Raw genomic sequence first — 44,679 nt, 5'->3', positions numbered from 1 at the left:
TTCCAACTCTCCTCTTTGTGACTAAGGCCCCTTTCCTGTTTGGATGGGCGAAGCCCGTCCCCGTGGCGTTCGCGCGTCTGGGCCATCCGCGCCGCGACATGGCGATTGTCGCCATGGCCGGGCCACTGGCGAATGTATTGCTGGCTGTTGCGTCCGCCGGTCTCCTGCGGATTGTCTGGGTGCTGCCGGGGGCGATCGTACCCTGGGTGGTTCAGGCACTCTATCAGTCGATCCTGCTGAATCTGGTCTTGGCGATCTTCAACATGTTTCCCTTGCCGCCCCTGGACGGGGGCCGCGTCGTCTTGAGCGTTCTGCCCAACGTCCTGGCAAGGCCATTTGCGAAGCTGGAGCGGTTCGGTTTCCTGGTTCTGCTCGGGATCATCTTTCTTCTGCCGATGCTTGGCAGATCGTTAGGGATCGACTTGAACATTTTCCGATGGTTTGTCGCGATGCCGCTGGCATGGCTACTACCACTTTTCCGGGCAATCGCTGGAGCACCGCCGTAACGGCTGACGATGCAAGGAATCTCCACCCTGTCGTTCGCAGCGAGCGATGAGATGTCAATCGGCGCAGAAATCTTGGCCTCCGCCCGAGCAGACGCAAACACCTAACCCTTCGGAGTAAATGGCCACATTGAAGGGATCATCATCAGTGCGCTTGTGACCCTCTCTCAGAGCAAAGAATGTCCTACACGCAGGAGGTCGTGCCTCGTCGGTGACGAGGGCCCAATCCGAAGCCGAATGACAGACTAACCATTGAGATTGCCGCTGCGCTAACGCGAAGCAACCCGACTTTTCGGCATTGCCAGTTTCAGACGGATTGGTCGAGATGGCGTTCGGTGCATAAGCCGGGCGATGCGGTCTTTCTTGCGCGCCCATTCGTCAACGCGATGTTTCTTGCTCCAATCTCTGTTGGCTCTTCCAGCCTCCTGGAACCTGCTGAGGCTGATCCGCTCTCTCACATAGGGACGAGGAGCTGTGGATGCCGTGACCGTACGCATTGCCGGGCGCTTGCGCTTAATGTCTTTACCTCGGTCTTGATCTCGCGTGCGGATCGCCGGCTGTGGGAGCGTTCCAACTTGAGTTCCTAGTTGAGCTCCCACTGCAGCAAGATGCTGGCGAGCTCGTCGGCAGTACTCGATGCTCAGCGCGCTCATCGTGTCTGAACTGTGTCCGGCGCGGTACTTCATCAGCGCGCGACACAGGTCACCGTCGGCGAGCCGCCAGGCTTTGGCCAGATATCCCACCCCATAGCGAAGATTGGTTCTCGGCTCGGCCAAGTCGGCAGAGGTTCCTTGAAACCCCAGCAGTGCGGCGGTCTTGGGTCTCACCTGCATGAGCCCGATCTCGCCGATGCTGCCAACGGCAGTCGGATCGTACCGGCTCTCAATCCGCACCACCGCATCGACAAGGACCGGCGGCACCCCGTTGGCTGCGGCCTCCTCGGCGATGGCAGGCAAGTACGTGGAGCGATCTTTGAGAGCCCGGGGAGGAGAAGCAATCTCCAGAATGGCGGATGTGGCGATCGGCTCAAGATCAGGCGGCAGCGGAAGCGACGCAAGCTGCCAATCCACATCGATGTCGAGCACATCAAAGTCAGGCTCAGCCGATCCTGAACTTGGAACAAGCACGAGGAGCACTGTCGCGCAGGCAACAAGACGCACACTGAACATGGCCAAGATCCCTTGAGGGCGGCGCTCGACTCAGCTTTTCGCAAATGTGTTGATGGACGGTTTATGCCGACTGTTTCCGAAACGCGGCGGATGCGGCTGATCAGCAGAGGTTCAGACTGCTTTCATGATTCAGCAGTAATACTACGGGATGTCCACCCCAATCTTAACAATAAAGCCATTCCAAGGCTGGTGAGGAGCAGGACACATCTTAGAAGTGGCTGGGAAATATGCTGAAGAGGACTGAAGATATACCTATAACCCTAGACAGGGAGCTGGACACTTTCGAGCGGCTGATCGCGCAAGCTCAAGAACCACTGCCATCGCACGAGTTCACCTTCACCGAAAGCTTCGCAGACCTGATCGAGGAAAGCCTGACGCGGGGATGGATCTATTCAGCCTCCCTGCAGGAACTGCTTGCCGCCATGGATCCGCGGCTTGCTGGTCTTTCCATCGACGGCTTGGCACAGGTCTTCGACTTCGAGGAGGTGCAGGTCTGGGCCAATTCCACCCGATCCATGCCAACGCGGTCGCACGGTGCCGTTGCCATACGCAATGCCGCCTTTCTACTCATCCAGCTCAAAGCGATGGGCTTCCGGGTCGACGATGCGCCGCTCAGCTCCCGGATGAGGCCGTTGCTGGCCAGCAAGAAGGTCCTGGTCGGCCGCGAGTTCTATGTCTTCTGGCAGCAGGAGCTCGAAGCCAAGCGCGAGGCCTTCGTTCTCTACAGCGCGCCTTCTCCGCAGACCGTGACCATCCAAGAGGTGACCTTGCCGCTGGGACACACCATGCGGATCATCTCCGTCGGGAAATGCCCAATCGGCATCGAGGTCACGCCGCCTGGATCGACTGAGATCAGCCCAGACTAGCGTTGTCCGACCCGTCTGGGTTCAATCGGGGGCCGCCGGAGTCGCACAGTCTGGACCGAAGTGGAGATGGTCGTGGGGCGAGCCTGCTCTTTCTGGTCATCAGGGTTCTGAAGAGAGGTCAATCCCTGTGAATCTCGTGGAGAACGGGGACAAGAACGAGAATTGTCACCAGCGATTGCTCGCAAAGGCTCAGAACTCGTTCTTGACTCTGTGAACCAAAACCTAAGCAGGTCCAGGGGCGCAGGAGCGCAGTGATGCGCCGTCACTTTCTCGGTCGGCCGGGGATGATCCTGGACCTCCGCGGCCGTCCAATGACGAAAGGAGAAGGCCATGAACCCGTCGTCACAGTGGACGCTGTTCCTCGCCCGACCCGGAAGACATCGGCAGCACGTCATCCGGGATCCGCGAGGCGAGCCCCGGCTTATCCCTGGCGAAGATGATGGCACCCGGATCAACGATCGTCTCGCCCGGTACCTTGTCGCGAGCCTGAATGCGGGTCTCCATCCGGACGACCCGAACCCGGATGAGGGCTGGTTCCTGGACAGCCCGGGCGACGAGCAGGAACCGGCGCTTCTCATTTGCGATCCGGATTTTGAAGTCAGGCTCGAGATCCTCGAGACCGATAACCGCGAAGAGGATCAGGGGCTGGGCCGCAGAATTACAGCGCTCACCAATACCTATTTCCTTCAGGAGGAGAGTTCACATTCAAGCGTGTCCTCTTCCAGCCCTCGGACAGAAAGGGAGCAATCCAAGTCCAAACTCTGAGTGCTTTGGGGCCAATCGCGCTGGCGTGCGATCAGCCAAGTCGCTCTGCTCAATTCCGGCACCACGGACTGTGTATCAGGCTTCTCGCCGATGATCAGCCGCCGGTGATTTAAGGGTCTTAGGCTGATCTTTGCGTCCACGCCTGGGTGACTAACACGCTCTAAGATCAAACGATTGAGCCCTTGCTCGCCTGACATCGTGCTTCGATTTCAGCGTCAACCATGGCAATGGCGGTGCGGACATCTTGGCGAAAGGCTTCTTTCAATCGCTCAGGCTCTCTGTCCCACCCACGTGCTTCGTCTTGGACTGCGCTTCCGAGCTTGATCCCGTGAAAGGGATTGCAAACCTAGAGAACTCACCGTATTCTATATTTAGTAGTCTCTATGATCCAGAGGCCCGATATGTTGCGGCATGTCACGGATGAAGAGATTGAGCAGCGCGTGAAGGTTCTGCGACGGGAACTCGGTCTTCAGAACCAGAGCCGCCCCAACCTGAGGAACGTGATCGAAAAGCTCACCGCCCGCTTTCGGCACTTCAGTTACCAGCAGATCCCTGACGCCGAAATGCCCGATGCCGAGGCGCAATGGGAGGCCCGAAAGGGCGTCCTGCGGATGCGTGACAGTGTCGTCGGTGCCATGCAGAGGGGTGAGCCACGAGCGCGAATGGCCATCGCCAATGAGATTGGGCACTTCGCCATGCGGCACTCGGGTGTTCGCACCAGGAGCACGACCCAACCGACCGCTGGAAGATCGTTGTTAGAAGCCAAGAAAGAGGAGAGTGAGGCTAGACGTTTCGCTGCGATGTTCCTGGCTCCTAACTATCTCCTCAGGTCGACCGATACGGTTGAGGATATTGTCGACCGTTTTGGACTGAGCTTTGAGGCAGCAATGATCCGCAAGGGCGAGTTCGATGCGTTTCAGCGACGCGCCTCCGGTCAACGGCGCGAGCTACCATCTGTCGTGGTCGATTACCTGAAGGACGCTCAGAGACGGGGCGCGAAGCTGCGGACAGACTTGAATTAGGGATCTCTGACGTTGGCGAATGAACTGGTGCGGAGTACCGGATCCAGCTGGCGGTGCGGTGTAGGAACGCCGATGGCTGTGTTGCACGGATGAGATTGTGCACGCAGTGAATGCACTCGCAGCCCGACCTCAAGCGAGGCGGACAGACTTCGGGCGTCCAAGCTCAAGCATGCGGTTGAGGACATGAACCGCAATCGCGATCTCGGTGATGCGACGTCGGTCTGTCCGCGAGCGCAGCGCTTCACCGATCACTCGTTTGAAGCGGCTTATAGATGCCTCCATAAGTGACCGACGCGTGTACCCGGATCTCCTCTGCCAGCCCACACGTCCATGCTCCGCGATGCCGTGCAGATGCCGGTCGCGCTGGGTCGGAGCGCTCTCTGCCGTATCACTCGGCACGGCAGTCGCTCGTGGTGGAACGATCACGTCCGCATCAGGATGACGCTTGGTGATGGCGCCGTAGATACCAGCCTGATCATAGGCTCCATCGCCGATGAACGAGGCAAGTGGGCCGGGGATCTGATCGAGCAAGGGCCCAACTTGTGAGTCATCATCGACCTCATTGGAAGTCAGCTCTGATGCCAGGATCTGTCCGGTCTCAGCATCGACACCGATGTGCAGCTTGCGCCAGGATCGGCGTCTCCGCGTCCCATGCTTCTCGATCAGCCACTCGCCGGGTCCGCACAGACGCAGGCCTGTGCTGTCGACCAGCAGGTGAACAGGTCCTCCGGAGTTTGAACATGGCCTTGGCACCTCCAAGGTTTCGGCACGCCGGCTCAGAGTCGAGTGATCCGGCACCGCCAGATCGAGACTCAGGAGTTGGAGGATCGAGCCAATCAGGCCTTCGGTCTGACGCAGCGCCAGCCGGAACACCGCCCGCAGGGTCAGCGCTGTCCTGATGGCCAGAGCGGAATAGTGCGGCTGACCGCCTCGTGTCGTGCGGGGCTCGGCCCGCCAGGCGGCAATCGCCTCGTCAGAGAACCAGACGGTGAGACTTCCCCGCTGGCGCAGGGCGGCATCGTATTCGGACCAGTTCGTCACCCGGTGCCGCTGTCTCGGAATGCGGTGCCGGCGAGCAGCATTGGTCTTGAACGGCACGGTAGAGATCCGAGATCAGGAGGGCACAGCCTTCCTATGACATCCAGATCAAGGCACCAACCCGCCCATTCGTGCAACAAGGCGATTCCGAGCCTCCGGCAAGACTGCTTTCGACGGCCAGCCGACCGCCACGGCAAGATCCACTATGTTGCCTGCCGGTGACAGACATCGGCGCCGGAATCGGCCATAGAGCGCGGGCCGAGCATCACCCTTGATCGCCGCCACGTATGCCCCGTTTCAGAACCAGCCGCATTCATCGAAAGTGTTGATCATGCCGCCGACCGAAGTCGCAGCACCCGTCTTTGCGCCCGTCACTCCGACGTTTACCCAAGCCGCTGTCCGGTTTGCCGTCTCCTTTGCGGCCCTAATCGGCCTCAGCCTCCTGCTGGCTGCGCTCTGAGGGTAGATCCTTCGGCATCTGTGCCCACTCCGATACAGCCAAAGTGCCGATCATCAGGCCTTTTTGTCCCTGTCGGTGAAGGAATGCCGCGCGGCGATCAGGGTGGAAGTTGAGCGGCAATCAGAATGAGAGGTGACGGTGCGATCCGTACGGATCGCACCGTCTGGCAGTCGTGGCCGACCGGCTAAGGATTGGATGTCTTCACGCCAATGAGGAATCCGCCCTTTGCCCGGCCGCCATATCACCGACTGCCAGATGAGGCTGTACATGAAGTTTCGCCAAACCAACACCGCCCCGATCGCCGCTGCCAAAGCCGGCTTCAGCCCCTCCACCGCCTCCCGCATTGACAAGGACCCGCGGCTGCCCTCCCAGAAGAAGGTTCCACGCGGGCGCCGGCGCCCCGATCCGCTCGCACGCGTCTGGGACAGCGAGATCGTCCCGCTGCTGCAAGCCGCCCCGAGCCTGCGCCCCGTGGCCCTCTTCGAGGAGATCATCCGTCGCCATCCCGAACTCGGCACCGGGATTCGCCGCACTCTGGAGCGCCGCGTCCGATCCTGGCGCGCCCTGCATGGTCCCGAGCAGGAGGTCATCTTCCGCCAGGTGCACGAGCCCGGACGCATGGGCCTGTCCGACTTCACCGACATGGCCGATCTTTCCATCACGGTGGCCGGCCAGCCTCTCGATCACCGGCTCTATCACTTCCGGCTCGCCTATTCCGGCTTCGAGCATGCCCATGTGGTGCTCGGCGGCGAGAGCTATGTCGCGCTCGCCGAGGGTCTGCAGAATGCCCTCTGGGCCTTGGGTGGTGCTCCACGCGAACACCGCAGCGACAGCCTCTCGGCCGCCTTCCGCAATCTCGATCGCGACGCGCGCGAGGACCTGACCCGGCGCTACGATGCCCTGTGCACCCATTACGGCATGGAGCCGAGCCGCAACAATACCGGCATCGCCCACGAGAACGGCGCCATCGAGAGCGTGCACGGCCACCTCAAGAAGGTGATCGAGGATGCCCTGCTGCTGCGCGGCTCACGCGACTTCGCCGATCTTTTGGCTTACCGCCGCTTCGTCGACGAGGTGGTCGGGCGCCGCAATGCTCGTGTGGCCCCGCGCATCGCGGTCGAGCGCGCTGCCCTTCAGGAGTTGCCGGATCGACGCACCGCCGATTACGAGGACGCCATCGTCACGGTAACTTCGACCAGCGGCTTCGTCCTGCGCAAGGTGTTCTACAGCGTGCCCTCGCGCCTGATCGGCCATCGGCTGCGGGTGCGCCTGTTTGATGATCGCCTCGAGGTTTATCTCGGCGGCACACACCAGATGACGCTGCCGCGCGGGCGGGCCCATCCCAACGGCCGGCACGGGCATGTGGTCGAGTACCGGCACGTGATCCACTCGCTGCGGCGCAAGCCCATGGCCCTGATGGGGCTGGTCTACCGCGACCAACTCTTTCCCCGACAAGCCTACGCTCGCGCCTTCGAGGCCATGTGCGCCAAACTGCCCGCCCGGACCGCCTGCCGCACCATGGTCGATCTGCTCGCCCTGGCGCATGAGCGCGCCTGCGAGGCCGAACTCGCCGAGCGCCTCGACGAGGATCTGAAGGCCGGCCGGCTGCCGGATCTCAAGAGCTTGCGCGTGCTCTTCAGGCCGGATGCCGGTGCCGTGCCCGACATCACGGTCTCCTATGCGCCACTCAGCGCCTACGAAGAACTTGCCATGGTTGAGCAGGGAGAGGTCGCATGACGAGCCCCGATGCCATTGATGCCGGTCGCCTGACCCTGGCGCTCAACGACCTGCGGCTGCCCGCCATCAAGACGATCTGGCCGGACTTCGCGGCTCGCGCCGACAAGGAAGGCTGGCCAGCAGCCCGCTTTCTGGCGGCTCTGGCCGAGCACGAGATGGCCGAGCGCGCCAGCCGGCGCATCCAGCGCCATCTCGACGAGGCCCGTCTTCCTCCCGGCAAGACCCTCGACAGCTTCGACTTCTCCGCGGTGCCGATGATCAGCAAGGCGCAGGTGATGGCGCTGGCGGCCGGGGACAGCTGGCTCGAGAAGGGCGCCAATCTGTTGATGTTCGGCCCGCCGGGCGGGGGCAAATCGCATCTGGCGGCTGCGCTGGGCCTGGCCCTGGTGGAGAACGGCTGGCGGGTGCTGTTCACCCGCACCACCGATCTGGTGCAGAAGCTGCAGACGGCACGGCGGGATCTGCAGCTCGAGGCGGCGATTGCCAAACTCGATAAGTACCATCTGCTGATCCTGGATGACCTCGCCTATGTCAGCAAGGATCAGGCGGAAACCAGCGTCATCTTTGAACTCATCGGCGCCCGGTACGAGCGTCGCTCGCTCTTGATCACGGCCAATCAGCCCTTCGGCGAATGGGGAAAGATCTTTCCGGATCAAGCGATGACGCTCGCCGCGGTGGATCGCTTGGTGCACCACGCGACGATCTTCGAGATGAATGTCGAGAGCTATCGCCGCAGAACCGCCATCGAGCGTAAACGCGGGCCGGGACGCCCGCCGACGCGCGCGACAATTAAAACCTCATCCTGATTGACGCTCGCAACGACAATCAAGAAAGCGCTTGCATCTGTGTCGCGGCGCGACAATCATCATTCCCGCCGCGACAGCCAATCACCAGCCTGATCGCCGCGCACTCCCAATCCAGATTGTCGCGCAATAGAAGGAACGGCTGGAGGCCGTGTCTCCCTGGGAGGAAGCTCCTCTGCCCTGCACGAGGCGCTTCCCTTTGCCAAGACGGGCGAGAGGTCATATATCCCGGATATGGACGGAGGTGCGGGGAGGGCAGATCGACGCCACGAGGCGAGGCTTTCCTGCCATTCACCAACCCACCCCGTATCAAAATCATTTTCAGTCCAAAGCCATTGCTCAGATGAAGCGTCAGCAAAAGCCCTTTTCTGTCGAGATCAAGAAATCCCGCACCCAAGGCCAGCATTCTCACCTTCCGCCACGGCGCCTGTTCGCAGTACCGCCGGATCAGACCTCCGCCTTGATCCAGACTGCAGAACCTCCAGCTGACGCCGCACCGGTGATAGCCCCACGCATTCTGCCGAGCATCATCGAACCTGCTTTCAGCAACCCTGAGCCAATCGAGCCTATGCGCCGCAAGCGGACTGCCAGATCGAAGGACGATGAGGGGCAGATCGAACTCGATTTGCATGCAGACGGAATAAGGAATCCTGAAGACCTGCCAGAGACGCCATCGACCCTGGAATCCGGATTGCAGATGGATGGTGCTCCAACGGCGAAAGAGAGCATACCCTCCGTCTCTGACGTCCAGGTTGACGACCTTGGAACCGAAAAGAAGACGGCTCGGATACGCCGGAAGAAGCCTTCCGAGTTCGTTGGGCAGGTCGAGGCATCGGAGCCTGCGTCGCAACCGTCGCCTGCTCCTGAGGAGGCAGATTCGCATCGCCTCTCCGCAATTGTGACATCATCGAAAGCTGTCCCTCCGAGGGTGACGAGACGCCAAGCCGCGGCAGCGCAACTCCCACGCAGCGAGCGCTGGAAGCGCCGCCTCCATCCGGCGACCTGGTGAGATCAGCACGGGCCCAAGCCGAACCCGCACCGCTGTTGGTGCACGTTCGGGTGGGCGTCACTTGATCAACCCAAGTGGCCTGAGGCGGCAGCGGCTCACGCTGCGGTGTTCACGTCTGTCCGCCTGCACCACCGGTGAGCCCTGTCGCATTGATCGCTTGCGTGCAGCGGCGTCCCGTAGGGAAAAGGTCAGCTACGAAAAAGGATATTGGCAACAGCTCCGATCACGGTACGCTTCGCAGTCAAGCGCCAGCAGGGCTGAGGGCCGATCCTTTCGAAATCGAATGCCGTCCGGCAGAAATCCCTGACAAACTGAGCGGCGTCAGAGACCCGTAGCCAAGCCATGTCCCCAACGCAGCCTCTTCATGAGGCATGCTGCATTGCAAAGAGGCGCGATGCCGCCGATATGAGCAGCGGCTGATTTCAACGCGGCACCGCCTTCTTCCTCCCGGCGCTGCCGTATCGGCCGTTCCCTCTGGAAGGTTTTGACTGATCTGTCGGACCTAAACTTCGCCGGGCTTCGCGCCCGGCTTTTTCTTGTCTGCCGATACAGGCGGTTGATGCGTCTTAGAGGCTGGTGAGCAATTATCTTTCGCCTTTTCGCGTGAGACGGCGCAGCAGAATGCGGCTCATGGCAAGATAAAGCAGCATCTCGCCGGTCTCGATCAGGCGTTCGTAGTCCTTCGCCAGCCGCCGGTTGGTGGTGAGCCAGCCGATGGTCCGCTCCACCACCCATCGGCGTGCGAGCACCTGAAAGCCGCTCGGGCGCGTCGGCGGCTCTGCGTCAATCCGCATCCAGGTTCCGCCGCTCCACCAATGCTGCGGGATGGATAATCTCCAGCCCAGGGCTCTGCGCAACCAGTCCTTCAGCCCTCGATAAGCCGTGTCGGCCCACATCAACTCAATGGCCGGAAACAGATGCTGCAGCCCCTCCAACAAGAGCTCGGCTCCGGCGCGGTCATGGATGTCGGCGGGCTGCACCTTGTTCTTCAGCAGATTGCCTTGCGTATCAACAAGAAGATGGCGCTTGCGGCCCTTGATCTTTTTGCCACCATCATAACCACGTGGTCCGCCCATCTCGGTGGTCTTGACTGACTGGCTGGCAATGATCGCTGCTGTCGGCTGAGGATTGCGGCCGATCCTGCAGCGGTAACTCTCGCGCAGAACCTGGGTCACATGCTCCCAGGTGCCATCCTCGCGCCACTGCGCATAGTGATAGAAAACGGTGCACCGCGGCGGATACTCATGCGGCAGCAGCCGCCACTGCGCTCCGGTGCGCAACAGATAGAAGATGGCATCGACGATGCGCCGTAACGGATAGGTCTGCCGCCGTCCCGCTGGATGGCTGCGAGGGACGAGGGGCTCGAGCAGTGCCCATTCGGCATCGTTGAGATCGCTGGCGTAGGAACAGGCATCCATGGCGGGGCTCCCGGATCGTCAAACGACCCATCCGCAGCAGCAGCCAGCTCCAAACATATGGTGAGTCAAAGGCTTAGATCGAGCAATAAAATTGCTCACCAGCCTCTTAGTCATTTAGCGCAGGTCTAAGCGAGGCGGTTTATTAGAAGGTTGGCTTCTTGCGAACAGAATGAGCCGAACTGGTCGGAGGGACCATCGAGGAGGTTCACGACTACTCGGCCGCGAGCGAGGCTTCGAGGGCCTCAACGCGTTGCGATGGTACGCTCCGCCGGATGGACCAGGTCCTGCGCGCGATCAGCAAGGTTTCAGGTGGCCTTTCTCCCCAATCTTGATAGACACACCAGGGCTTACACTACTGGAAGCCCTCCATCGGGGCTGAGTCAAAACTGGGTTTGCCGAAGTAAGGAGCTGATGATGTTGCGCCGTTTTGGAATGGGTCTCTTGGGCGTTGTTGCGGCTGGCCTTCCACTGACACTTTCCGCTCAGGAAGCTCCTCAGCGGATCATCCCAAAGGTCATGGTCATCACCATGTTTGCCGGTGAGGCCAAGCCTTGGCTCGACAGTGAACACTTCTCCAGGAAGGTGGCGGTTCCCGGCCTGTCAAAGAGCTTCCCTGATGTCTCCTGCACGGATGCCGGCCTGTGCCTGATGACCACCAGCATGGGATATGCCAATGCCGCCAGCTCGGTTTCGGCCTTGATCTACAGTGGCCTGTTCGATCTCTCAAAGACCTACTTTCTGATTGCCGGAATTGCAGGTGTCGATCCGGCCGACGGCACCCTGGGCTCGGCTCATTGGGCTCGCTTTGCTATTGACGGTGGTCTCCAGAACGAGGTTGACGCTCGCGACATCCCACAGGACTGGGCTTCCGGCTACGTTGCGATCGGTGCAAGCCGGCCCGGTGAGAAGGTTGAACTCAAGTACGGCACCGAAGTCTACCGGCTGAACGAAGACCTGCTGCAGAAGGCATACAATCTCACTAAGGACGTGGAACTGGCCGATAGCGATGCTGCCAAAGCCTACCGGGCTCGGTACATGGCCGCACCGGCGGATGCGGCGCCGCGTGTAAGCATCTGCGATACCATTTCCATGGACACGTGGTGGCATGGCTCCAAATTCGGCGCGACTATGGAAGCCTGGGCTAAATTGCTCACGAATGGCGAGGCCAACTATTGCACGACCCAGCAAGAGGATAATTCAACTCTGACAGCCCTGCGTCGTGGTGCGGATGCCAACCTCCTCGAATTTGATCGAGTTGCAGTTCTGCGGACTGCATCGAACTTTGACCGGGAAGGATCAGGTCAGACGCCCATCGAATCTCTAACGGCGAAGTCGGGCGGGTATATTCCCTCGGTGACGAATGCCTATCGGGTTGGTGCCAAATTCGCTCACACAATAGTCGCGGATTGGCAAAGCTGGAGTGCAGGGCCTCGCAAGTAATCTCGGCACAGGCGGCGCTAACCGTCGTAGCTTCATAGGTAAGCCATTCTGGTTCTGATCGACGGAAGGCCAAACCTCCCCTAGCGGGGAGTATGGTGAATCATGCACCGCCAACAGTAGGGGCCGGATGGTAGCCTGAACCCAACGTCAATTAACTCGCCCACGACATCACCAAGGTTGTAAGGCTCGATCGGAAGAGCGTGAGGTTTTATGGGGTCCTCATGAAACGCTTGGGGCAACCCCATTCACAGGAATGGCTAACGTGCCGAGATGCTAAAGCAGATGCGTGACTGTTTGCCCACCCGTCCTTATGGCCATCGATACGCGGGGGTGACGGATCTTCGCCCGTTATATTTGCCAGTATCCTATTATCGGACGTCCCGAACAGCTTGCGAACTTCCCCGCTTGCGCCAATCAGACCGTCTTGTCGTTGCGATGACCGGCGGACCGGCCATCGCTGCTGAATGCGGCGATCACGCCTACCAACTTCTGCTCTCAGGCTGAGGGGCTGCTCCTCCCAATCGCTTTGTTGCACGAATGGACGATTTGGTAGCTGAAGCTGGGTGGCTTAGGAGAATTGTGCTCCCCTGATCTCGGACATCTGCCGTGCCCTTCAAAGCCAATGCCGCGCGCCGTCATCATATCCCGAAGCAGCGGTACCGGGTGACGAACTGGTCCGAATATGATGCTGCCCTGCGTCAACGAGGCAGTCTCACAGTCTGGTTCACAGAGGAAGCGATTGCAGCCTGGCAGGCTGAGCCGCGCATGACACGAGGTGGTCAAGCCCACTATTCGGCTTTGGCGATCAGGACAGCGTTGACGCTGCGGGCGGTGTCCCGGTCGGCCCTGCGCCAAACCGAAGAGCTGATCGGCTCGATCCTCCAACTCCTGGGTCTGGATCTGGCGGTGCCCGATCACTCAACCCTGAGCCGGCGAGCCGAAACCCTGGAGGTGCCAAAGCCATGTCCGGGCTCCGCCGGGCCTGTTCACCTGCTGGTCGACAGCACAGGCCTTCAGCTCTGCGGACCCGGCGAGTGGTTGCTTGAGAAGCACGGCACCCGCAGGCGCCGATCCTGGCGCAAGCTGCACATCGGGGTGGATGCCGAGACTGGACAGATCCTCACCTCGGAGCTGACGACCGCCGATGCCGACGATGGCTCGCAGGTGGAGCCCTTGCTCGACCAGATCACAGCTCCACTCGCCTCTTTCACGGGCGATGGAGCCTACGATCAGACCGGGACCTACAGCGCGGTCGCTGAGCGCTATCCTGATGCCCAGGTGATCGTCCCACCGCGATCAACGGCGGTGCCGAGTGACATGGCAGAGAGCGCGCCGACCCAGCGCGACCTGCACCTCCAAAGCATTACTGAGCATGGACGCAGGGGTTGGCAGAAGCGGTCCGGGTATACTCTTCGTGCCTTGGTGGAGGCGTCCGTCAGCCGCCTCAAGCGAGTGATGGGGGACGGCTTACGCTCGCGGACCGACCAATGCCGCAGGACTGAGATGGCCATCGCCGTTCATGCCCTGAACCGTATGCTTGAGCTTGGACGCCCGAAGTCCGTCCGCATCGCTTGAATGGGCGTTCCTGGGCCTTCAACGCGTGCATAATCCGATCCGTGCAACAAAGCCGCAGACCGCCTCTATACCTTTCCCCTGACTTGGCGCGACACCCCTGATCTATTTACGCACCAGCGTCACACCAGGCTCCTTCAATCCGAGAATGCGCTTGGCATTGCTTCGAAACAGCTTTTCCTCATCCACCGCTGAAAGCTCGATCTCACTCAGCAGCTTCAGGGCAGTTGCCGGATCCCAGCACGGGTAATCGGTGCCATACATGACATTGTCGCTACCGTAATATTCGATTGCGAACTTCATACCGGCCGCGTGAGGCGAGACGGTATCAGTATACATACGCTTCAGGTATGTGCTGACCGGCTTCGGTAGGTTGGCCGTTTTGGTGTTCTTGTCCATCCGGCCGGACTGATAGGGGAGAGCGCCACCTGTGTGCGAAAGCACCACCTTGAGGCCCGGATGCCGCTCCATCAGACCGGACAATACGAGGCGCGCTGCAGCGGTGCTTACCTCCACGACCCTGCCTAAACTCAAATGGAGGGCGCCCCCATAGCCTTCCAGCAAATCCGCAAAAACAGCATCAGTCGGATGGAGAAAAATCGGTAGACCAAGTTCGGAGACACGCGCATAGAAGGGCTCGAGCCGCTCATCATCAATCCGTCCGTCGCGGCCGACGCTGCCGGGCAGATTGACGCCCATGAGACCTAAGTCGCTCACCGCATGATCCATGACCTCCAGAGCGACCCCTGTATCGCTGAGCGGGATCGCAGCGCTTGCCCAGACCCGGCCGGGATAGCGCCCTTGCGCTCCCGCCATCTCCTCGTTCCACATCAACGCGAGGTCGCGGCCCTCGTCGATTGGAAGCTCGGAAAAGGCTATGGACAGGGGGCCGATCGAGCAAACGACTGAGACCTCGTGGCCGAGTGCGTCCATGTGCTCGAGCTGGCGATCGAGATCATACCACTCTGCCCAACTCGCAACGGCGCCGCTGCGCTCGCCTGCACCGCGATAGGTGTAGCCGCCGCGATCGTTCGGATCAGCACGAGGAAACCCGTGCCGCTTGTGGAGATGCTCCAGAACCGAACTTGGCCACCAATGAAAATGCGAGTCGATGATCTTCATGGATCTACCCTCCAGAGAGTTTCGCTCTTATGCATCGGGACTGGTTCGCCAGGCGTCCGTTTGTCTTTCGACAAAGGAGAGGGCCTGCGTCAGCGCCACACCGAGCACGATGATGACCACAATGGATACCATCATCCGGGTGGTCTGAAGCATCTGAGCATAGTATGCGATCGAGTAGCCGAGCCCAGCGTTGGCGCCAAAAAGCTCCGCCACCACAACTCCGGTAAGCGCCCGCCCTACTCCAAGTCTCAGGCCCGCAACAATGACCGGCACGGATCCCGGCAACGCGATGCGGAAGAAGACGTCATGCGGCCGGGCTCCGAAGGAGGTCGCCACTCTCTTGAGATCCCGATCCACGTTCTTGATGCCAGACAGAGTATTGGCGTAGATCGGCGTCAAGGCGAACAGGAAGGCGATCGCTACGATTGTCGGTGTCCCATAGCCAAGCCAAGCAATGAACAACGGGTAGAAGGCAACTGTCGGCGCGGAGTATTTAAACCAGATGAAAGGTTCGAGCGCAGCCTCAGCATCCCGGAACCATCCAGCCAGCATCCCGAGGCCAATACCAACGACCACTGCGAGCCCGAGAGCAAGAGCGAAGGAATAGAGGGTTGCGGCGATGTTGATGAAGAGTGAGCCATCGCCGAGTTGGACAAGGAACTCCTCCCAAACCGCAGCAGGGGTCGAGATGAAGAACGGATTGATCGCTCCTGAGGAGACCGCCAGTTGCCAGAGTACGACGATACCGAGTAAGGAAAATGTTCCGAGGAAAAGCGCCTGTCGACGCATGAAGATGTCCATCATCATTCAGGCCTCCAAGTGCGTACGCGTGCCTCAAGAGCCCTGACAGCAGCTGTCAGCGTAAATCCGAAGGCACTAACGACAAGGGCATAGACGAGTAGTCGATCGATCCGCATGGACGACCCATAAGTATTGAGCTGGTGCCCAATACCGGCTTGGGAGACGAACAGTTCACCTACCACGACGCCCAGCACAGCCCGTCCTACGGCAAGTCGCACACCCGTGAGGATCGAAGGTAGCGAACCCGGAATTAGAATTTGTATGAAGATGTCGAATTTGCTTGCCCCGAAGGAACGGGCAGCGCGGACAAGTTTTGAGTCTACTTCGCGCATACCGGCCATAGTGTTGACGACGATCGGAAAGAGCGCCCCGAGGAATACAACCGCCACTTTTGAAGCCATGCCGATACCAAGCCAGATCACAAGGATCGGTAGCAGGACCAGCGTTGGTGCTATGTAAAGCGCCATTAGAGGTGGATCGATCAGGTACCGCGCGGTCTGCGACGTACCGAGTAGAACCCCTAACGGGATGCTGATAGCGAGTGCGATTGCAAAGCCTAGGAACAGCTCAGTTAGGCTGATTCGAGCATGATAGAAAAAGTTGTCATGGAGGACGACGTCAATCGCTGCAAAGAAGACTTGGCTGGGCTGGCTTGTGAACCGGCCATTCACCCAGCCCAATTCTGGCGCAATCTGCCAAAGAATGAAAAACGCAGCAACGGACAGAACACTCACTATGCTGGAGCGCTTCGGATACCATCCTTGCATCACATTGCGCCTACTCGCATTGCGGACGGAAGTCACGGCCGTTACCATCATGCAACCTCTTCCATGAGATGCATGCCGGCCATGTCGGCTGCCAGATGTGCGCGAAGCCTGCGGCGGAACTCGGTAAAGCGAGGGGTGTCTAGAATCTCAGGAGTACGCGGTCGCGGAAGATCCACCTCAATCACCTCCTTGATATGGCCCGGATTACGGCCCATCACGACGATCTTGTCGGAGAGGAAAATCGCCTCATCAATGTCATGGGTCACGAAAAGCGCAGTCTTCTTGTCGTTTTCCCAGATCCGCAGGAGTTCCTCCCCCATGATCTCGCGCGTTTGCGCATCCAGTGCACCGAAGGGCTCGTCCATCAGCAACACTTCAGGATCAACAGCCAAGGCACGTGCGATATTCGCGCGCTGGCGCATTCCGCCGGACAACTGGTGAGGGTAATAGTCAGCAAAGCGGCCAAGCCCAACGAGTCTGATCATGGACATAGCTCGGTCTGTGTAGTTGCCACCGGTCCAACGCTGCATCTCAAGTCCGAAGCGGACATTTCCGAGCACGGTGCGCCACGGCAGAAGCGAAGCATCCTGAAAGACCACGGCGCGGTCGGGCCCGGGCCCCGTCACAACACGTCTGTCGATCGCGATCGAACCTCGTGCGACCTTCACGAGGCCTGCGATGGATAGGAGCAACGTGCTTTTCCCGCATCCGCTGGACCCCACGATGGAAACGAATTCACCATCACGGACGGAAAGGCTGACATCATTCACAGCTGTGAAAAGCTCTTCGCCATTCGGCATTCGATATTCGATTCTCAGGTTTCGGATCTCGATTCCGGCCATGCTCGCTGCTCCTCTGAGCTGCTGATCTCAGCGCATTACATTTCTAGAGTTGGACCCTGCAGCTGGGCTTTCATCCAGCTGCAGGGGGTAGGAGTTTCACCGCAGCTCAACTCACTCGGGCTTCCACTGGTTGTATGTGTTCACATAAGTCGGATCCCAGAAACGGCTCAGCGGCCAAGTTTCCTTATAGGTACCGCTCTGGATGCCCATAGCCCAAAAGGCCTTCATGCCGGCCTCGCTCGGCAGTCGCCCATCCTCGAAGATAGCGCCGATGAAATCATCGTAGCCACGGTCAGCATACTTCTTCTCGTAGCCAACTTTCTGAACGAGAATCTCAACAGCTCGCTCCTTGTTGGCCTTTGTAAACCGCACGCCCTTCACATAGGCGCGAAGAAGCGCCTTGATGGTATTCGGGCTCGCCTGAAGGAAGTCCTGCTTCGCGTAGAATACATGGAAGGGGTAGTCCTCCGCGATTTCTTTCTGACTCATGATCATTCTATATCCCTGATCGGCAGCCAGGAATTTTTCCGGTGTCGCGAAGATATTGACGTCGAGCTGACCGGCGTCCATGGCTGCTAGACGCGCAGCCGAGCCGCCACCTTGAATGATTTTGACATCCTTCTTCGGATCCGTGCCGTGGGTCGTGAGCGCGTAACGCGTAAGGAAGTCGGTGGACGAGCCAAACGTCGTGACCCCGAACCGGGCTCCTTTCGCCTCGGCTAGGGATTTGATCTTTGGCACAGCATACCAGTCAAAGACCGCCATATTGAGGCCGCCGTAGAAGACCTTTACACCTTGCCCCGTCTCCACGCCCACGAGGGCCTCGGAAAGAGCCCCTACACCGACATCCACAGCGCCTGCTACCATTCCGCGCACGAGATCGGTGCCACCTTTGAACGCAACGATCTGGACGTTCAGGCCTTCCTCCTTGAAGAAGCCTTCCGTCTCGGCCAAATAAAGCGGGATGAAGGTCGACGTGGTGACTGGCAGTCCGATCGTGATATCGGCCTTTTCGGGCGCGTTCTGCGCGTAGGAAGCGCCTGCGCCTAAGGTCAGCGCGGCGATGGCTACACCAACTGTCTTGAAGAGACTTAACATTGCTTTCCTCCCTGTTATCATCAGCTCGTTGGCCGTTTCTATTGAATGCTTGTCCGGCGCATCGCTCTTAGGCGCAGGCTCTCGCCGTCTGCCTCCTGGGCAAGCGCTCCGCATAACAAGTTATAGGCGGTCTGCACCGACCCGTCCTTCATCCCCATCAGGGCTTCAAGCGCATCACGCCTGCTGGAATCCTGGCCACTGATCTTTGCAATCTTCCATATCACCAAGTCGCGAATGGAATCCTGATTGCCGGGATCGCCGGGAACGGAGGAGCTATGGCGCTCAACCCACCCTGCTCCGATGCGTACCGAGACTCTCGCCGGCCAGCTCTCCCCTGACAGGCTTTCATCGGGGATCACTGTCACCCGCTCGGCAAACGCGAGTATCTCAGAGCTAAACGCTTGCGTTCTGCTGACATCGCTCAAACGTGCCGGATCGAAAGCCGCTATGCCTAACTGAAGGCCGAGATGAGCGATGGTTGAAAGACGATCCATTGGGTCAAGGGGACGACTGACCACCGGCACTGCCTCGGGAGGCAGCGCTACGCGAACTTCGTTGATCGACCGAGGCGCGGTGCCTGACGCGAGAACCTGGCGGAAGCCTTCAATGGCGTTGATACCCTGACGCGCAGCGACAAAGGGCTTTAGACCCACTGACAGAATGGCATCCGGGCGCAAGGCCCGCCATTCGGCAGCAGCAGCACTCTGAGCGATCAGCCAATCGGACGAGATCAAATTGAGATCGCCCTTGAATCCAGATCTTGCCGCATAAGCTGCTCGGATCCCTTTGAGCGTGGCCTCTCCAATGACGAGCCAACGGGCTGACGGAACTCCCACTGGACGCCCATGACGACCTGAGCTTCCGGCCAGAGCCAAAACGAGTGCCTCTGCCCCCTCTTCCGTAGACAGACCAAGGGCGGCCGAAGCAGTGACTGCCGCAATCACAGGGGCGGCGAGCAATCCAGGCCACGTCCCTGGAAGTGCCGAAACGCCGCCGATGGCTTCGCCTAAGGCTGTGCCAGCCGCATAGCCGCTACAAATCGCGGCGACAAAACGGGACTCATCCTCGGCAAGCGCCAGAGCAACAGGCACAGCAATCGCACCTGGCGTCACGCAGGAGGAAACATGGATGTCGTCCCACTCCGTAAACCTTATGATTGCTGCGGCCGCCGCCGCCGCAGCAAACAGCAGCTTCAATCCGCTATCTTCATAGTAAGCGATCAGCGCCTGCCCCTCCGAGGAGCGGGCTCCCACTGTCAAACACGCCAAGGCATCAGCGGCATGCAGCCCAGCGCGGGCCTGGAGCACTGGGTCCCGCCCATCGATCGCAGTCAGAGGTGCTAGAAGATCGCGTGCGTTCAAGCGGCTACCTCCCTGACCTTATTTGGTGAGTTCAGACCAACAGGCCCGGCAGCGAGCACGGTCGTACGCTCAAGATCGAATGTTGCGCTCAGAATTCCATACGGCATCCTGGGTATGGCATCATGCTCTTTTCCGGCGACCTGCACGAGCGGGAGCGTCCCATGAGGCGCCTCTATTCGCCAATCAACGAGCGTGATGGCTGAGGTCCCGGATCGCTCCGACAGCTGATGGCTGAGCGGAATCGCAGGATCAAAGTCGGACAAGCGGCGCTCAAACGTGTCTTCGACCTTTTTTAGTTGCTCTTGCAAATCAGGATCACGGGAAAAGGTCTTGGTCCTGCGGGTCCACACGCCGTTATAGGCTAACGATAGGCGGATGGCGAAAGTCTCGCCAGGCGCTGCGTGGCTTAGACGGCCCAAGCGAGCATCCCGGCTAAGATCGGGAGCGACAGCGACATAGCACTCCTCAGCGCCGGCTTGCCGGGCCATGCCCTCGAGCTGGCCGAGCATCTCTCCGAGATGCGCAGAGGTAGGATCCACCTCGTTCAACGCTTGGCACGCCAGCGTGTCGGCCCGGCGCACGAGATTGAGCTCCCGCTCATCTGGTTCGCTTCGCACGCCGGCAAAGACATGTGAGCCGTCGAGGAATTCGAAAGCTGCAACGGCCGTCATTTCTTCAGCGAGCCCTGCCGGAAGGCGGTCAAGCTCCAGGACTCCGACCCGACGGCAGCCGTAGGAAGCGAGACGTTCGCCTATAACGCGTCCCGGCTTGGGCGAATGGGCGATCTCGGCCGTGGGATTGACAGAGCGGATCCAGTTGCCGACGCGCTTCGAAAGTGCCGTAGCGAACAGAGGCTGCTGTCCGGGAACCATGAGAAGGAGCGCATCAGCCCAGTATGGGGTAAATCCGGTAAGATAGGTCACCCCCGCTGACCGGACATGGTTCGTGTAGATCAGAAAGGCGTCGAAGCCCGCGCTCCGCACGGCATGCTCCAGTCGGAGCTGACGTATCTGGACGTCCGATACCGAAAGTTCCTGTTCACGCCAAAGCATCAAACCACGTCGCATGCCGCCTCCTTTTCGACAGGGCTGCCGAACAGCTCGCGCTTCGTGCGCGCCAGTACTTCGGGACCATCTTTACCGATGATCAGCGTATCGCCCAGGACGATGTATCCCACCTCCGGGTGGTACGTATTCGGATGCACAATGATCGACATTCCCTCTTCCAAGGACGTCGTGACGTCCTCTAGGATCTGTGGCTTCGTATCGGGGAATAGGCCTACGCCGTGTCCCCTCACCCGCGTGTATTCGCTGGTCACATAGTCGCCGAGGCCGTAGCGTCGAAAGACATCATTCTCCGCGCGGGCCACCTCGGCGGCCGTTACGCCTGGCCTCACGGCTGCGATTCCCGCCTCAAGAGCCTCCTTGAAGATGCCGAAGGCCCGGTATTGTGCTTCGGATGGGTCGCCCACCACCAGAGTTCGGCAGATCTGTGCGTAGTAGCCACCGACGCATGGCGTGAGTTCGGTCGTGACCATGTCGCCCGGCTTGAGCAGCTTGCCTGAAGGCGGCGCCATGCCGCGAACCTCCGGTCCGCCAACACCGATAATCATGAAATTGTCGTCGACACCTTTTGCACGGTAAAACGCCTCGATTTCTGCGATAAGAGCATAGTCTTGGCGCCCCGGCCGAGCTGCGGCTCGGAACACGGCATAACCCTCGTCCGCCATCTGCGCAGCCTTGCGAACCCATTCGAGTTCGTCATCCGCTTTGACCATCAGCAGGCGGTCTATCAGCGCAGTCGCGTCCTCAAACCGCTTCCCGCTGCAAACAAGCCCATATGGAAGGTGACGGGCTGGGCCTGCAGCGATCCGGCTATTGCCTAAGCGACTGATCACCGTGGACACGGCGCCGACGAGATCACGGGCCGCTCTGATATCGACGTCTGGACATTCGACTGAGGCACGTTCGACTTCGATCGGGTTGTCGAGATAGAGCGCTATCTCGCCGTCACGGTGGACCACTGCGATCCCTTCACCCTCGAGAATGCCAAAGTCGACTGCATAGCGCAGATAGTCGTTCTGCCAGGCGTTGCCATATAGAACGAGCGCCTCAACCCCGGCCTCCCTCATCGCCTCGGCCACTCTTCTCTTACGCGTTTCGGCGGTTACCATGACCGTGCTCATGAGTTGGCGGCAATCTTCTCGGGCAGTTCGGTGTAGCCGTAATCGCGATAGGCTGCGCTGGCAGAGACGAGACCCATCGCGATATCCTCCTCTACATCCTGTCTCGCCCGCTTCTTCGGATCGCCATAGCCGCCACCGCCGGCTGTAAGGAAAGTGATGCGATCGCCGGCACGAAAATGAACATCCGTTGCCTTCTGTACCGTCTCACGTGTGCCGTCGGTGCGTTCGATGATGGCAACACTCACCTCACCCGGCTTGCCGCCGTGGAGGCCCCATGGAGGCGTGACGGTGCGATCAAAGTTGATGTTGCCGCGGCATTCACGCAGGCAGCGATAGGTGAGCGCGACTCCAAGTCCACCCCGGTGCTTACCTGCGCCGCCGGAATCTGTCCTTACGGCATGCTGCTCGATAATGAATGGATACTTTATTTCTTGCAGTTCGACAGGTGTATTGCGGACGTCGCCCTGACAGACCGATACGGCCGCTGACTCACCATCCTCTTGCGGGCGTCCGCCCCAGCCTCCGCCAAAGATATTCATCAGTAGAAAACGCGACCCGTCCTCGTAGAAACCAAAGAACGAGCATCCCCCCATATCGCCCTTATGTGCGGCTGGAATGAGCTCCGGCACAGCCGGGGCAAGCGCCTTCAGGATCGTGTCGATCACTGTGGGAAGCGCGATACTCCACTGGCCAAGCGCCGCGGGAGGACGGGCGCTCAGTATAGTTCCATCCGGCAATTGGACGTCGAGCGCACGGAAGCAGCCCTCGTTGACGTCGAGTTCCGGTGAGGTCAGCGCCTTGAATGCGACGCGCGCGGCGGCGATGCCCCCCGAGCGGCCGGAGTTCAGCGGGCTGTTCACCTGCGGGTGCATCTCAGAAAAATCAACTGTCATGGTCGAGCCTGAAATGATCACGCCCACTTTGATTTTTAGCGGAGTGCCTAGATTGCGACCATCGTTGTCGAGGAAACTCTCAGCACTATAGACGCCGTCGGGGATTTGCTCGATCACGCGTCGCACCGACTGGTCCGTGTGCTCCCAAATCGCCCTGACACAGTCCTCGAGCGTTCCGCGTCCATAGCGTGCGACAAGTTCCGAATACCGCTTTGCGCCGATCTGGCACGCGGCCACTTGAGCACGCAGGTCACCTAGGCTTGCTTCAGGATAGCGAATATTGTCGCGGATGATTTGATAGAGTGTGTCGTTAAGCTCGCCGGCCTTGTAAATCTTGAGGGAACGCATCTGCAGCCCTTCGCTGTAGATGTCCGTCGTGGCATTCGAGCCGAACCCCTGCCGACTGCCGCCAATATCGACCCAGTGGGCGCGGTTGGCCGCAAAGCCGATGAGCGCGCCATTATGGAAGCAGGGAGCATAGACAACGACGTTGTTCAGGTGCTGGCCGCAGATGTGGCCGTGGTTCATCACCAGCACATCGCCCTCGGAGAAACCCTCCAAACCGTAGCGCTGAATGCCATCCTCCACGGCCACGCCAAGATCGGCGAGGAAGATCGGCAACCCACCGCGGTTCTGCGAGATCATGCGGCCCTCTGTATCCAAGAGTCCGCAGCAATAATCGCGCACCTCGTAGATCATCATATTGTAGGCGGACTTGCAGAGCGCCTCGGCCATCTCGTCCGCGTAGGCAACAACGGCGTTGCGGACGACTTCGACGGTAATCGGATCGGCGTTCTTTGTGGTCATCATTGTTTCCTTCAGGAATGCTTTGCAATCGTGATCACGAGGTGGCCGAACTCGCTCACCACAACTTCATCGTCCGGATGGATGAGGATTGTGGAGTTGGGCTCCTCAATCACGGCCGGTCCACGGATGGTGGTTCCGGCAGCGAGCGATGGGCGCCAATAAATGGCGGTCTTCAGCGGCCTGGACGGATCGTCGAAAACGACATCACGTGTGCCTAACTCCGCCTCGCCCTCGGGAGCCCAGGGGCATGAGAGCCATTCATCGGCTGCATCATCATTGCGCGCGGCTGTCAGAACCAGACGAAGGCTCACGATCTCGAGCGACTCGTCCGGTGCGGACTGGCTGTAGCGCTGATCATGCTCGCGATCGAAGCGGCGGCGGATCTCCGTTGTGTCTCCCGAAAGCATGTCGACGCTTTCGATGGGGATGGAGATGGAGTGCTCCTGGCCGACATAACGAAGATCGGCGAAGAAGCGGAAGTCCGCCGATGCAACATCAATGCTATCGCGCTCCAGCTGCTCGCGTCCTGCGACAGCCAGTTCGCTGAAAACTCGCTCGATCTCTGCAACAGACAGGGATCCAATACGGCCAATGAGCGTCTGCACGAAGTCCTGCCGCCAGGAGGCCATGAGCATTCCAAGGGCCGAGAAGGTGCCAGGCAACTTTGGAATGATCACGGTAGGAATGTGGATCTCGCGAGCGATGGACACGGCATGAAGCGGTCCTGCACCCCCGAACGCGATCATGGCCGTATCGCGCGGATCGACCCCCTTGTTGATCGAGACGGCCCGTACTGAGAGCGACATTGAGGCATCGGCAATACGCGCCACGCCGAGGGCAGCCTCCAGCGTGCCCAACTGAAGGGGTCCCGCTACCGTGAACTGCATGGCGCGTTCCGCTGCAGCCTTGTCGAGCGGCATGCCGCCATTGAGGAAACGGTGAGGGTTTATGCGACCCAAAATCAGGTCCGCATCGGTCACGACCGGCTGTTGGCCACCCTTGCCGTAGCAAGCGGGGCCCGGATCCGCCCCGACACTCTGCGGGCCGACATGCAGACCGCCGATCCCGTCAACCCACGCGATCGAACCGCCGCCAGCACCCACCTCGACGATGTTGACCACCGGCAGTTGCATTGGTTGGCCGCTTGCGTGGTCGCCGATCACATAGCCACTCTCGATAGCGGGTGCACCGTCAGTAATCAGACTGGACTTGGCGGTGGTCCCACCCATGTCAAAACCGACACCTTGTTTCAAGCCGAGCAGCTTTGCCAGTCGACCAGCGCCAATCATCCCTGCCACTGGCCCCGACTCCATCATCGAGACCGGCTGCTCCTGCGCAACCTTGATGGACATAACGCCACCATTGGAGCGCATGATGTGAATCTTGCCGCGGAAGGCGCCATCGCGCAGATGATTTTCCAGACGCTTGAGATATCCTTGCACCCGCGGGCCGACGAAGGCATTAAGGCCAGTCGTCGAGGTCCGCTCATATTCTCGATACTCGCGCAGGATCTCATGCGAGAGCGTCACGAAGAGGTTAGGCCGTGCCTTGCGCAGAATCTCTCCGACCCGGCGCTCGTGCGCGGGATTTGCATAGGAATGCAGGAAGCAGACAGCTACCGCCTCTACGCCTTCAGCATCGAGTGCTTCAAGCACTGCCTCTGCTGCCTGCTCATCAAGCGGCTCCAACACCTCGCCTGAAGCAAGAACCCGCTCCGGGATCTCGAAGGTTAGATTGCGTGGCACCAGAGGTTGGGGACGCTTGAAGAACAGATTGAATGCCTCGATGCGATTCGAGCGGCCAATGGCGTAGACGTCACGGAACCCTTTGGTGGTCAGAAGTGCCGTGCGGGCGCCCTTATGTTCGAGCACCGTATTGATGGCAATTGTGGAGCCGTGCAGAATCTCGTCCAACCGGTCCGTGCTGCATCCGGCGAGTTCGAGGCTGGTGGCAACGCCTCGGGTAGGGTCCGCCGGCACGGTGGACGTCTTCGAGGTAATAATCGCCCCATCTACATAGCCGACCAGATCGGTAAAAGTGCCGCCGATATCGATTCCAACTACGTTCATTCGCTCATTCCTTGACATCGCGCCGAGTGCGCCACAGGAGGGATCGCAAACCGCCAAGGTATCGCTTGGCTGAAGAAATCCTCCCTAAAGCTCAATGCTCGCGCACCGATTAGCTGACGGTTCGACCGTCGTCTGCTTGTGACGGGTGGAAGGATTACAAAAGCGTCGGGTGGCAGCAACGGGCTGGAGCCCTATTGCTTTTATAGGCTATAACCTATATGTTTCACCTATGCCGAACGTGACGCTCCGCCGAATGGAGATCTTCGTCGCCATTGTCGACGAGGGTAGCTTTGCTGCAGCAGCCGATCGCTTCGGGATCGCGCAGCCCTCAGTCAGCGAGCATATCCGGGCACTCGAACGCGATGTCGGCGGCGAAGTTTTTGAGCGGAGACGCGGCCGAAAACCTAGCCTAACAGATCTTGGGCGAAGCGTACTTTTCCATGCTCGAGAACTGCTGGCCGAAGCAGACGACATGCACGCCGAGGTAGTAAAGATTCGTAAGTCCACCGGGCAGCGCGTTGTCCTTTCCTGCCAGCGCTCGCTCGCCAATTTTGTGCTGAAGAAGCAAATTACAGACTTTGCTCTTTTCCACCCTGAGATCCAGCTTGTCGTACGTATTGGCAAGCAGGAGGATGTCATTGAGGAGGTTCGTGAAGGCGTTGCTGACGTTGGTTGCTTCCTTAGCAATGACGAGACGCGAGGTCTGCGCTCCGAAGTGATCGGAGCCGAGAAGCTTGTTTTGGTCGCCTCGCCGTCCCACCCACTCGCAGATCGAAAGCGAGTCAAGGCACGCGAAATTCAACGCTGGGATTTTGTCGCCCCACCTCCATCCTCACTCTTTGGTCGCGCCGTTACGAAACTCCTTGCCTCAACTGGCATCAGTGACATCAAGGTGGCTGCTCAGGCAACCGAATATCAGTTTCTTCGCGAATTCGTGGCGGCCGGTGTCGGCATTTCCTGCTCTCCTGTCCGAAGCGTCGAGGCGGATGTTGCATGCGGTCTGCTCACAGTCTTGGACTTCGATGGTCCAGAGTTGACCTTTCAGATCCGGCAGATCGCGTCCCTCCGGCGCCTGCCGTCACCGAGTACCACGTTGCTTATGGATTTTTTGCGCGAGACGACGTGCTGAGGCACTGCGGATTGTAGTCGTGAAGCTTGATCAGGCGCTGTCAACTTGACGCCGAGTATTCAAGGCTGTCGCCAGCGAAACTGCTAAGTCAGTCCAAGTTAACTTACGAGGGCGGTCCCTGTCGCATTGCGCCAGATGGTGAAGGCGTGATCACGAGCAGCTCTGTACTCGCTGGCCGAGAGACAGTGACGGCAGAGTTGAAAGGTAAGCGTGGCGTGATGGCCGCGGGCTGGGACCGGATAGTGTCCACTAATGGCCAAGTGGACACTAAGACCGTGGCGTCCAATTCCATGGAAGCAGTTCGTCGACTCTGTTGGCCGGATGATCAGCGATGCGCTCGATGACATCGGCAAGATAGGCTTGTGGGTTGATGCCGTTCATTTTGCAGGTTTCGACGATGGTGTAGATGACCGCTGTGCGATCGCCACCGGCATCGGACCCGCTGAAGAGATAGTTTTTCCGGCCCAGGGCCAAAGGTCTGATGGCCCGCTCAGCGGCATTGTTGCTCATCTCAAGCCGCCCGTCAGTGGCGTAAACCGTCAGCGCCCTCCAGCGGGAGGTCATATAGCGGATCGCCTTGGCCAATTCGCTTTTGCCGCTGATGCGCGCGAGCGTCGTGTCGAGATGGCTCTTCAGGATCTCCAGAAGAGGGACCGACCTGGCCAGGCGTGCAGCGAGCCGCGTTTCCGGGTCCAAACCGTTGATCCCGGCTTCGACCGCAAACAGGTCGGAGATGAGGTCCAATGCCCTTTCCGCCGAAGGCGAGCGATTGCGCAGGAACTCGTTATAGAGATCGCGGCGGGCGTGGGCCCAACAGGCCACCTGGATCAGGCGCGTCTTGCCGGTGAGTGGATTGCCAGCATAGAGCTTGTCGAAGCCGGCATAGGCATCGGCATGCAAGAAGCCCCGGCATTGCGACAACAGGTGCTGGGCACGCTCCCCTTTGCGATCCGGAGAGTAGGCATAGAACGCCGCGGGCGGTACGGCCGATCCCCATGGACGTTCATCGCGCACAATCGTCCAAAGCCTGCCGGTCTTGGTCTTGCCGCGTCCAGGGTCGAGGACTGGAACGGGGGTGTCGTCGGCATGCACCGTTTCACCGGCACGGGCGTGGGTTCCGATCCTGTCACTCAAGACCTGAAGCAGCGCTGCCATGGCCCCGACCCAGCCGGCCAGCGTCGAGCGATCGAGATCGACGCCTTCGCGAGCATAGATATCACTCTGGCGATGCAGGGGAAGATGATCGCAATACTTGGAGACCAGGACATGCGCGAGAAGGCTGGGACCCGGTCGACCGCGCTCGATCGGCAACGAGGGCATCGGCGCCTGAATGATCGTCTCGCACACGCGGCAGCTCAACTTCGGACGAAGGTGAACGACCCGCTTGAAGTGCGAGGGCACATATTCCAGCACCTCACGTTCATCCGTGCCGATCGTGCTGAAGATGCTTCCGCCGCAATTCGGGCAGGTGCAATCCGGCTTGTGCACGATTGTCTCACACGGCAGATGGGCCGGTAGAGGCTTGCGGCCCAGAGACGACTTTGACGTCGCGCCAGCCGATGGTGAGGATGCGACTGGCCGCGCTGCCATCCTCTCACTATCAGCATGAGCCTCGCTCTCCTCCAGATCGGCAATTGCCAGTTCCAGTTGCTCGATGAGATGGTCGAGTTTCTCCGAGGAGCGGCCGAAGCGGGCGCGCTTCAGGCTCGCGAGCTGCGCCTTCAGCTTCTCGATATAGAGGTTCTTGGCATAAAGCTCCGCCGGCTTTGTTGCACGAATGGGCGATTTGGCGGCCGAAGCTGGATGGCCTAGGAGGGCTGGATCCTCCTTGATCCTGGATCTCTACTGTGCCGTTCAAGTCCAATGCCGCTCGCCGTCACCATATCCCCAAGCAACGGCACCGGGTGACGAATTGGGCGGAGTACGATGCCGCCAAGGAGCTGAACGGCGCCTCGATCTGCACCCAACAGGGCACCACGACCGAGCTGAACCTCGCCGACTACTTCCGTGCCAACAACATGAAGTATGAAGTGGTGGCCTTCTCCAATTCTGACGAGGTCTTCGCAGCCTATGTTTCTGGTCGCTGCGACGCTCTCACAAACGATGTTTCTGGCCTTTACTCCGTTCGCCAGAAGGCTTCCTCTCCCGACGATCATATCGTTCTGCCCTAGATCATCTCCAAAGAGCCGCTTGGCCCGGCAGTCCGCCACGGCGACAACCAGTGGGGCGATATCGTCCGCTGGACCCACAATGCCATGCTGAACGCCGAAGAGCTTGGCGTGACCAAGGCCAATGTCGAGCAGATGAAGACCTCCGAGAACCCGGAGATCAAGCGTCTTCTCGGCACCGAGGGCAAGTTCGGGGAGGCCATCGGCCTGACCAACGACTGGGCCGTCCGCATCATCAAGCACGTGGGCAATTACGGCGAAGTATTCGAGAGGAACGTCGGCGAAGGCTCGCGCCTGAAGATCAAGCGCGGCCAGAACGCGCTCTGGACCAAGGGCGGCCTGCAATACGGCATCCCGGTGCGGTAAGGTGCCAGGAGGCCTTTCCAGCAGGTATTATCTTTGCGGGACCTGAGGAGAAGCGGATGCCTGCGCGGGCTCCAGGTTCCGGTTATTTGCCTGAAGGTCCGGAACGGGTTTTGATTGTGTCAAAACGCTGACGTGTCACTCAATGAAGCAATTTTGTGTCGTGCAGGACTGAGTCGACCGGATATTTCACGGTGCAGACGCATGAAGTTGTTCAAATAGTGCGTCGAGATCGGACTTATTTGAGTTTTGACACAGCCAGGGCCAAACGTGGCGTGATGACAATCGTCTAAACGTCCGCTCCCTGCTCAAATGTGGAAGTTTGGATCACCTGAGGCCTTGCACCGTAGCGTCGGCTGACGCCACGGCGCTCGGAGAAACTCGCTACTTCTGAAGGCTGGCGTTGAAGAACTTCAGTGCCTCGGCCTTCGCCTCCCGATCCGCCTGCGCGTCAAACCGGAGCGGCAGGTTGAACTTTTGGCCGAGCTCTGTGGCCTCAGGGTTAGTGAAAGCGTGCACCGCGCCCGGGTACTCGATGACCCGGTACTCTGCTTTCGCTGCATCAAAGTCCTTCTTGAGCGCCTCGTACTCTTCGCGCTTGACGAAAGGGTCATCTGCACCATTCAGGACCAGGATCTTCGGCTTGACCGTGCCCGGCGCCGGTGCAGGGGTATTGAGGCCAAGCGTGGCGTGGAAGCCGGCAACCGCATCGAGGTCGGCGCCGGCGCGGGCCATATTCAGCACCACAGCACCGCCAAAGCAGTAACCGACGGCGCCGATGCGGGCTGGGTCGACCGAAGGATGCTTGGAGAGTTGGGCCTGCGCGGCGTTGAAGCGGCCCTCCATCACCTTCGAGTCCTTCATGACGAGAGTCGCGAGCGCGCCGGCGTCATTGGGATTATCGGTGACCTTACCGTCGCTATACATGTCGGCAATAAAGGCGGTGTAGCCCTGCTGCGCGAACTTCTGCGCCTCGTTGTGGATGTGCTTGGTGATGCCCCACCACTCGTGCACCAAGATGATGCCGGGACGCTTGCCTTGGCTCGCGTCGTCATAGACGATGAAGCCCTTCATGGTGGTCGTGCCGTCCTGGTAGGTGACCGGCTCCTCCTTGATTGCCGCGTACGCGCTTGTGGTCATCACCAAGGCACAGAACGCTGCTGCGATGATCGTTCGCATAGGGATCTCCTGCTGATTTGCGGGGACGGAGAAGCCTCGACGCCTCCCGGATGCGCAGCGCCTAGCTTCCATCCCGTGGTGATACTGCTCCTTTCCAAGGGTCATGGCTATTGCCAGAGCACTTATGCAAGGAGGTCCGCTCGCGCCACGAATGCAGAAGTTCGGATTAGGTCAGCCTCGTGCCATTTTCAGACCTTCAGAGCCTGGAGTCTGTTGTGCGCTATATCCATCGAAGGGCTTACGGCAGAATTTCGGGTAAGACCGTTTACCGAACCTGAGTGTTGGGTAAAGTCAGAGGTCAGCAGGTGGTTGGCACGATGTACCTAGAGGAGCCACGATGACTGAAGCGAATTCCCCACCCATCGTGGTGTCCGTGCATGCCAACGACAAACATTCATTTAGCAAAACCCCCAAGGAAGTCATTCGCCTCATCGAGAATTGGGGCGTCGAAGGCGACGCGCATGCCGGTCTGACAGACCAGCACCTCTTTCACATCAGGAGTTTCGGGCAGACCCCGAACCTGCGGCAGGTCCACCTCATTCAGTCGGAGACGCTGGAGTATGTGGCCACCAAGGGCTACATCGTTCGCCCTGGCGACATCGGAGAAAACATCTCTACGAAGGGCGTGGACCTGCTGTCGCTGCCAACCGGCACGAGATTGAGGCTTGGTCCCGAAGCGGTCATCGAACTGACTGGTCTCCGTAATCCCTGTATCCAGATTAACAACTTTCAGCCTGGGCTTGTTGAACACCTGGTCGAGCGGCAGCCTCAGGGACTGGTCCGCAAGGCTGGCGTCATGAGCATCGTTCTCAAGGGCGGAGAGGTGAAGCCCGGCGACACGATCTCCATTGAACTCCCTCCGCTTCCTCACACGCCACTTGTCTACGTAAAGCCGACTGCTGAGCGCGTGTGAAAACCGACCGCCGATTTCCGATAACAGGGCGTTGCGGAATGCACTGCCACGTAATGGTCCGCTCGGGGTCAGGCAGCGACGATCCCCTGCTATTCGCGAACGTCTGCTCTGACTGCGTTAGCTGCCCTCAGCTTAAGTTCTCAGATGTGCCCTGAGCGGTCGTTGTCATGTGGCTTCTCCGAAGTTCCTTGGTCTCTTTTACAGTTCGCTGTCCTAACCGAGTGATCAGGTCGCCCGTCCCGACACGATAAATTCCTTACACCCTGCGACCCGGGCTGGGAGGCAGAGATCGCCTACGTGCCCGGTGCAATGCTCGTTGTTTCAATCGTCTGCCTCATTCACTTGCGGAACCCGATTGATGCGGCCTCGTCCTGCCGATCCGTTGCCGATTGGCAGTGGAAGCGGACGGCGCCTTTCCGATGAGTGCAGTCGCACGCGTTGAGAAGCCGGAACGGCCCTGCTAAGGTCCTGCTTCGGGATTCCGCAGAAGAATCCAGCGTTAAGCCAAATGCACGCCAATGGGGGCGTCAGGGAAGAAAATGTCCGGTTCAATCTGTCCAATCCACCGCATCTCGCTGAAAGCGCTCAGCCTCTCATCCGTCCTGACAACCGGGCTGTTGCTCGGCGGGGCGAATGTCACGCTCGCCCAGGATGTGTATCACCACGCCAACGAGCCGATCGGCAATGTCGAGCAGATCTACGACGGGGCGCTGACCCCTGACCTCGCGGTGAACACGTTCCGCAACATCGACAGGCTGTTCCCGACGCGGACGATCAAGGCAGGCGGATCGCCGTCAGAGCTGCCCAGGTCGGAGAAGGAACTCGGCAAGGTTGTCGCTGATATCAAGGGTCAGAAGTACGACCTTTACGACTACCTTGCTCTCAACCAGGTCACCGGGCTTCTTGTTCTCAAGGACGGCAAGGTCGTCTACGAGACCTACCAGCGCGGGAACACCCCGAAGACGCGCTGGATGTCCATGTCCGTTGCCAAGTCGATCTCCTCGACTCTGGTTGGTGCGGCCGTCAAGGATGGCCTCATCAAGAGCCTGGATGACAACGTGGTCGACTACGTTCCAAGGCTCAAGGGAACCGCGTACGACGGTGTCACCGTCAGGGACGTCCTCATGATGTCCTCAGGCGTCAAGTGGAACGAGAAGTACACGGATCCCGCTTCAGACCGCCGGGCTCTGCTGCGGGCCCAGATCGCCCAGAAGCCCGGCGGGGCGATGGACGTCATGGCCGCCCTGCCGCGTGCTGCGGAACCGGGGACCGTCAACACCTACAGCACGGGCGAGACCCAGGTCCTTGCCGAGATCCTGCGCGGCGCAATCAAAAAGCCCCTCGCCGAGTACCTTTCGGAGAAGATCTGGGTACCCGTCGGCATGGAGGCCGACGCCAAGTGGTGGCTTGACTCGCCGGATGGCGTCGAGATCGGCGGCAGTGGACTCAGCGCGACATTGCGGGATTTTGCACGCTTCGGCCAGTTCTTCCTCGAGGACGGCAAGGCCAAAGGCACGCAAGTGCTGCCGGAGGGATGGACGAAGGAGGCCAGCTCGCCGAAGACGCTCAAGGGTGGCAAACCTCTTGAGTACGGCTACATGTGGTGGACGGGCTGGACCGATGCCGCCAAGAAGGACAATGCCTTTACCGCGATCGGCATTCAGGGCCAGGCCGTCTACATCAATCCGGCCAATAACGTGGTGATCGCGCAGACCGCTGCGGAACCCAAGCCAACGGGGAAGGCTGCGGTCGACCCGATGGCGTTCTTTGACGCCATTGTCGCGACGCTGAAGTAGCTCGTCGCCGGGGAAGCGCCCCTGCCACGAGCAGGGGTGGCTTCACGCCGCGGTGCATCGGCAATGTCCGGCATTGGAAAGGCCTCGATGTCACCAAGCTGCTCGGTGCGTTTCCGCTTCAGTTCCTCTTCAACTCTCACGTAGCACACTCCAGGAGTGGAGCCGGAGTCTACATGATGGGCCGGATCAAGTCGGGTAGCATTTGATATCGAATACCACAATCGTATGGGGTCCGCTCACCGCGCAAGTCCGGACATTCGGGGGTTCCGTTGCAACTCCTGACGGAAGTCAAGCGATGGCCAGATAAGGACGCTGGTTACGAGGCTAGGCCGAATAGGGCAGGAATGAAGTCGCGTTGAGCGCCCATGTCATTCGCTGGTGCATTTACAACCTGTCCCTTACGGATCATCGCCATGGCTTCATAACCTGCAAGCGTCTGCGAGGCGGACGTGAAGCTCTTGAAGCCCAGCCCTGGTCGAACCAGTCGTTTGATGCGCCGGTGATCCTGCTCGACAATGTTATTTAGAAATTTTACCTGCCGGAGTTTGGTAAAGCGCCAGAGTTCTCCACCCCGCTTCATAGCATTCGCCGCAATAGGATAGGCCGCATTCTTGTCGACCGTGATGGTCCGCGGATTGACCGTATGTGCCTGCTTCAGTGCTTTCCGGAAGAACCGCCGTGCGGCAGCCGTATCCCGCTTGGGCGAAAGCAGAAAGTCGATGGTTTGCCCAGTCGCATCGACGGCGCGGTATAGATAAACCCATTCGCCCTTCACTTGGATATATGTTTCATCGACACGCCAGGAGCCGTTGGTCATCCGCAGGTGCGGACGGATGCGTTTGTCCAGTTCCGGTGCGTAAGCCTGGATCCAGCGAAACAAGGTCGTGTGGTCCACTTGCACGCCGCGATCCGCCAGCATGCGCTCGAGATCGCGATAACTGATCGGGAACTGCAGGTACCAGCGGACCGCCCACAGAATGATCTCCGCCGTGAACTGTCGACCTTTGAACAGGTTCTTGTTATTTTGCTTCACTGCCAACCCCGCTCGCCACCCTCGTGGCGTAACTCAGGTACAGCAAGCTTCAAAGCTGCAACAGATCCTCTAAGAGTTACTCCTTCAGCGGGTCTACCTGACCGCTGGCCACGAGTGCAGGATCCCCCTCGGTCAACATCGTGCCGTGATGGATACTGTTGGGAGGTCCCCGATGTCACGTTCACAGACCAAAGAGATCCTGCGTTCTACCAGCTGTGCAGTTGTTGTCGCCGTTGGACTTGGCATCGCGTCAGTCACAGGTACTGTCGCGTCGCCAGAGGACGAAATCGCCCGGCTCAATCGGGTTCGCGCCAATCTGTTCGAGGAACTGGTAAAGACCCGCGGGGAAGCCGCTTCCGCCCGGGCCGAGCTGGAGGCCGCCCTCAAGGCGCGCGATACCGCCGAGGCTGAACTCGCTCGTCTGAAGCAGGAGACCGTCAGCGCTCAACCTGCCACCCCTGGGCCAAGCGCCAAGGCGAAAGCCGCGCCCCAACGCCGCGCCGCGGCCCCCGGAACCACGGGATCCCTCCAGAAAACTGTCACGGCGAGCACACAGCAACGGGCCGTTCGCAGCAGCCCTGCACCGCGGGCCGTCGCCCGGCAACCAGATCGGGCTGCGCGCCAGTCAGCGGCGCCGGTCGCTCGGGGACAGGAGTTGCCTAGCGTGCTGCGCCTGCAAGATCCGCAATAGTCGCCTGCCCGCGAGCGTCGATGCGGCATTCAATGACGCCCTGGCGGGCTTCCCGCCCGCTCGAACGTGAGTAGACGATTCCAACCTCCACCGGCGCCCGCTGACCGCTTCGGGTGCGCCGCATTTCGCCGGCGCTGGTCGCATCCACCCGGATCAGCTCTGCGCCCATCTCGCGTGCGTGCGGGCGAGCCGCCGCAATGGCAGCCTGCCGGCATCTTTCAACCACTTCGTTGGGGGTACCTGGACGATACTGGAGTTTCGGGATGACTGCCCGCTCAGCCGCGTAGCCGGCGCCGAATCCAGCGGCACCAAGGAGGAGAATGACCCACAGCATGTCTATCCACCAAAAGCGCCCTGCGAGCACTGGGCCAGGGCGTCATGACCGCCGCTACAAGAAGTTCTCACCTGGGCTGTCAGTTCCTTATCCTGGAGTATGATAACGGCTGCTGTGGCATGGCGCTCGCAAGCGGCCGGCGGACAAGGCCTTGGCCTTAATCGCGGCCGTGTTCCTGACGCACTCGTGGAAGGTCGCCCACCAGCAGCGCACGGCCGAACGTGTCGCGTTTCGACTTGGCCAGGCTCCGAAACGCGTTGTCCGGCCTCACGGTCTACGAACAAGACCCGATACGCCAATCCGGAAGCGGGGGATCGCTAAACTTCAGCCCTGCCGGAACACATTCTGGGCGGCTTGTATCCATGGTTGGACGCGGCGGAGAAGCGATGGACCCGGTTGTTTCTGGATCCGTGGTATTATCGAATTTCTGGGACCAGAGGTAATGTTGCCACCACGTGCCAGAGGCCGTGTCCTCGGTTGGGGTGTTCTCGGCTGCGCCAACGGAGAGAGTAAGGCCGGCCAAGAGCACTGCTGCTGCGGGAATTCTGAAGCCGATCATTGTTGCCTCCACGATAGGACCGAAAATTAATCCGCCTGCGACCAACAGCGTTCCCACTAGGCTATGATCTTTGTTCTTCTAAGCTGGCTGTGCCGATGTTCCGTAACTCCCGTTTCGCGAAATTGAACACAGAGACTGCACAATAGCTGTGCGGCCAGCCCAGCATGGAAGGAAGTTACAGCGGTTGAGGTTGCCCACGCGCACAAGCCGATGTCGGCGATCAACCCGCCCCATTTCAAGGCACGGGCTAAGGTGTCGTTGGCCGGCATAGGATCCCTCGGTTGAAAACATCCGGTGTGGTAAAATGGGCTGCATAACGAGGAGGGAGGTATGCGGTCGAACCGCCATCAACCTTACCTCATGGTACCGCCCAGCCAGTCAGTAGTCTTGGTCACAAGACCCCGATCTTCTGGCCTTCATATGTTGGTCATCTCTGCCCTTGTTCTGCTGTCATCCCCGGCCGCAGGCCAGACACGCGAACCGCAGCTGGCTGCTTTGGACGACTTCGTGGCGGCCAGAATGCTGGGCACCAAGTGTCCATCCTGGCAGATCGACTCGTCCGAGGCTCGCACACGGTTTGCTCAACTCAACCTTCAGCCTGCTGACTGGCAGGAGGGCGGACGCCACGCCACCTTCTTCGACGAGCGCCTCTCCTACTATGGCAGCCTTCTATCTCGGATGTCAGAGACCCGTGCCTGTGGGGCGGCAGAAGAGGCCTTCGGACCCAATGGGCGCGTCCGGAAAGACTGGATGAAACGGCAGTGAAGAGCGAAGCCGATCCCCGCCCATCACCTCTGATAGTCTACCCGTCTCGTCAACCTTTGGAGTTACCGAGCACCTCTGCGCTGTTCCCTGGTTTGCCAAAAGCGGTTTCCACCAAGTTTATTGCCTGTCTACAACGGCATCTACATCGCACGATCCCGGCTAAAGGCAGAAGCAGACCGGGTTAGGCTGCAAGCCTTGAAGGGAGGGATAGGCAAGCGTCGCCTGAGTTAGATGGTTGGGACGGCGGTTTGCTAAACCACCCAGAGAGATCCTCGTAGCTTACTCGCTGGTCTTCCTCTTAGAAGGTGCGTGGCGCTTGGGCTTTGAAGCCGTAGCCGGAGCCATTGCGGCCTTCGCCGGTGCTGCAACTGCTTTCGCGTCGGTCTTCCTCCGCCGCTGGCCGAGGCCGCTGCTTCTGGCGAGTTCAGAGCGCTTCTGCGCGTAGTTGGGTGCAACCATCGGATAATCGGCCGGGAGCTCCCACTTTGCACGATACTGCTCGGCCGTCAGCCCTAGCCTCCCGAGATGGCGCTTGAGCGTTTTGTACTTCTTTCCGTCTTCAAGGCTGATCAGGAAGTCAGGCGTGACAGACTTGCGAATCGAAACGACCGGCTGCAACTGCTTCTCAGGCTCCAGCTGCTTGGGAGCTACCAACCTCTCGAGCGCAGCATGTACGGACGCGATCACGGCCGGCAGATCGGCCCGGCGAACTGCATTGTTCGCAACGTACGATGAAACGATGTCGGCGGTGATGCTTGGAAGATCCGGCTTCTGCTGCTCTGACTGATCCATAACTCATCCAATACCAGGAAAGGCAAGGCGCAATCAGTTAGCCAATTACGTTGCAGGGTCAAGCCATGTGGACACACCAGCACCTGCCAAGAGAAATCCAGCACTCCGGTTGAGTGCAGCAGGATCGCACAGCCAGACGAGGCGACCGACCATTGATCCCATCGGTCGCCATCCACGAAGCCTGGACCGCAAGGAATCATCTCAACGAGCATAAGCTTTTCTCAGACCTGTCGGCTATCCAACTGACGCCCCGAGCAAGGGGGTAGGTACGCAGGTTGAACCGGCTCCGTGGTTAGCAGCGGCGGGCAGCACCTTGAAGCGCCCTGGAAACGGTGGCGCTTTCCTTTTATCGGTGGCGCTTGCTCATCGGGCTAGAAGAGAGCCCGTGCGCTCTCCGGTCCGGTATCGGATCGATGTAGTCTACCGCCCCAAGATACGCCACGAGCGCCAGCAGCAGAGCTCCAACCGAGACCACCAATATCATGAGACCGTCCGTCGTAGCTGCCCCCAGCCTGGGAGAGACTATTGTCCCTTCGTGGGATCAAGATCAACGCATCTGCCGGGGTAATCCCTTTGTCATGAGATCCGGTTCCGTCGGGGCGTGCGCATTCCACGCCGTGGGTTGGCTTGCCTAGGAACACGCCCTGCCTCGATGCGTTCCCTGATAGGGCCAGCTTGGCAATATATTGGAATGGTTGCGCTGGGCCTCCTCGAACGGAGATATCCATGAGCAAACTCGCAACACTGATGGGCTTCATCTTCCTGGCTGTCTCGTCAGCCTGGGCACAGACCCCACCCACTGCTCCCGGCACTCCTCCGGCCGGTGATGCCGGAGCAGCCGGTGGCGGGATCATGGACTACTGGTGGGTTATTCTGCTGATCATCATTGTCGTCGCAGCCATCTGGTACTTCACGCGGCGCGGCAGGAGCGTGTAACTGAGCGCCTCCTCCAGGAACGGGAACACGGCGTCAAGCGTTGTTCAGTAGCCGTTTTGATGCTCACGACTGGCCCCTGTAGCCAAGAACCCGGCCATGTGCCGGGTTCTTTTTCGGCTCTGGCTCGTTGTTCCCAACATTCCATCAAGGCGCTTCTGCGAAATTACGTCTCGGTATGGGCCATGCCACGGCTCAAGGAGATGATCGACACGTTCACTGCCTTGGCCAATTCCAGATCCTGCTCGCGCGCTTCTTCCAACGTGCGGCTCGTCAAATCGCCGGGCAGTCGGCCATCCAGATCAAGATCCGAAGACTCCCTGTGGCCAGCAGTGGCCAAGGCAACGCGCCGCGATGTCATCCAAGCCACGCTTAATTCATCATGCGGCGCGGCTTGGGGCCTCCTCAGACGGCATGCCATCCTTGATGGCGCCTCTGAGTTGATCCCGCAGTTCGGGTGTGTCCTGATGCCCGTGCACGGCAACGGCATGCTGGACCGCCGCCTCCAGGAGTTCGCCCTCAGTATCGGCAATGATGATGAGCGAGCAGTTCATCTCACTCGGAAAGGCTCGGCAGTCGATGAATTTGCGTCCCATAGTGTCCTCCCCGATTGGGAGATATCAAGCAGCCCTTCCATTGCATCGATTGACGGCTGCTTCGTTCCCAATATACCCCTCTGGGGCTATGCCATAAATGCCTTAAGTGGCTGGCGCGGGTGCTCACGGAGAAGATGGCCGAGATGAAGGCCATCGGCCCGCGCGCGATGGTCGCGTTCAACGACGCGCTCTCGGAGGAGGCCATGGAGATCCATCCGCTGCGCTACATCCCGGAGAGAGCGTGATGCCCGCCGGACGTCCGACCAAGTACGATCCCGACTATCATCCCGAGCACGCGTACAAGCTGGCCCTGCTCAGTCACACCGACGAAGAGATAGCTGCCTTCTTCGAGATCGACATCACGACGTTCTACGAGTGGAAGCGGCGGCACGAGGAGTTTTCCCAGGCAGTCACGCGCGGGAAGGTGCCTGCGGACGGCAATGTCGTCATGGGCTTCTACAAGCGCTGCACCGGCTACGATATCAAGACCGAGAAGATTTTCTGCTTCCAGGGCGAGATCATCCGGGCCGAGACAACCACACACATCCCGCCCGATCCCGGTGCGGCGTTGAACTGGCTCAAGAACCGCCAGCCCGACAAGTGGCGCGACGCCAAGCAACTCCAGGTCGAGGACCAGGACGGCACGCCGGTCGCCTTCCCCATTGTGCGCGTCTACAGCCCGAAACCGCAGGAGCCCGATGCGGCATGATGCTGTCGATTGGATCGGGCTCTTGGCCATCGCCATCGCGCTGCACGGCTAGCATCACGGCTTCCAGCCGGTCTATCCCGGCGACCTGATCTCGCTTTGAGGGAATAAGCCTTTTGAGCCTCTTGGCAGCGTTGGATCGGAAGTGTCCGTTGACATCTTGGTGTGAGACATCGTGGTGAGCGTTTTCAAGCACTTAGAGGCTGGTGAGCAATTATCTTTCGCCTTTTCGCGTGAGACGGCGCAGCAGGATGCGGCTCATCGCGAGATAGAGCAGCATCTCGCCGGTTTCGACGAAGCGCTCATAGTCCTTGGCGAGGCGACGATTGGTGGTCAGCCAACCGATGGTTCGCTCCACCACCCATCGGCGTGCGAGCACCTGAAAGCCGCTCGGGCGCGTCGGTGGCTCTGCGTCAATCCGCATCCAGGTTCCGCCGCTCCACCAATGCTGCGGGATGGATAATCTCCAGCCCAGGGCTTTCTGAAGCCAGTCCCGCAAACCTCGATAAGCGGTGTCTGCCCACATCAGCTCGATGGCCGGAAACAGATGCTGCAGACCCTCCAACAAGACCTCAGCTCCGGCGCGGTCATGGATGTCGGCGGGCTGCACCTTGTTCTTCAGCAGATTGCCTTGCGTATCAACAAGAAGATGGCGCTTGCGGCCCTTGATCTTTTTGCCACCATCATAACCACGTGGTCCGCCCATCTCGGTGGTCTTGACTGACTGGCTGTCGAGGATCGCCGCACTCGGTTGAGAAGACCGGCCGATCGTGCGCCGATATCTCTCGCGCAGCGCCTGAGTGATGTGCTCCCACGTGCCGTTCTCGCGCCACTGAGCAGAATGGTAGAAGACGGCGTAGCGCGGGGGATATTCGTGCGGCAGCATCCGCCATTGGGCTCCTGTCCGGAGCAGGTAGAAGATGGCGTCGGCGATGCGCCGTAATGGATAGGTCTGTCGTCGCCCGGCGGGGTGGCTACGGGCGATCAGCGGCTCAAGCAGCGCCCATTCCGCATCGGTGAGATCACTGGCGTAGGAACCGGCATCCATGGCAGGGCTCCCGGATCGTCAAACAGCCCAAATCCACCGCAGCGGCCCAGCACCAAACCTATGTTGAATCAATCACTTGGATCGAGCAATAAAATTGCTCACCAGCTTCTTAGCTTTGAGCACTTAATTTGGAATTATACATTTAATTTGAGAATTTGATTGGCTTTGTACATTTCTTTTGAGACGATTGCCTCCCAACGTTGGCGTCATTTTTGAGGGCAGGGTGAGCGACGAGGAGCGGCATCGGCGATGGGCCGAGGGTTGTCGCCGTGAGACCGCCATCCGTGAATTGCTCAACCGTCATGAAGGCAATCGCCTCAACAGCAGCGATGTTGCAGATGTCGCGTGGGAGCTAGGGGTCAGCCGAGCTACTCTGTACCGGCTGATCGAAGCCTACCGAACCGCCCAAACGGTGCAGGCGCTCGAACCGCGATCGCGTGGGCGGCGACAAGGCACGTTCGTGCTCGATAAAGCGCGCGAGGCGCTCATCGCCAAAATGATCCGGGAGATCTACCTTCACCCCAGCCGCCCGACCCTGACCTACCTCGTCGAGCAGATCCACGCCCGTTTTGCTGCAAAGGGCTGGCCTGCACCCGACAGACGCACGGTCAAAGCGCGGGTTGATGCCATTGATCGGCGCGTCCGCGCGCTTAAGCGCCGCGACACGCAAGGCATCAAGGCAACCCGGGCCATTCCTGGAGACGTCGCCACGCGCCCTCTGGAGATTGTGCAGATCGACCATACTCAGGTTGATATTTTTCTTGTCGATGAGGTCACCCGTAAGCCAATCGAGCGCCGCCCCTGGCTGACGCTTGCAATCGACATCTTCACGCGGATGGTGACCGGCTTTCATCTGTCGCTCGATCCACCGTCGCGGGTCTCGGTTAGCCTGTGCATGCTGCACGCGGTCTAGGATAAAACGGCATGGTTACAGGAGCGAGGAATCGATACGGTCTGGCCCGTGGCCGGGCTGCCCGAAACCGTGCATGTCGACAACGGTGCAGACTTCCGCTCGCGTGCCTTCGTCGGAGCATGCCGGAATGAGGGCATCGCAACGGTCTGGCGTCCGCCCGGAACACCTCACTATGGCGGTCACATTGAGCGCCTCATCGGCACCATGATGGGGCGCGTTCACCTCCTGCCGGGTTCGACAGGGAGCAATCTATCCCAGCGCGGTGAAATCGACCCGCAGAAGGTCTCGGCACTGACCCTTCGCGAACTGGAGTGTATCATCGGGTGGGAGATCGCGGGACGCTACCATCATGAGATCCACCGTGCTCTTCAGCGCCCGCCGATCGCGGTCTGGCGTGAGAACGAGGCGAGTCTGGCGCTAAGGATGCCCCTGGACCGCATGGCATTCTGGGTTTCCTTTTTGCCCGATGTCCACCGCAAGCTTCGGCCCGACGGCGTCCACCTGCACGGAATTGCCTACTGGTCGACCGTCCTCTCAGCCGATGTCGGCCGGCTCGATCAGGAGGTCCTTATCAAATACGACCCTCGGGATATCTCACGGATCTTCGTGCAGCGTCCATCAGGGCATTTTGTCGAAGCCCGGACCCGCAATCTTGCCTTTCCTTCCCTGACGCTGCGGGAATGGACTGCAGCGCAGCATCGCCAGCGCGCGACAGGGCGAGCCGAGCGCAACACGGACCATTTGCATCGGACGGCCCTCGCTCAGCGGCGCATTATTGACGAGGCTATCCAGAAGACGGTTCAGGCGCGCCAGAGACCTATGGACGCGCTGAACTCTTTCGGGGATGGCGTCGAATTCGGCTCGCTCAAGGGTATCGACTCGCGTCAACCTACGGCTCTTGAAGCCGCGGAGAGCCGTCAGCATGATCGACACGCCAGCCCACCTGACCGAGGATGCCGCACAGGTCCTAACCAGACCTGACCACGAGCGGATCTACTTCATCCGGTCGAAGCGCTGGATTCCATACCCGCGGGCCCGGCAGGTGCTTAACCAGTTCGAGTATCTGCTTGCCTTTCCTCGCGCGACCCGGATGCCCTCGCTCGCAATCTATGGCGACAGCGGCATGGGCAAGTCGATGATTGTCGAAAAGTTCAGGGATGATCACTCGTCCGTTCGATCCTCAGCCACCAGCCCTAATCCCCTCCTGTCTCCGCTAATCGCCTAAGTATCCCATTTCTGGGTGGTGTCGACGTCGGATGAAGGAGAACTCGGCCCCGCAGAGCGGTTCTAGCCTGTTCCACAAAGGCGCTTCCGCGGAATTGGCGTACTCACGCACCGCAGGGCTGTTCTAGAGAAATGCTCCACAAGGTTTAATCCTCACATACCATCAGTATTATCCCTCTTAATATCTAGTACCTATTAATAGAGAATTGTTCAGATGATTGGCTGTGAGAAATTCGCTTGTCGATTATTTTTCGCAAGTCTGTGATGCCCCTGATGATTCACTCAGTAAGGCTTGCTACTGCTGCCGGCTCATAGTCAATGGAGGTAAGTATGGGCGTCAATCTTCGGCCGATGGCGCGTGACTTCTCTATCAGTAGAGAGACTTTCACACCTACCAGTCATGATGTCGTGGATGGCGTGATCACAACGGGAACGCATAAGCTGTTGCGCTTCGACTTCGCTTCATACAACGCGGGAAACAAGGCCTTGGACGTCGGGCGGCCGGAGGACAACCCAGACCTGTTCGTATTTTCGTCCGGACACGGTCACTACCACCTCACAGACTTCAATAAGTATACCCTGTTCGACTCACAGGGCCGGAAAGTCGGGGACAGTTATAAGCAGGCGTTTTGCCTCACGGACACAACACCGGTGAGCTCCTCGGCAGACCCCGTTGCCTTTTACACCTGCGACTACCAAGGAATTTCGGCAGGCTGGGCGGACTGGTACCAATCCACCCTCCCGGGCCAGTACATCGCTATCGATGGGCTCCGGAACGGGATCTACAGGCTGCAGGTCACAACAGATTATATGAACTACTTCCAAGAAGATTACGAAAACGACAACACAATTTCGATTGGGCTTAAGATCAATGGCAACAAGGTGACTCGGTTTGACCCCTTCTGGGGCGGCAGCGGGAACGACAGGCTCACCGGCGGGTCTGGTAACGACAAGCTGTACGGCCAGTCCGGCAACGACCATCTCGTCGGCGGATCGGGCAACGACACGCTCACCGGCGGCTGGGGATTGGACGCGTTCGTGTTCGATGCCAAACTCGGCACCAGCCGTACCGATCGCAAGGTGAACTTCGACAAGGTTGCCGATTTCAGCGTGAAGGCTGACTCATTCTGGCTCGACAACGCTGTCTTCAAGAAGCTCGGAGGCAAGGGTTCGGAGGACCATCCGGCCAAGCTGAAGAAGGCGTTCTTCACCATCGGCGACCATGCCCAGGACAAGAACGACTATCTTATCTACGACGGCAAGACGGGCGTGCTGTCCTATGATGCCGATGGCTCCGGGGCGAAGGCCGCGGTGGAGTTCGCCGCGCTGAAGAAGGGTCTGAAGCTGTCCTACCACGATTTCTTCGTCATTTGACGGGCAAAAGAAAAGCTCCGGGGGGATAGGACCCACCGGAGCCTAAAAGCCTGTCAGCGAGGCTGTTTTAGCGGGGCTGACTGCCCTCCACGAAGCGGGGGCTCCGTTGCATTAACCTTGGCAGTTTAATGAAGGGCGGCCAGTCGAGGAGCCGTCCTGTTGTCCCTGTTCAAGCGCCGTCGCTTTCCCGTCGAGATCATCCTGCTGTGCGTGCGCTGGTACTGCAAATATGGCATCAGCTACCGGGATCTGGCCGAGATGATGCAGGAGCGCGGTGTCAGCGTGGACCCCTCTGGCCTGCCCCCTGAGAAGTGGTCCTCCCTGATGTATGGCTTTCAAGCCGAATGGAGGACAAGCGAATGAGCAAGAAGAGACACACGGCCGAGGACATCGTCGCGAAACTGCGGCAGGTGGAT

At 59.7% G+C, this 44,679-nt stretch carries 42 protein-coding genes and 2 pseudogenes; 23 read left to right on the top strand and 21 right to left on the bottom strand.

Annotation, left to right across the window (positions count from 1 at the left end; translation table 11 throughout):
- A partial coding sequence (locus tag ACS5Q1_RS27185) for a site-2 protease family protein (RefSeq protein WP_473101103.1) occupies positions 1-506 on the top strand: 506 nt, incomplete at its 5' end.
- Between the two features lie 266 nt (positions 507-772).
- Here ACS5Q1_RS27185 and ACS5Q1_RS27180 read toward each other — a convergent pair.
- Positions 773-1,672, bottom strand: coding sequence for a lytic transglycosylase domain-containing protein (locus ACS5Q1_RS27180; protein ID WP_473101102.1), 900 nt, complete (start codon positions 1,670-1,672; stop codon positions 773-775).
- A 227-nt stretch (positions 1,673-1,899) separates the two neighbouring features.
- Here ACS5Q1_RS27180 and ACS5Q1_RS27175 point away from each other — a divergent pair, with 227 nt between their 5' ends.
- The 3 genes from ACS5Q1_RS27175 (at position 1,900) to ACS5Q1_RS27165 (ending at position 4,325) form a co-directional block, all read left to right on the top strand.
- The gene (locus tag ACS5Q1_RS27175) at positions 1,900-2,538 is read left to right on the top strand and encodes a hypothetical protein (RefSeq protein WP_473101101.1); all 639 of its coding nucleotides are present in this window, start codon (positions 1,900-1,902) and stop codon (positions 2,536-2,538) included.
- A gap of 330 nt (positions 2,539-2,868) precedes the next feature.
- The gene (locus tag ACS5Q1_RS27170; protein ID WP_473101100.1) at positions 2,869-3,303 is read left to right on the top strand and encodes a hypothetical protein; all 435 of its coding nucleotides are present in this window, start codon (positions 2,869-2,871) and stop codon (positions 3,301-3,303) included.
- Positions 3,304-3,704: 401 nt separating this feature from the next.
- Positions 3,705-4,325 carry an ImmA/IrrE family metallo-endopeptidase gene (locus ACS5Q1_RS27165; RefSeq protein ID WP_473101099.1) on the top strand — a complete coding sequence of 207 codons (621 nt, stop codon included), beginning with the start codon at positions 3,705-3,707 and terminating at the stop codon, positions 4,323-4,325.
- A 129-nt stretch (positions 4,326-4,454) separates the two neighbouring features.
- Here ACS5Q1_RS27165 and ACS5Q1_RS27160 read toward each other — a convergent pair whose 3' ends face one another.
- Positions 4,455-5,423 (bottom strand): IS5 family transposase, encoded by a 969-nt coding sequence (locus ACS5Q1_RS27160; protein WP_473101098.1) that lies wholly within the window; start codon positions 5,421-5,423, stop codon positions 4,455-4,457.
- Between the two features lie 271 nt (positions 5,424-5,694).
- Here ACS5Q1_RS27160 and ACS5Q1_RS27155 point away from each other — a divergent pair, with 271 nt between their 5' ends.
- From ACS5Q1_RS27155 to istB, 3 genes are all read left to right on the top strand, one after another.
- Positions 5,695-5,823 (top strand): hypothetical protein, encoded by a 129-nt coding sequence (locus ACS5Q1_RS27155; protein WP_473101097.1) that lies wholly within the window; start codon positions 5,695-5,697, stop codon positions 5,821-5,823.
- 225 nt (positions 5,824-6,048) lie between these two features.
- Entirely contained in the window at positions 6,049-7,560 is a 1,512-nt protein-coding gene (gene istA / locus ACS5Q1_RS27150) for an IS21 family transposase (RefSeq protein WP_473101096.1), read from the top strand.
- On the top strand, positions 7,557-8,366 hold the full coding sequence (gene istB / locus ACS5Q1_RS27145) for an IS21-like element helper ATPase IstB (protein ID WP_473101095.1): 810 nt from the start codon (positions 7,557-7,559) through the stop codon (positions 8,364-8,366). Before istA ends, istB begins: the two co-directional genes overlap by 4 nt.
- A gap of 1,590 nt (positions 8,367-9,956) precedes the next feature.
- Here the strand turns inward: istB and ACS5Q1_RS27140 are convergent.
- Positions 9,957-10,790 carry an IS5 family transposase gene (locus ACS5Q1_RS27140; protein ID WP_473101094.1) on the bottom strand — a complete coding sequence of 278 codons (834 nt, stop codon included), beginning with the start codon at positions 10,788-10,790 and terminating at the stop codon, positions 9,957-9,959.
- A 414-nt stretch (positions 10,791-11,204) separates the two neighbouring features.
- On the opposite strand from ACS5Q1_RS27140, the gene ACS5Q1_RS27135 reads away from it, so the two are divergent.
- Complete coding sequence (locus ACS5Q1_RS27135; protein ID WP_473101105.1) at positions 11,205-12,230, top strand: purine-nucleoside phosphorylase; 1,026 nt, start codon at positions 11,205-11,207, stop codon at positions 12,228-12,230.
- A gap of 606 nt (positions 12,231-12,836) precedes the next feature.
- A complete protein-coding gene (locus ACS5Q1_RS27130) occupies positions 12,837-13,805 on the top strand; it encodes an IS5 family transposase (protein ID WP_473101093.1) in 969 nt (322 codons plus the stop codon).
- 102 nt (positions 13,806-13,907) lie between these two features.
- On the opposite strand, the gene ACS5Q1_RS27125 is transcribed toward ACS5Q1_RS27130, so the two are convergent.
- From ACS5Q1_RS27125 to ACS5Q1_RS27080, 10 genes are all read right to left on the bottom strand, one after another.
- Positions 13,908-14,924 carry an amidohydrolase family protein gene (locus ACS5Q1_RS27125; protein WP_473101092.1) on the bottom strand — a complete coding sequence of 339 codons (1,017 nt, stop codon included), beginning with the start codon at positions 14,922-14,924 and terminating at the stop codon, positions 13,908-13,910.
- Positions 14,925-14,951: 27 nt separating this feature from the next.
- Positions 14,952-15,731: an ABC transporter permease gene (locus ACS5Q1_RS27120; protein ID WP_473101091.1), complete on the bottom strand. Its 780-nt coding sequence runs from the start codon at positions 15,729-15,731 to the stop codon at positions 14,952-14,954.
- Positions 15,728-16,543 carry an ABC transporter permease gene (locus ACS5Q1_RS27115; protein ID WP_473101090.1) on the bottom strand — a complete coding sequence of 272 codons (816 nt, stop codon included), beginning with the start codon at positions 16,541-16,543 and terminating at the stop codon, positions 15,728-15,730. The genes ACS5Q1_RS27120 and ACS5Q1_RS27115 overlap by 4 nt, the downstream gene beginning before the upstream one ends.
- Entirely contained in the window at positions 16,540-17,334 is a 795-nt protein-coding gene (locus ACS5Q1_RS27110) for an ABC transporter ATP-binding protein (protein ID WP_473101089.1), read from the bottom strand. The genes ACS5Q1_RS27115 and ACS5Q1_RS27110 overlap by 4 nt, the downstream gene beginning before the upstream one ends.
- Positions 17,335-17,445: 111 nt before the next feature.
- On the bottom strand, positions 17,446-18,432 hold the full coding sequence (locus ACS5Q1_RS27105) for an ABC transporter substrate-binding protein (protein ID WP_473101088.1): 987 nt from the start codon (positions 18,430-18,432) through the stop codon (positions 17,446-17,448).
- Between the two features lie 38 nt (positions 18,433-18,470).
- Entirely contained in the window at positions 18,471-19,793 is a 1,323-nt protein-coding gene (locus tag ACS5Q1_RS27100; protein ID WP_473101087.1) for an MmgE/PrpD family protein, read from the bottom strand.
- The gene (locus ACS5Q1_RS27095) at positions 19,790-20,860 is read right to left on the bottom strand and encodes a hypothetical protein (RefSeq protein WP_473101086.1); all 1,071 of its coding nucleotides are present in this window, start codon (positions 20,858-20,860) and stop codon (positions 19,790-19,792) included. Before ACS5Q1_RS27095 ends, ACS5Q1_RS27100 begins: the two co-directional genes overlap by 4 nt.
- The gene (locus tag ACS5Q1_RS27090; protein ID WP_473101085.1) at positions 20,845-21,966 is read right to left on the bottom strand and encodes a M24 family metallopeptidase; all 1,122 of its coding nucleotides are present in this window, start codon (positions 21,964-21,966) and stop codon (positions 20,845-20,847) included. Before ACS5Q1_RS27090 ends, ACS5Q1_RS27095 begins: the two co-directional genes overlap by 16 nt.
- Before the next feature lie 8 nt (positions 21,967-21,974).
- On the bottom strand, positions 21,975-23,681 hold the full coding sequence (locus ACS5Q1_RS27085) for a hydantoinase B/oxoprolinase family protein (protein WP_473101084.1): 1,707 nt from the start codon (positions 23,679-23,681) through the stop codon (positions 21,975-21,977).
- 8 nt (positions 23,682-23,689) lie between these two features.
- The gene (locus ACS5Q1_RS27080) at positions 23,690-25,747 is read right to left on the bottom strand and encodes a hydantoinase/oxoprolinase family protein (RefSeq protein WP_473101083.1); all 2,058 of its coding nucleotides are present in this window, start codon (positions 25,745-25,747) and stop codon (positions 23,690-23,692) included.
- 253 nt (positions 25,748-26,000) lie between these two features.
- On the opposite strand from ACS5Q1_RS27080, the gene ACS5Q1_RS27075 reads away from it, so the two are divergent.
- A complete protein-coding gene (locus ACS5Q1_RS27075) occupies positions 26,001-26,876 on the top strand; it encodes a LysR family transcriptional regulator (protein WP_473101082.1) in 876 nt (291 codons plus the stop codon).
- Between the two features lie 267 nt (positions 26,877-27,143).
- On the opposite strand, the gene tnpC is transcribed toward ACS5Q1_RS27075, so the two are convergent.
- Entirely contained in the window at positions 27,144-28,655 is a 1,512-nt protein-coding gene (gene tnpC, locus ACS5Q1_RS27070; protein WP_473101104.1) for an IS66 family transposase, read from the bottom strand.
- Between the two features lie 68 nt (positions 28,656-28,723).
- Here tnpC and ACS5Q1_RS27065 point away from each other — a divergent pair.
- Positions 28,724-28,828, top strand: a pseudogene (locus ACS5Q1_RS27065) (IS5/IS1182 family transposase); the annotation flags it as partial.
- A gap of 303 nt (positions 28,829-29,131) precedes the next feature.
- Positions 29,132-29,410 (top strand): hypothetical protein, encoded by a 279-nt coding sequence (locus ACS5Q1_RS27060; RefSeq protein WP_473101081.1) that lies wholly within the window; start codon positions 29,132-29,134, stop codon positions 29,408-29,410.
- A 381-nt stretch (positions 29,411-29,791) separates the two neighbouring features.
- On the opposite strand, the gene ACS5Q1_RS27055 is transcribed toward ACS5Q1_RS27060, so the two are convergent.
- On the bottom strand, positions 29,792-30,586 hold the full coding sequence (locus ACS5Q1_RS27055; protein ID WP_473101080.1) for a dienelactone hydrolase family protein: 795 nt from the start codon (positions 30,584-30,586) through the stop codon (positions 29,792-29,794).
- Between the two features lie 337 nt (positions 30,587-30,923).
- Here ACS5Q1_RS27055 and ACS5Q1_RS27050 point away from each other — a divergent pair, with 337 nt between their 5' ends.
- Together ACS5Q1_RS27050 and ACS5Q1_RS27045 are read left to right on the top strand one after the other, a co-directional pair.
- Entirely contained in the window at positions 30,924-31,499 is a 576-nt protein-coding gene (locus tag ACS5Q1_RS27050) for an MOSC domain-containing protein (protein WP_473101079.1), read from the top strand.
- 539 nt (positions 31,500-32,038) lie between these two features.
- Positions 32,039-33,295, top strand: coding sequence for a serine hydrolase domain-containing protein (locus ACS5Q1_RS27045; protein ID WP_473101078.1), 1,257 nt, complete (start codon positions 32,039-32,041; stop codon positions 33,293-33,295).
- A gap of 316 nt (positions 33,296-33,611) precedes the next feature.
- Here the strand turns inward: ACS5Q1_RS27045 and ACS5Q1_RS27040 are convergent, their stop codons facing one another.
- Positions 33,612-34,328 (bottom strand): IS6 family transposase, encoded by a 717-nt coding sequence (locus ACS5Q1_RS27040; protein ID WP_473101077.1) that lies wholly within the window; start codon positions 34,326-34,328, stop codon positions 33,612-33,614.
- A 172-nt stretch (positions 34,329-34,500) separates the two neighbouring features.
- Between ACS5Q1_RS27040 and ACS5Q1_RS27035 the strand changes: the two genes are divergently transcribed.
- Positions 34,501-35,019, top strand: coding sequence for a hypothetical protein (locus ACS5Q1_RS27035; RefSeq protein ID WP_473101076.1), 519 nt, complete (start codon positions 34,501-34,503; stop codon positions 35,017-35,019).
- Here ACS5Q1_RS27035 and ACS5Q1_RS27030 read toward each other — a convergent pair.
- The gene (locus tag ACS5Q1_RS27030) at positions 34,988-35,353 is read right to left on the bottom strand and encodes a hypothetical protein (RefSeq protein WP_473101075.1); all 366 of its coding nucleotides are present in this window, start codon (positions 35,351-35,353) and stop codon (positions 34,988-34,990) included. The two genes, ACS5Q1_RS27035 and ACS5Q1_RS27030, sit on opposite strands and share 32 nt — an antisense overlap.
- A 1,078-nt stretch (positions 35,354-36,431) precedes the next feature.
- Between ACS5Q1_RS27030 and ACS5Q1_RS27025 the strand changes: the two genes are divergently transcribed.
- Positions 36,432-36,677: a hypothetical protein gene (locus ACS5Q1_RS27025; protein WP_473101074.1), complete on the top strand. Its 246-nt coding sequence runs from the start codon at positions 36,432-36,434 to the stop codon at positions 36,675-36,677.
- A 279-nt stretch (positions 36,678-36,956) separates the two neighbouring features.
- Here ACS5Q1_RS27025 and ACS5Q1_RS27020 read toward each other — a convergent pair whose 3' ends face one another.
- Positions 36,957-37,469: a Ros/MucR family transcriptional regulator gene (locus tag ACS5Q1_RS27020; protein WP_473101073.1), complete on the bottom strand. Its 513-nt coding sequence runs from the start codon at positions 37,467-37,469 to the stop codon at positions 36,957-36,959.
- 726 nt (positions 37,470-38,195) lie between these two features.
- Here ACS5Q1_RS27020 and ACS5Q1_RS27015 point away from each other — a divergent pair.
- A complete protein-coding gene (locus ACS5Q1_RS27015) occupies positions 38,196-38,405 on the top strand; it encodes a hypothetical protein (RefSeq protein WP_473101072.1) in 210 nt (69 codons plus the stop codon).
- Positions 38,406-38,568: 163 nt separating this feature from the next.
- On the opposite strand, the gene ACS5Q1_RS27010 is transcribed toward ACS5Q1_RS27015, so the two are convergent.
- Positions 38,569-38,772 (bottom strand): hypothetical protein, encoded by a 204-nt coding sequence (locus ACS5Q1_RS27010; protein ID WP_473101071.1) that lies wholly within the window; start codon positions 38,770-38,772, stop codon positions 38,569-38,571.
- A gap of 10 nt (positions 38,773-38,782) precedes the next feature.
- On the bottom strand, positions 38,783-38,998 hold the full coding sequence (locus ACS5Q1_RS27005) for a DUF1059 domain-containing protein (RefSeq protein WP_473101070.1): 216 nt from the start codon (positions 38,996-38,998) through the stop codon (positions 38,783-38,785).
- Positions 38,999-39,242: 244 nt separating this feature from the next.
- Between ACS5Q1_RS27005 and ACS5Q1_RS27000 the strand changes: the two genes are divergently transcribed.
- Positions 39,243-39,707, top strand: a complete 465-nt coding sequence (locus ACS5Q1_RS27000) for a helix-turn-helix domain-containing protein (protein ID WP_473101069.1) — start codon at positions 39,243-39,245, stop codon at positions 39,705-39,707.
- 211 nt (positions 39,708-39,918) lie between these two features.
- Here the strand turns inward: ACS5Q1_RS27000 and ACS5Q1_RS26995 are convergent, their stop codons facing one another.
- Positions 39,919-40,752, bottom strand: a complete 834-nt coding sequence (locus tag ACS5Q1_RS26995; RefSeq protein ID WP_473101068.1) for an IS5 family transposase — start codon at positions 40,750-40,752, stop codon at positions 39,919-39,921.
- Positions 40,753-40,975: 223 nt separating this feature from the next.
- Between ACS5Q1_RS26995 and ACS5Q1_RS26990 the strand changes: the two genes are divergently transcribed.
- The 5 genes and pseudogenes from ACS5Q1_RS26990 to ACS5Q1_RS26970 all read left to right on the top strand — a co-directional run.
- The gene (locus ACS5Q1_RS26990) at positions 40,976-41,665 is read left to right on the top strand and encodes a transposase family protein (protein WP_473101067.1); all 690 of its coding nucleotides are present in this window, start codon (positions 40,976-40,978) and stop codon (positions 41,663-41,665) included.
- Positions 41,666-41,713: 48 nt separating this feature from the next.
- Complete coding sequence (locus tag ACS5Q1_RS26985) at positions 41,714-42,646, top strand: Mu transposase C-terminal domain-containing protein (protein ID WP_473101066.1); 933 nt, start codon at positions 41,714-41,716, stop codon at positions 42,644-42,646.
- Positions 42,588-42,890, top strand: a complete 303-nt coding sequence (locus ACS5Q1_RS26980; protein WP_473101065.1) for a TniB family NTP-binding protein — start codon at positions 42,588-42,590, stop codon at positions 42,888-42,890. The genes ACS5Q1_RS26985 and ACS5Q1_RS26980 overlap by 59 nt, the downstream gene beginning before the upstream one ends.
- A gap of 329 nt (positions 42,891-43,219) precedes the next feature.
- Positions 43,220-44,263: a lysyl oxidase family protein gene (locus tag ACS5Q1_RS26975; RefSeq protein ID WP_473101064.1), complete on the top strand. Its 1,044-nt coding sequence runs from the start codon at positions 43,220-43,222 to the stop codon at positions 44,261-44,263.
- A gap of 159 nt (positions 44,264-44,422) precedes the next feature.
- Positions 44,423-44,551 (top strand): annotated as a pseudogene (locus ACS5Q1_RS26970) (IS6 family transposase); the annotation flags it as partial.
- Positions 44,552-44,679: the final 128 nt, after the last annotated feature.

Source organism: Microvirga sp. GN3 (assembly GCF_055792825.1).
Note: the sequence above shows the minus strand (reverse complement) of the source record. Positions and strands in the feature narration are given on the sequence as shown.

What these genes read in the sequence shown, in the direction of transcription:
- ACS5Q1_RS27030 (WP_473101075.1), bottom strand. Translation starts at nt 35,353, where the DNA reads ATGCTGTGGGTCATTCTCCTCCTTGGTGCCGCTGGATTCGGCGCCGGC.
- ACS5Q1_RS27115 (WP_473101090.1), bottom strand. Translation starts at nt 16,543, where the DNA reads ATGATGGTAACGGCCGTGACTTCCGTCCGCAATGCGAGTAGGCGCAAT.
- ACS5Q1_RS26980 (WP_473101065.1), top strand. Translation starts at nt 42,588, where the DNA reads ATGATCGACACGCCAGCCCACCTGACCGAGGATGCCGCACAGGTCCTA.
- ACS5Q1_RS27085 (WP_473101084.1), bottom strand. Translation starts at nt 23,681, where the DNA reads ATGATGACCACAAAGAACGCCGATCCGATTACCGTCGAAGTCGTCCGC.
- ACS5Q1_RS27125 (WP_473101092.1), bottom strand. Translation starts at nt 14,924, where the DNA reads ATGAAGATCATCGACTCGCATTTTCATTGGTGGCCAAGTTCGGTTCTG.
- ACS5Q1_RS27015 (WP_473101072.1), top strand. Translation starts at nt 38,196, where the DNA reads ATGAGCAAACTCGCAACACTGATGGGCTTCATCTTCCTGGCTGTCTCG.
- ACS5Q1_RS27060 (WP_473101081.1), top strand. Translation starts at nt 29,132, where the DNA reads ATGCTGAACGCCGAAGAGCTTGGCGTGACCAAGGCCAATGTCGAGCAG.
- ACS5Q1_RS27080 (WP_473101083.1), bottom strand. Translation starts at nt 25,747, where the DNA reads ATGAACGTAGTTGGAATCGATATCGGCGGCACTTTTACCGATCTGGTC.
- ACS5Q1_RS27135 (WP_473101105.1), top strand. Translation starts at nt 11,205, where the DNA reads ATGTTGCGCCGTTTTGGAATGGGTCTCTTGGGCGTTGTTGCGGCTGGC.
- ACS5Q1_RS27090 (WP_473101085.1), bottom strand. Translation starts at nt 21,966, where the DNA reads ATGGTAACCGCCGAAACGCGTAAGAGAAGAGTGGCCGAGGCGATGAGG.
- ACS5Q1_RS27045 (WP_473101078.1), top strand. Translation starts at nt 32,039, where the DNA reads ATGTCCGGTTCAATCTGTCCAATCCACCGCATCTCGCTGAAAGCGCTC.
- ACS5Q1_RS27050 (WP_473101079.1), top strand. Translation starts at nt 30,924, where the DNA reads ATGACTGAAGCGAATTCCCCACCCATCGTGGTGTCCGTGCATGCCAAC.
- ACS5Q1_RS27025 (WP_473101074.1), top strand. Translation starts at nt 36,432, where the DNA reads ATGCTGGGCACCAAGTGTCCATCCTGGCAGATCGACTCGTCCGAGGCT.
- ACS5Q1_RS27075 (WP_473101082.1), top strand. Translation starts at nt 26,001, where the DNA reads ATGGAGATCTTCGTCGCCATTGTCGACGAGGGTAGCTTTGCTGCAGCA.
- ACS5Q1_RS26995 (WP_473101068.1), bottom strand. Translation starts at nt 40,752, where the DNA reads ATGGATGCCGGTTCCTACGCCAGTGATCTCACCGATGCGGAATGGGCG.
- ACS5Q1_RS27170 (WP_473101100.1), top strand. Translation starts at nt 2,869, where the DNA reads ATGAACCCGTCGTCACAGTGGACGCTGTTCCTCGCCCGACCCGGAAGA.
- ACS5Q1_RS27175 (WP_473101101.1), top strand. Translation starts at nt 1,900, where the DNA reads ATGCTGAAGAGGACTGAAGATATACCTATAACCCTAGACAGGGAGCTG.
- ACS5Q1_RS27020 (WP_473101073.1), bottom strand. Translation starts at nt 37,469, where the DNA reads ATGGATCAGTCAGAGCAGCAGAAGCCGGATCTTCCAAGCATCACCGCC.
- ACS5Q1_RS27140 (WP_473101094.1), bottom strand. Translation starts at nt 10,790, where the DNA reads ATGGATGCCTGTTCCTACGCCAGCGATCTCAACGATGCCGAATGGGCA.
- ACS5Q1_RS27165 (WP_473101099.1), top strand. Translation starts at nt 3,705, where the DNA reads ATGTTGCGGCATGTCACGGATGAAGAGATTGAGCAGCGCGTGAAGGTT.
- ACS5Q1_RS27155 (WP_473101097.1), top strand. Translation starts at nt 5,695, where the DNA reads ATGCCGCCGACCGAAGTCGCAGCACCCGTCTTTGCGCCCGTCACTCCG.
- ACS5Q1_RS27005 (WP_473101070.1), bottom strand. Translation starts at nt 38,998, where the DNA reads ATGGGACGCAAATTCATCGACTGCCGAGCCTTTCCGAGTGAGATGAAC.
- ACS5Q1_RS27095 (WP_473101086.1), bottom strand. Translation starts at nt 20,860, where the DNA reads ATGCGACGTGGTTTGATGCTTTGGCGTGAACAGGAACTTTCGGTATCG.
- ACS5Q1_RS27055 (WP_473101080.1), bottom strand. Translation starts at nt 30,586, where the DNA reads ATGCGAACGATCATCGCAGCAGCGTTCTGTGCCTTGGTGATGACCACA.
- istB (WP_473101095.1), top strand. Translation starts at nt 7,557, where the DNA reads ATGACGAGCCCCGATGCCATTGATGCCGGTCGCCTGACCCTGGCGCTC.
- ACS5Q1_RS27180 (WP_473101102.1), bottom strand. Translation starts at nt 1,672, where the DNA reads ATGTTCAGTGTGCGTCTTGTTGCCTGCGCGACAGTGCTCCTCGTGCTT.
- ACS5Q1_RS26975 (WP_473101064.1), top strand. Translation starts at nt 43,220, where the DNA reads ATGGGCGTCAATCTTCGGCCGATGGCGCGTGACTTCTCTATCAGTAGA.
- ACS5Q1_RS27120 (WP_473101091.1), bottom strand. Translation starts at nt 15,731, where the DNA reads ATGATGATGGACATCTTCATGCGTCGACAGGCGCTTTTCCTCGGAACA.
- ACS5Q1_RS27000 (WP_473101069.1), top strand. Translation starts at nt 39,243, where the DNA reads ATGCCCGCCGGACGTCCGACCAAGTACGATCCCGACTATCATCCCGAG.
- ACS5Q1_RS27035 (WP_473101076.1), top strand. Translation starts at nt 34,501, where the DNA reads ATGTCACGTTCACAGACCAAAGAGATCCTGCGTTCTACCAGCTGTGCA.
- ACS5Q1_RS27105 (WP_473101088.1), bottom strand. Translation starts at nt 18,432, where the DNA reads ATGTTAAGTCTCTTCAAGACAGTTGGTGTAGCCATCGCCGCGCTGACC.
- ACS5Q1_RS27110 (WP_473101089.1), bottom strand. Translation starts at nt 17,334, where the DNA reads ATGGCCGGAATCGAGATCCGAAACCTGAGAATCGAATATCGAATGCCG.